The organism is Ochrovirga pacifica (assembly GCF_000220525.1).
Taxonomy (GTDB): Bacteria; Bacteroidota; Bacteroidia; order Flavobacteriales; family Flavobacteriaceae; genus Ochrovirga; species Ochrovirga pacifica.
On sequence record NZ_AFPK01000067.1, the window covers coordinates 1 to 57,671 of the forward strand.

At 33.5% G+C, this 57,671-nt stretch carries 51 protein-coding genes and 1 tRNA gene (1 of these 52 running past the window's edge); 22 read left to right on the plus strand and 30 right to left on the minus strand.

The features are described from left to right. Positions 1-26: 26 nt before the first annotated feature. Together FS85_RS16800 and FS85_RS0112430 are read right to left on the minus strand one after the other, a co-directional pair. Positions 27-191: a hypothetical protein gene (locus FS85_RS16800; protein WP_010136664.1), complete on the minus strand. Its 165-nt coding sequence runs from the start codon at positions 189-191 to the stop codon at positions 27-29. 81 nt (positions 192-272) lie between these two features. After that, positions 273-1,595: an aspartate kinase gene (locus FS85_RS0112430; protein ID WP_010136666.1), complete on the minus strand. Its 1,323-nt coding sequence runs from the start codon at positions 1,593-1,595 to the stop codon at positions 273-275. A gap of 160 nt (positions 1,596-1,755) precedes the next feature. Between FS85_RS0112430 and FS85_RS0112435 the strand changes: the two genes are divergently transcribed. Beyond that, on the plus strand, positions 1,756-2,415 hold the full coding sequence (locus FS85_RS0112435) for a hypothetical protein (RefSeq protein ID WP_010136667.1): 660 nt from the start codon (positions 1,756-1,758) through the stop codon (positions 2,413-2,415). A gap of 160 nt (positions 2,416-2,575) precedes the next feature. Beyond that, positions 2,576-4,195, plus strand: coding sequence for a M1 family metallopeptidase (locus tag FS85_RS0112440; RefSeq protein WP_010136668.1), 1,620 nt, complete (start codon positions 2,576-2,578; stop codon positions 4,193-4,195). 85 nt (positions 4,196-4,280) lie between these two features. Here the strand turns inward: FS85_RS0112440 and FS85_RS0112445 are convergent, their stop codons facing one another. The 10 genes from FS85_RS0112445 to FS85_RS0112490 all read right to left on the minus strand — a co-directional run bounded on the left by FS85_RS0112445 (position 4,281) and on the right by FS85_RS0112490 (position 14,181). Next, on the minus strand, positions 4,281-5,099 hold the full coding sequence (locus FS85_RS0112445) for an enoyl-ACP reductase FabI (RefSeq protein ID WP_010136669.1): 819 nt from the start codon (positions 5,097-5,099) through the stop codon (positions 4,281-4,283). 51 nt (positions 5,100-5,150) lie between these two features. After that, the gene (recN, locus tag FS85_RS0112450) at positions 5,151-6,812 is read right to left on the minus strand and encodes a DNA repair protein RecN (protein WP_010136670.1); all 1,662 of its coding nucleotides are present in this window, start codon (positions 6,810-6,812) and stop codon (positions 5,151-5,153) included. A gap of 15 nt (positions 6,813-6,827) precedes the next feature. Further along, positions 6,828-7,727, minus strand: a complete 900-nt coding sequence (porD, locus tag FS85_RS0112455; protein WP_010136671.1) for a type IX secretion system protein PorD — start codon at positions 7,725-7,727, stop codon at positions 6,828-6,830. Further along, a complete protein-coding gene (gene coaBC / locus FS85_RS0112460) occupies positions 7,720-8,928 on the minus strand; it encodes a bifunctional phosphopantothenoylcysteine decarboxylase/phosphopantothenate--cysteine ligase CoaBC (RefSeq protein ID WP_010136672.1) in 1,209 nt (402 codons plus the stop codon). Before coaBC ends, porD begins: the two co-directional genes overlap by 8 nt. A gap of 10 nt (positions 8,929-8,938) precedes the next feature. Next, a complete protein-coding gene (locus FS85_RS0112465; protein ID WP_010136673.1) occupies positions 8,939-9,262 on the minus strand; it encodes a DNA-directed RNA polymerase subunit omega in 324 nt (107 codons plus the stop codon). A 16-nt stretch (positions 9,263-9,278) separates the two neighbouring features. Beyond that, complete coding sequence (locus FS85_RS0112470; protein ID WP_033194748.1) at positions 9,279-10,094, minus strand: outer membrane protein assembly factor BamD; 816 nt, start codon at positions 10,092-10,094, stop codon at positions 9,279-9,281. Between the two features lie 9 nt (positions 10,095-10,103). Then, entirely contained in the window at positions 10,104-10,988 is an 885-nt protein-coding gene (dapA, locus tag FS85_RS0112475; RefSeq protein WP_010136676.1) for a 4-hydroxy-tetrahydrodipicolinate synthase, read from the minus strand. Positions 10,989-11,130: 142 nt separating this feature from the next. Then, positions 11,131-12,510: a trypsin-like peptidase domain-containing protein gene (locus FS85_RS0112480; RefSeq protein WP_010136677.1), complete on the minus strand. Its 1,380-nt coding sequence runs from the start codon at positions 12,508-12,510 to the stop codon at positions 11,131-11,133. A gap of 55 nt (positions 12,511-12,565) precedes the next feature. Next, complete coding sequence (locus FS85_RS0112485; RefSeq protein WP_010136678.1) at positions 12,566-12,916, minus strand: phage holin family protein; 351 nt, start codon at positions 12,914-12,916, stop codon at positions 12,566-12,568. 8 nt (positions 12,917-12,924) lie between these two features. After that, complete coding sequence (locus FS85_RS0112490; RefSeq protein WP_010136679.1) at positions 12,925-14,181, minus strand: hypothetical protein; 1,257 nt, start codon at positions 14,179-14,181, stop codon at positions 12,925-12,927. A 115-nt stretch (positions 14,182-14,296) separates the two neighbouring features. Here FS85_RS0112490 and dapF point away from each other — a divergent pair, with 115 nt between their 5' ends. Genes dapF through mltG form a run of 3 tightly spaced genes read left to right on the plus strand, consistent with a single transcriptional unit; the run spans position 14,297 to position 16,626 of the window. Next, entirely contained in the window at positions 14,297-15,082 is a 786-nt protein-coding gene (gene dapF / locus FS85_RS0112495) for a diaminopimelate epimerase (RefSeq protein WP_010136680.1), read from the plus strand. After that, complete coding sequence (locus FS85_RS0112500; RefSeq protein WP_010136681.1) at positions 15,075-15,596, plus strand: GNAT family N-acetyltransferase; 522 nt, start codon at positions 15,075-15,077, stop codon at positions 15,594-15,596. The genes dapF and FS85_RS0112500 overlap by 8 nt, the downstream gene beginning before the upstream one ends. A gap of 7 nt (positions 15,597-15,603) precedes the next feature. Further along, entirely contained in the window at positions 15,604-16,626 is a 1,023-nt protein-coding gene (gene mltG / locus FS85_RS0112505) for an endolytic transglycosylase MltG (RefSeq protein WP_010136683.1), read from the plus strand. A 1-nt stretch (position 16,627) separates the two neighbouring features. Here the strand turns inward: mltG and FS85_RS0112510 are convergent, their stop codons facing one another. The 3 genes from FS85_RS0112510 to dnaA are packed head-to-tail and all read right to left on the minus strand — an operon-like array spanning position 16,628 to position 19,234. Further along, positions 16,628-17,332: an SAM-dependent methyltransferase gene (locus FS85_RS0112510; protein ID WP_010136684.1), complete on the minus strand. Its 705-nt coding sequence runs from the start codon at positions 17,330-17,332 to the stop codon at positions 16,628-16,630. Beyond that, positions 17,322-17,795, minus strand: a complete 474-nt coding sequence (locus FS85_RS0112515) for a low molecular weight protein-tyrosine-phosphatase (protein ID WP_010136685.1) — start codon at positions 17,793-17,795, stop codon at positions 17,322-17,324. The genes FS85_RS0112510 and FS85_RS0112515 overlap by 11 nt, the downstream gene beginning before the upstream one ends. A gap of 8 nt (positions 17,796-17,803) precedes the next feature. After that, complete coding sequence (dnaA, locus tag FS85_RS0112520) at positions 17,804-19,234, minus strand: chromosomal replication initiator protein DnaA (RefSeq protein ID WP_010136686.1); 1,431 nt, start codon at positions 19,232-19,234, stop codon at positions 17,804-17,806. A 191-nt stretch (positions 19,235-19,425) separates the two neighbouring features. Here dnaA and FS85_RS0112525 point away from each other — a divergent pair, with 191 nt between their 5' ends. Then, complete coding sequence (locus tag FS85_RS0112525) at positions 19,426-19,833, plus strand: acyl-CoA thioesterase (protein ID WP_010136687.1); 408 nt, start codon at positions 19,426-19,428, stop codon at positions 19,831-19,833. A gap of 3 nt (positions 19,834-19,836) precedes the next feature. Here FS85_RS0112525 and FS85_RS0112530 read toward each other — a convergent pair whose 3' ends face one another. The 4 genes from FS85_RS0112530 to FS85_RS0112545 are packed head-to-tail and all read right to left on the minus strand — an operon-like array spanning position 19,837 to position 22,830. Next, positions 19,837-20,451 carry an IMPACT family protein gene (locus FS85_RS0112530; RefSeq protein ID WP_033194749.1) on the minus strand — a complete coding sequence of 205 codons (615 nt, stop codon included), beginning with the start codon at positions 20,449-20,451 and terminating at the stop codon, positions 19,837-19,839. Further along, on the minus strand, positions 20,448-21,314 hold the full coding sequence (locus tag FS85_RS0112535; protein WP_010136690.1) for an EamA family transporter: 867 nt from the start codon (positions 21,312-21,314) through the stop codon (positions 20,448-20,450). The genes FS85_RS0112530 and FS85_RS0112535 overlap by 4 nt, the downstream gene beginning before the upstream one ends. Continuing rightward, positions 21,311-22,363, minus strand: a complete 1,053-nt coding sequence (gene ribD / locus FS85_RS0112540) for a bifunctional diaminohydroxyphosphoribosylaminopyrimidine deaminase/5-amino-6-(5-phosphoribosylamino)uracil reductase RibD (protein ID WP_010136691.1) — start codon at positions 22,361-22,363, stop codon at positions 21,311-21,313. The genes FS85_RS0112535 and ribD overlap by 4 nt, the downstream gene beginning before the upstream one ends. After that, a complete protein-coding gene (locus FS85_RS0112545; protein ID WP_010136692.1) occupies positions 22,363-22,830 on the minus strand; it encodes a hypothetical protein in 468 nt (155 codons plus the stop codon). The genes ribD and FS85_RS0112545 overlap by 1 nt, the downstream gene beginning before the upstream one ends. A gap of 49 nt (positions 22,831-22,879) precedes the next feature. Between FS85_RS0112545 and prmC the strand changes: the two genes are divergently transcribed. From prmC to FS85_RS0112565, 4 genes are all read left to right on the plus strand, one after another. After that, positions 22,880-23,725, plus strand: coding sequence for a peptide chain release factor N(5)-glutamine methyltransferase (prmC, locus tag FS85_RS0112550; protein ID WP_010136693.1), 846 nt, complete (start codon positions 22,880-22,882; stop codon positions 23,723-23,725). 79 nt (positions 23,726-23,804) lie between these two features. Continuing rightward, complete coding sequence (gene trmD / locus FS85_RS0112555; protein WP_010136694.1) at positions 23,805-24,485, plus strand: tRNA (guanosine(37)-N1)-methyltransferase TrmD; 681 nt, start codon at positions 23,805-23,807, stop codon at positions 24,483-24,485. A gap of 179 nt (positions 24,486-24,664) precedes the next feature. Continuing rightward, positions 24,665-25,018, plus strand: a complete 354-nt coding sequence (gene rplS, locus FS85_RS0112560) for a 50S ribosomal protein L19 (RefSeq protein WP_010136695.1) — start codon at positions 24,665-24,667, stop codon at positions 25,016-25,018. A 209-nt stretch (positions 25,019-25,227) separates the two neighbouring features. After that, on the plus strand, positions 25,228-27,423 hold the full coding sequence (locus FS85_RS0112565) for an NADP-dependent isocitrate dehydrogenase (RefSeq protein ID WP_010136697.1): 2,196 nt from the start codon (positions 25,228-25,230) through the stop codon (positions 27,421-27,423). Between the two features lie 89 nt (positions 27,424-27,512). Here FS85_RS0112565 and FS85_RS0112570 read toward each other — a convergent pair whose 3' ends face one another. Together FS85_RS0112570 and FS85_RS0112575 are read right to left on the minus strand one after the other, a co-directional pair. After that, on the minus strand, positions 27,513-27,848 hold the full coding sequence (locus FS85_RS0112570) for a hypothetical protein (RefSeq protein ID WP_010136699.1): 336 nt from the start codon (positions 27,846-27,848) through the stop codon (positions 27,513-27,515). Positions 27,849-28,105: 257 nt separating this feature from the next. Then, positions 28,106-29,251 (minus strand): NAD(P)/FAD-dependent oxidoreductase, encoded by a 1,146-nt coding sequence (locus FS85_RS0112575; RefSeq protein WP_010136700.1) that lies wholly within the window; start codon positions 29,249-29,251, stop codon positions 28,106-28,108. A gap of 162 nt (positions 29,252-29,413) precedes the next feature. Between FS85_RS0112575 and ccsA the strand changes: the two genes are divergently transcribed. Both ccsA and FS85_RS0112585 read left to right on the plus strand, forming a co-directional pair. Continuing rightward, on the plus strand, positions 29,414-32,665 hold the full coding sequence (gene ccsA, locus FS85_RS0112580; protein ID WP_010136701.1) for a cytochrome c biogenesis protein CcsA: 3,252 nt from the start codon (positions 29,414-29,416) through the stop codon (positions 32,663-32,665). Positions 32,666-32,730: 65 nt separating this feature from the next. Next, positions 32,731-33,246, plus strand: coding sequence for a hypothetical protein (locus FS85_RS0112585; RefSeq protein ID WP_010136702.1), 516 nt, complete (start codon positions 32,731-32,733; stop codon positions 33,244-33,246). 87 nt (positions 33,247-33,333) lie between these two features. Here the strand turns inward: FS85_RS0112585 and bshA are convergent, their stop codons facing one another. Further along, a complete protein-coding gene (gene bshA, locus FS85_RS0112590; protein ID WP_010136703.1) occupies positions 33,334-34,470 on the minus strand; it encodes an N-acetyl-alpha-D-glucosaminyl L-malate synthase BshA in 1,137 nt (378 codons plus the stop codon). Between the two features lie 178 nt (positions 34,471-34,648). Here bshA and FS85_RS0112595 point away from each other — a divergent pair. The 3 genes from FS85_RS0112595 to FS85_RS0112605 all read left to right on the plus strand — a co-directional run bounded on the left by FS85_RS0112595 (position 34,649) and on the right by FS85_RS0112605 (position 37,851). Continuing rightward, positions 34,649-34,721, plus strand: a tRNA-Phe gene (locus tag FS85_RS0112595). Between the two features lie 129 nt (positions 34,722-34,850). Then, positions 34,851-35,876, plus strand: coding sequence for an AI-2E family transporter (locus FS85_RS0112600; RefSeq protein ID WP_010136704.1), 1,026 nt, complete (start codon positions 34,851-34,853; stop codon positions 35,874-35,876). A gap of 133 nt (positions 35,877-36,009) precedes the next feature. After that, positions 36,010-37,851 carry a helix-turn-helix domain-containing protein gene (locus FS85_RS0112605; RefSeq protein ID WP_010136705.1) on the plus strand — a complete coding sequence of 614 codons (1,842 nt, stop codon included), beginning with the start codon at positions 36,010-36,012 and terminating at the stop codon, positions 37,849-37,851. Here the strand turns inward: FS85_RS0112605 and FS85_RS0112610 are convergent. The 4 genes from FS85_RS0112610 to FS85_RS0112625 form a co-directional block, all read right to left on the minus strand. Continuing rightward, the gene (locus FS85_RS0112610) at positions 37,840-39,699 is read right to left on the minus strand and encodes a B12-binding domain-containing radical SAM protein (protein ID WP_010136706.1); all 1,860 of its coding nucleotides are present in this window, start codon (positions 39,697-39,699) and stop codon (positions 37,840-37,842) included. The two genes, FS85_RS0112605 and FS85_RS0112610, sit on opposite strands and share 12 nt — an antisense overlap. Before the next feature lie 127 nt (positions 39,700-39,826). Beyond that, positions 39,827-40,147 carry a hypothetical protein gene (locus tag FS85_RS0112615; RefSeq protein WP_010136707.1) on the minus strand — a complete coding sequence of 107 codons (321 nt, stop codon included), beginning with the start codon at positions 40,145-40,147 and terminating at the stop codon, positions 39,827-39,829. A gap of 20 nt (positions 40,148-40,167) precedes the next feature. Next, positions 40,168-43,404, minus strand: a complete 3,237-nt coding sequence (locus FS85_RS0112620; RefSeq protein WP_010136708.1) for a glycoside hydrolase family 2 TIM barrel-domain containing protein — start codon at positions 43,402-43,404, stop codon at positions 40,168-40,170. 54 nt (positions 43,405-43,458) lie between these two features. Beyond that, entirely contained in the window at positions 43,459-44,325 is an 867-nt protein-coding gene (locus FS85_RS0112625; RefSeq protein ID WP_010136710.1) for an AraC family transcriptional regulator, read from the minus strand. A gap of 163 nt (positions 44,326-44,488) precedes the next feature. On the opposite strand from FS85_RS0112625, the gene FS85_RS0112630 reads away from it, so the two are divergent. The 7 genes from FS85_RS0112630 to FS85_RS0112660 all read left to right on the plus strand — a co-directional run bounded on the left by FS85_RS0112630 (position 44,489) and on the right by FS85_RS0112660 (position 52,274). After that, complete coding sequence (locus FS85_RS0112630) at positions 44,489-45,514, plus strand: L-rhamnose/proton symporter RhaT (RefSeq protein WP_010136711.1); 1,026 nt, start codon at positions 44,489-44,491, stop codon at positions 45,512-45,514. Between the two features lie 72 nt (positions 45,515-45,586). After that, positions 45,587-46,747: a mandelate racemase/muconate lactonizing enzyme family protein gene (locus tag FS85_RS0112635; protein WP_237706967.1), complete on the plus strand. Its 1,161-nt coding sequence runs from the start codon at positions 45,587-45,589 to the stop codon at positions 46,745-46,747. A 7-nt stretch (positions 46,748-46,754) separates the two neighbouring features. Further along, complete coding sequence (locus tag FS85_RS0112640; protein ID WP_010136713.1) at positions 46,755-48,197, plus strand: aldehyde dehydrogenase family protein; 1,443 nt, start codon at positions 46,755-46,757, stop codon at positions 48,195-48,197. A gap of 3 nt (positions 48,198-48,200) precedes the next feature. After that, positions 48,201-49,139 carry a 2-dehydro-3-deoxygalactonokinase gene (locus FS85_RS0112645; RefSeq protein WP_010136714.1) on the plus strand — a complete coding sequence of 313 codons (939 nt, stop codon included), beginning with the start codon at positions 48,201-48,203 and terminating at the stop codon, positions 49,137-49,139. Then, on the plus strand, positions 49,132-49,767 hold the full coding sequence (locus tag FS85_RS0112650; protein WP_010136715.1) for a bifunctional 4-hydroxy-2-oxoglutarate aldolase/2-dehydro-3-deoxy-phosphogluconate aldolase: 636 nt from the start codon (positions 49,132-49,134) through the stop codon (positions 49,765-49,767). The genes FS85_RS0112645 and FS85_RS0112650 overlap by 8 nt, the downstream gene beginning before the upstream one ends. Before the next feature lie 82 nt (positions 49,768-49,849). Continuing rightward, on the plus strand, positions 49,850-51,391 hold the full coding sequence (locus tag FS85_RS0112655) for an IS1182 family transposase (RefSeq protein ID WP_010136716.1): 1,542 nt from the start codon (positions 49,850-49,852) through the stop codon (positions 51,389-51,391). 205 nt (positions 51,392-51,596) lie between these two features. Then, positions 51,597-52,274, plus strand: coding sequence for a VOC family protein (locus tag FS85_RS0112660; RefSeq protein WP_010136717.1), 678 nt, complete (start codon positions 51,597-51,599; stop codon positions 52,272-52,274). 77 nt (positions 52,275-52,351) lie between these two features. On the opposite strand, the gene FS85_RS0112665 is transcribed toward FS85_RS0112660, so the two are convergent. The 4 genes from FS85_RS0112665 to FS85_RS0112680 form a co-directional block, all read right to left on the minus strand. Further along, positions 52,352-54,169: an alpha-1,3-galactosidase-related protein gene (locus tag FS85_RS0112665; protein WP_010136718.1), complete on the minus strand. Its 1,818-nt coding sequence runs from the start codon at positions 54,167-54,169 to the stop codon at positions 52,352-52,354. Positions 54,170-54,276: 107 nt separating this feature from the next. Next, positions 54,277-55,854 (minus strand): sulfatase family protein, encoded by a 1,578-nt coding sequence (locus tag FS85_RS0112670; protein WP_010136720.1) that lies wholly within the window; start codon positions 55,852-55,854, stop codon positions 54,277-54,279. A 23-nt stretch (positions 55,855-55,877) separates the two neighbouring features. Then, positions 55,878-57,170 (minus strand): pectate lyase family protein, encoded by a 1,293-nt coding sequence (locus FS85_RS0112675; protein ID WP_010136721.1) that lies wholly within the window; start codon positions 57,168-57,170, stop codon positions 55,878-55,880. 243 nt (positions 57,171-57,413) lie between these two features. After that, positions 57,414-57,671: the final stretch of a glycoside hydrolase family 2 TIM barrel-domain containing protein gene (locus FS85_RS0112680; protein WP_010136722.1), read on the minus strand. 2,787 nt of this gene lie beyond the right edge of the window; the window shows 258 of its 3,045 coding nt (coding positions 2,788-3,045); its start codon lies beyond the right edge, outside the window; the stop codon is at positions 57,414-57,416.

The window sequence follows — 57,671 nt, forward strand, 5'->3', positions numbered from 1 at the left end:
ATATTTTATTGAGTGTAATTTTCTAATTACTTTTTTCCTTTTTTAGCAGCTGCTTTCAATTGAAAATTTTCGATAATTGTTCCTGTAATCCAGTAAGGTACAACAAACGTTAACAAAAATAACAACAACCAAAATCCTGTTGTAAATACAAACAAGAAAGCTAAAAATCCTGAGAATTGAGAAAAATCCATTGTATACTGTGTCTTTAATCTGTGAGTTATAATACAAAAATATATTTTTTTTGATGATTATACTGCTATTTTTAGAATTAATTACCTACCAAATACACCTTTATTTAGTGCCACCAATGCTTCTTTTTTATTTTCGGTATTAATTACCAAAGAAACATTGTAATTAGATCCTCCGTAAGAAATCATACGGATTGGAATATTGGTTAAACTGTTAAATATTGGCGAACTAGCTCCTTTACTTTCTTCGGTAAAATTACCTGCTAAACAAATTATACTTAAATCTGTATCCACTTCTACAGAACCAATTTCTTCCAATTCTTTTACAATCTCATTTAGATGTGTTGTATCATCAATTGTTAAAGATACGGCCACCTCTGATGTTGTAATCATGTCAATAGACGTTTTGTAGTTTTCAAACACCTGAAAAACTCCTTTCAAAAATCCGTAAGCCATTAACATACGGTACGATTTTATTTTTATGGCTGTAATACCATCCTTAGCAGCAATAGCTCTTACTCCAGCAGGTACATCACAGTTTTTAATAATGGTTCCAGCAGCGTTGGGTTCAAAAGTATTTTTTAACATTACAGGTACATTTGCTTTTCTTGCAGGAATTACCGATTGTGGATGCAAGATTTTTGCACCAAAATACGCTAATTCGGCTGCTTCATCAAAAGAAAGTTCTTTTAACGAAAATGTATTTTCTACAAAACGAGGATCGTTGTTGTGCATTCCGTCTATATCTGTCCAAATCTGAATTTCTTCTGCTTTGATAGCAGCTCCAATCAAAGAGGCTGAGTAGTCAGATCCACCTCTTTTTAAATTGTCTATTTTACCTCTGTGGCTTAAACAAATATATCCTTGAGTTACAAAAATTTCCGTGTTCGTGTTGGCAGCTACAATTTCTCCATAAGCTTCGGTAATTTTAGAAATTACAGGCTCGTTAGCTTCATCAATAGCCATAAAATCAAAGGCAGAAACTAATGTTGCTTTTGCTCCCTCTTCTTTTAAATGAAAAATGAATAAATTAGTAGATAATACTTCACCTTGTGCTACGATGTTTTTTTCTATTTGAGAAGACGGAATTTCAATACCAACATGTTCTCTAATGTACTCAAATCGGTCAGAGATTAAAGCAATAGCTGCTTCTTGATTTTCTTTTTCGTTTAACAACTCGTGTGCTACATCAACGTATTTAGCAATTAAATCGTCTATTAGCTGATTGGCTTCTTCTTCTTTGTAGTTAATAATGTAATCTGCTACTTCGTGCAATGCATTGGTTGTACCAGACATGGCAGAAAGAACCACTGTTTTTTTACCTTCAATGTTTCTAACAATGTTAGCTACCTCTTTTATACTCGAAGGGCTTCCTACAGAAGTTCCTCCAAATTTTAATACCTTCATAATCTTTTATAGTCTCTAGTTTTTGTTGTTTTTTTAGGTAGCGAATTTAAAAAAATAAAATAGCCCCTAAAAAATGCAAAGGTTCTATAATTGTTGGCTGCTTACAAAAAAATAATAATATCTTTACATCTTATTACGAATTGTTAAAATTTGAACAGGTATGAAGACCATACAGGAATCTGTGGAAGGGATTATAAGAAAAACCCCTTTTTTGGAAGAAGCTTTGAACGACAAATTAATTAACGTATCCTCTTTAGCGAGAGTTATTCAGCCCGATGTAGAAAAAGATTTAAATAAAGATGTAAAATCAGGAGCAATCATGATGGCCATCAATAGATTATCTCCTTCTAGTATTTTAAAAATCAGGAAAAACATAAAAAAAATCACACTTACTTTGGGTGATTTTATTGTACGTTCGGACTTAGGAAACTTTACTTTTAAAAACACCCCAACCTTACTTACGTGTATTTCTGAATTGATTCAAGAGTTTGGAAATGATAAAGATTATTTCTTTACCATTTCACAAGGTATTTTTGAAACGAATATTATTACCAGTAAAAAATTACACACTAAGGTTGAAGAGATTTTTAAAGCAGAGCAATTGCTTTCTTCCTCTGTAGAACTGGCTTCTATTACCATTAAGTTGCCAAAATCTAATTCGCAACAATCGGGAATATATTATTTTATTCTAAAGCAATTGGCTTGGGCAGACATTCCTGTACAAGAAATTATTTCTACCACTCACGAAATTACCATTGTGGTAAAGGAAGAAGACATTAACAAAACATTCTCTATCTTAATTGATATGAAAAAAAGTTAATTGAAACTGCTTCTGCACAGATCTAAGAGTTCAACCGTGGTTGAACTCTTTTTTTTGTTTTATTTTTATGACAAAGCGCAGTTGCTTTCTATACGTTTGTAAATGTCTTTGTTTTCTAAGATGTTTTACTTTTACCTTTTTAACTTTTGATGTTCTTTTTATGCAAAAAGCGATTATCTCTTTTGTTTTTTTACTTTATTTAGGTGCAGATGCACAAACTCATTTTACACAACAAGACACCTTAAGAGGTTCCATTACTAAAGAAAGAGCTTGGTGGGATGTTGTACATTACGATTTAAATGTTCGGGTATTTCCTAAAACCAAAAGTATTGTTGGTCGCAACACCATTTTTTACAAAGTACTAAAACCTTATCAAACACTACAAATAGAACTGCAACAACCTTTGGTGATTGATTCTATTTTACAAAATCAACAAAAATTAAGCTTTCAAGCCAAAGGATACAGTTATTTTATAAAGCTAAAAAAAGAACAAAAAGTGCATCAAACAGAAGAATTGCACATTTATTACCACGGAATCCCTAAAGAAGCCATAAAAGCCCCTTGGGATGGTGGTTTTGTATGGAGTAGCGATCATAATCAACAGCCTTTTATAGCTACTGCAAATCAATCTATTGGTCCTAGTGTTTGGTGGCCTTGCAAAGATCACCCTTACGACGAGCCATCTTCTGCCAATATTACCATTACCTGTCCTAGTAATCTCCAAAACATTTCGAACGGTAGAAATACTAAAACAGTTGTTAATACAAACGGTACCACTTCATATACTTGGCAAGTTAAAAATCCTATTAACAATTATGGAATTAGCATTAATATTGCCAACTATACCCATTTTAGCGAAGTGTACCATGGTGAAAAAGGAGCTTTGGATTGTAACTATTACGTACTAAAGGAAAACGAAACCAAAGCCAAAACACATTTTAAAGATGCCACAAGAATGTTGCAAGCTTTTGAGTACTGGATGGGACCTTATCCTTTTTACGAAGATGGTTACAAAATTGTAGAAGTTCCTTATCTGGGTATGGAACATCAAAGTTGTGTGGCTTATGGAAATCAGTATAAAAAAGGTTATTTAGGACATCGTATGGGAACTTCTACTTGGTCTGATACGTTTGATTTTATCATTATTCACGAATCGGGTCACGAATGGTTTGCCAACAATATAAGTTGTAGTGATGTTGCAGATTTATGGATTCATGAAGCATTTACTTCGTATTCCGAAAGCTTGTTTTTAGACTACCACTATGGAACCAAAGCTGCAAATGAATATGTACAAGGTTTACGAAGCAGTGTAAAAAATGACAAACCTGTATTAGGTATCTTTCACGTGCACCATGAGGGTAGTATGGATATGTATCCAAAAGGAAGTTTGATGTTGCACACATTAAGACAAATTATTGACGATGATATTTTATGGAGAAAAATGCTGAGAGGTTTGGGAAGTGAATTCTACCACCAAACGGTAAATGGAAAGCAAATTATAGATTATTTAGATGCCTATACCAAGGTAGATTTACAACCTTTTTTTAAACACTATTTAACCACCACTACTATTCCTAAACTACTTCTAAAAACAAAAGGCAACAAAATATTATACAAATGGGAGAATGTTGTTAAAGGGTTTAAGATTCCTGTAAAAGCTACTTTAAACAATAAAACAATTTGGTTACATCCCTCCGACAAAAAATGGAAGAAACTAAAAGGCAATAGTCAAGAACTAAAAATAGATCCTAATTTTTATATTGATGTGATTTTAGAATAAAATCAATTTATACCGATAAAAAAAGCTGTCAGAATATAACATTCGGACAGCTTTTTTAAAGGTTTATTTTTGTGATAATAAACGACTATTCTTCGGCATCCTCAAAAGCAGCCATGATTTCTGTAGAAACTCCCATGTTAGAGAATCCACCATCGTGAAATAAGTTTTGTAGTGTTACTTTTTTAGTCAAATCTGAGAACAAAGTAATAGTATAATCTGCACAATCTTGCGCTGATGCATTTCCTAACGGAGACATTTTTTCAGCATAGTTGATAAATCCTTTAAATCCTTTAACACCGTTTCCTGCTGTGGTTGCTGTTGGTGACTGAGAAATGGTATTTACACGTACTTTATGATCTCTTCCAAAGAAGTATCCAAAAGAACGAGCGATAGATTCTAAATAAGCTTTATTGTCAGCCATATCGTTGTAATCTGGAAAAACTCTTTGTGCAGCCATATAGGTTAATGCAACAATAGATCCCCACTCAGACATGGCTTCTTTTTTGTACAACACCTGCATTACTCTATGAAAAGACAATGCGGATATATCAAATCCTTTGTGTGTAAAATCGTAGTTATTTTCTGTGTAATGTTTTCCTTTACGTACGTTTAAAGACATCCCTATAGAGTGCAATACAAAATCTATTTTTCCTCCTAAAATTTCCATAGACTTTTCTACTAAATTTTCTAAGTCTTCCATAGAAGTTGCATCCGCAGGAATTATTTGCGATCCTGTTTTTTCTGCCAACTCATTAATGGTTCCCATACGCATAGCGATAGGAGCGTTGGTCAACACAAATTCAGCTCCATTTTCGTGAGCTGTTTCAGCTACTTTCCAAGCAATAGAGTTTGCATCTAAAGCTCCAAAGATAATTCCTTTCTTTCCTTTTAATAAATTGTACATATCTGTAGTTTATAGTGTTCTAAATATATCTGGCAGCAAATATAAAGTATTCTAGTTAATACTTAACAATTGCTGAGCGTGTTCTATGGCAGATTGTGTTTTCTCTTTTCCTCCCAACATTTCGGCTACTTCGTTTATTCTCTGTTCTTGATTTAAAGTAATTAGGTGTGTTTCTGTTTCTTGTCCTTTTACTTCTTTATACACCTTATAGTGTTGTTTTCCTTTGGCAGCTACCTGAGGCAAATGTGTAATGGTAATTACTTGCATATTATCTCCCATAGCTTGCATTACATCGGCTATTTTGGTCGCTACTTCTCCCGATACTCCAGTATCAATTTCATCAAATAAAATGGTGGGTAATTTTACAACTCTAGATAAAATCATCTTTATTCCTAGCATAATTCTAGACAACTCTCCTCCAGAAGCAACTTTTTTTAGTGGTCCGTAATCCGAACCTTTGTTAGAAGCTAACAAGAAGGACACGTCGTCTAATCCGTATTCTGAAAAGTTTTTTAGAGCTGTGATCTGCACTTTAAACTGTGCGTTTTCCATTCCTAAGTTACTTAAAATTTGTTCTAGTTCTGCCTTAAATTTTTTAATGACTTTAGCTCTGTTTTTGCTAATTTTTTGTGCTAGTTCTAACGTTATTTTATGGGTACTGTCTACTTCTTTTGTTGCATTTTGTAATGCATCGGCTGCATCTTCTACTTGTTTTACCTTTTCTGATAGTTGTTTTTTTACAGCTATCAATTCTTCTACAGAAGATACAAAATGTTTTTTTTGTAAATCAAACAGCAAAGTCAATCGTTGATTTAACTCCTCTAGCTCCTCAGGATTAGATTCTACTTTTTCACTTTGTTTTTCTAGTTCAAACACCAAATCATCCAATTCTATTTTTAAACTTTTAGATCTTTGGTATAAATCGGCATATTGTTCGTCGTAAGAAGCTATTTTAGACAAAGCATTTTCTAACTTATTTAACAAACTTTGCACTCCTATTTCTTCTTCAGTACTAAGTTGTACACTTTCTAAAAGATTGATTTGAATATCTTCGGCATGTGCTAATTTTTCTATTTCTTTTTCTAGAGTTTCAACTTCATCAACCTCTTTCAATTTTGCCGTTTCTAACTCTTTGTACAGATGCAAATTGTAATCGTATTGTTGTTGTGCTTCTTCTTGCTGTGTTTTTAGTAACTCTAACTGTTTTACAGCATTTTTGTGTTGTTTTAGGGCTTTTTTATAAGACAAAAGCAAAGGTGCATTTTCTGCTAAGGCATCTATAACGTAGTATTGATAAAATTTATCAGACAAAGCCATTGTATTGTGTTGCGAGTGTATGTCTAACAAACGTTCTTTTACACTCTGCAATGCTTTTAGACTTACGGGAGTATCATTTACAAATGCCCTACTTTTTCCACTAGGCAACAGCTCTCTTCTAATAATAGTTAACGCTTCGTAATCCAATTCTAAATCATCAAAAACACTCTCTAAATCGTAAGCTCCTATTTGGAATTCAGCTTCTATGATACATTTTTTTTCTTTGTCTTTTAGATGTGATAAGTCTGCCCTATTTCCCAATACCAAACCTAATGCTCCTAACAAAATAGATTTTCCTGCACCTGTTTCACCTGTAATTACGGAGTATCCTTGTGTAAAGTCCACTTGCAATTGCTTGATCAAAGCATAATTTTGAACAGTTAAAGATGTTAACATAAAAAGAATGTAATTTTAGTAATTGGTATAAATTTGCTTCCATTTTTTTGAGTTGTTTGGAGCAACTTTTTTTAAGACTACTAGCAATTCTGAGGTATCTACTCCTCTATTTTTTCTAAAAATATTAATCAATTCATCTGATTTTGCATCAGTAAACAATCTTAATGCAATGCTATTTGGATTTTGATTGTAAATATCTTTAAAATAAGACAAGGTTTTTACAATTTTTGTTACTGCTTTTTTTTGGTTGCGTTCAAATTCATCCATGGCATCGTAGTGATACTCATAAAATAAATCTCTATACATATTATTATCTTCTGCCACATATTTATCTACCATGGTAAAACGAGTAATATCTACCCTAGAGTTTTCCCACCCAGCTGCACCAAATTGTTGTGCTTGGTTGGCAATTCTTAAAGCTGTATTAAGGTATGGAGTTCCTCCTTTATTTTGAAAACTGTCTGTGTACATTCCTAAAATTAAGTAAGAATAGTACGAAATCACAGAAATTAAATTAGATTCAAAATTATTGATATTAAAATTCAGTGGTTGAAACTCTGTATAATTAAACGAAAAATTATTGTCTTTATAGTTAAAAATTGGACTGTAATAATTAGATCCAAACACGGGTCTAGATGCTTGTACTTGTAAATTTCCTCTAAACGAATTGGGACCTGTTTGCTCTGTTAGCAATAAAGTAAACGCACATTTTATACGCTCGTGTTTTTCTAAATCTAGATTGGTCCATTTTTGCTGATTTACAAATTCTGTTAACGATTTTTCTAAAGTCTTAAAGATTTGATTGTTAGAAACCGATATTTGATCTGCATTTACTATAATATTACAATCCAGCTCTTGGGCTTTTACTCCCGTAAAAACCAATACAAAAACAATCCATAACAAAGACTTAGACATGCAGTTTTTCTATTATAAAATTAAGAATATCTTTTGCTACCTCTTGTTTGGGTTTTGTTCCAAATTCGTGACTAGCAAAATGCTTATCAATAATAGTAATTTTATTGGTATCTTTTGCAAAACCTGCTCCTGGATCTCTCAAAGAATTTAAAACAATCATATCCAGATTTTTTCGTTCTATTTTTCCTTGAGCATTGGCTACTTCATTTTCCGTTTCTAATGCAAATCCTACCAAAAATTGATGTTGTTTTTGCTTTCCTAAAGATGCAAGGATATCTTTTGTAGGTGTTAAGTCTATTTGTAAACTTGCTTCTTTTTTCTTGATTTTTTGATTAGCTACTTGCAAAGGTTTGTAATCTGCCACTGCAGCAGCACAAATAGCAACATCTACATCTTGATAGTATTGATGGCAAGCTTGATACATTTCCTCAGCACTAACCACATCAACTTTACGTACCAAACCATGCTTAATTTTTTGATGTGTAGGTCCTGAAACTAAATAAACCTCAGCTCCCAAATTGGCAGCTTCTTTTGCTATTTGATACCCCATTTTTCCAGAAGAATGATTTCCTATAAAACGAACAGGATCTATAGCTTCATACGTTGGTCCAGCGGTAATCATTATTTTTTTTCCTTTCAAAGGAAGCTTAGCTAACCAATCTTGCTCTATAAAAGCTACAATATCTTCAGGCTCAGCCATTCTTCCTTCTCCAACCAGACCGCTTGCCAGCTCTCCACTAGTTGCAGGTATAAACACGTTGCCGTAAGAAGTTAATTTTTGTATACTCTCTTTGGTAGATGGGTGTTGGTACATATCCAAATCCATAGCAGGAGCAAAATAGACTGGACACTTTGCAGATAAGTATACTGCAAGTAGTAAATTGTCACAAACTCCATGAGTCATTTTTGACAATGTATTTGCTGTTGCGGGAGCAATAATCATTAAGTCTGCCCACAATCCCAGCTCTACGTGATTGTTCCAAACCTCGTTTTCCTCTTCGTCGTAAAAAGTAGAATATACAGGTTTTTTGGACAATGTAGATAATGTTAAAGAGGTAACAAAATCTTTAGAAGCAGGTGTTTGTACCACTTGTACTTGTGCACCTGCCTTTATAAACTGCCTTACCAAATGAGCTGTTTTGTAGGCTGCTATTCCTGCAGTTACTCCCAACAAAACTTTTTTACCTTGTAGTATGCTCATTGTAATAATGTTACTGTTCTGATTGAGGCTTTCTATAGTAAATTTTACCTTGCAACCATTCTTCTACAGCAATAGCATGAGGTTTTGGTAATTTTTCGTAAAACTTAGATACTTCTATTTGCTCTTTGTTTTCAAAAACTTCCTCTAAACTATCATTATAAGTAGCAAATTCATCTAATTTTTCTACCAACTCTTTTTTTAAATCTGTTCCAACCTGAGTTGCTCTTTGTGCAATAACAGCTATTGCTTCGTAAATGTTGTTTGTTGGTTCTTCTACTTTATTTTTGTCGTACGTTACGGTAGACAAAGGAGCTTCTACTTTTTTATAATCCATAATCTCTAAAATTCTCTTAACTATTTAATACAGGTTGTTTACCCTCTTTAATTTTCACTAATTTATCATACAAGTCTTTTGCATCTTCTTGATAATCTGATGTTGGAAATGCTTTTAAAAATCGTTCGTAAATTTTTAAAGCATCTTCTATTCTTGCTTCTTTTTTATGCAATACACTGTTAACTCCTAGTTCGTATGCCGATAGAAATTTGTAATACATTGCTTCTTCTTTTAGCTGAGTTCCTAGAAAGTCTAAAATCACATTGTCAAAAGCCACAATAGCAGATTTATAGTTTCCTATTTTATAGTATTGTTTAGCAATTTCGAAGGCTTTCTTTTCTAATTTAAAACTTAGCTCTTTAATTCTTTTATTAGCTTCTTCTATTTTTTCAGAATCAGGGTTTTCATCAATAAAATTTTGGTAGGCCTGAATCGCCTTTTTGGTATCTGTTTGATCTACACTATATTTAGGCGATAGTTGATAATAACTTTCGGCAATATTGAACTGAGCTGTTTCTATCTCGGTACTTTTGGGATAACTCCTTAAAAACTTTTCATAGTAGTAAACAGAAGTTAGGTAGTCTTTGGTTAGATAATTAGCATCTGCCAATCTAAACACAATGGCTTCGCTTTGAGGTTTGGTTGCGTAAGAAGGCAATACCAACTCATACAGACGAATGGCTTTGGAATATTCTCCTTTTTTGTACAATTCGTTTGCTAATTTATATCGATCAGGGTTGGTTCCCTTGTTCAATATTTTATTATACTCCCCACAAGCGTGCAAAAGTAGTACAGTTGCAATAACCAAACTGTAGTTTACTATTTTCATCATATCGTATTTTTAGGAAGCCACATAAAAGGCCTCTACAAAATTTCTTAGTTTGCTTTTTAATGCAGGACTTGCTTCTATCAATGGTAATCTTACATAGCTAGAAGATTGACCTAAAATTTCTAACAATGCTTTTACGCCGACAGGGTTTCCTTCAGAAAAAATCAATTCTATACACTCTTGCAATTTGTAATGCATACGGAAAGATTTCTTTGATTCTTCTAAGATTCCCAATCGAATCATGTGCGTAAACTCTGATGGAAAAGCCTGACCTATAACAGAAATAACCCCCGAACCACCTGCTAAAGTAATTGGCAGTGCCAACATATCGTCTCCAGAAATAACTAAGAAATTTTTAGGAACAGACTTGATTAATTTTAAGGCCTGATCCATATCTCCTTTTGCTTCTTTTATTCCGATAATGTTTGGAATTTCTGCCAAACGAACTACTGTTTCAGGTTTTATATTAGAACCCGTTCTACCTGGTACGTTGTACAAAATAACATCTACAGGAGAAGCTTCTGCTACAGCTTTAAAATGTTGATAAATTCCTTCTTGACTAGGTTTGTTATAAAAAGGAGAAACAGACAATACTGCTTGAAAAACAGTAAAATCTGTTTCTTTTATTTCTTGAATAACACTTGCTGTACTATTTCCTCCAATTCCAATAGCAATAGGCAATCTACCTGCATTGGTTTTTACCACAGTTTCTTTTACCAGTTCTTTTTCTTCTTTTGACAATGTTGCCGATTCTCCCGTGGTTCCTAAAACCACTAAATATTCAACCGCATTATCTATCTGAAACTCTACAAGTTTTTCTAAAGCTTGTACGTCTACGTTACCATTTTGATCAAAAGGGGTTACCAAAGCAACTCCTGTACCTAAAAAACTACTCATTTTTTACTTACCTTCTTTAATATTTGTGCTAGCCCGCAAATTTAGCATTTTATTTAGAGAATATCCACTTAAATATTTTCTAAAGAAATTAAGTTTAAGAATTAAACAGATTAGGCAATCAGGAATATTTTACTAACGGTATTTACCAACCTCTAGAAAATGTTTCTCTTTCTCCTTGAAGATTAATTACCACTAACTTGTTAATGCTTTCTTCTGATTTTACCATCTTTTTTATAAGATCTATATCCGCTACGCTTTTTAGAGTGTAGTTGTTAATAGAAACAATTACATATCCTGGTCGTATTCCTAATTTCTGTAAATCCTTGTTGTTAATTTTGGTAACTTTTACTCCTACTTCGGTATTTAAATCTTGTTTTTCTTTGGCTTTTAGCTCTCCAAACTGAATTCCAAATGCTTCAGAAACAAAGGTTGATACTTCTGACAGAGTTACTTTCATCAGCTTTTCTACTCCGTCTCTATCAATAGTAACCAACACTTGATCTCCAGGTCTTTTGGCAACCAGTTGACCTACCAAGTCAGAAAATTTATGGATTTTAACTTGGTTGATTTTTTTTATCACATCACCAGACTTTATTCCTGCTTTGTCTGCTCCACTTCCTTTAGATACTTCGGCAATATAAACCCCATCTAAGTCAGACTTTGGTTGGGTACTTACACCCAATACTGCTCTTTTTACCGATCCGTTTTCCATTAAATCCTCTATGACACGTTTGGCTATATTAGAAGGCACTGCAAAAGAATATCCAACAAATGATCCTGTTTGAGAAGAAATTGCTGTGTTAATCCCTATAAGCTCTCCTCTTGTATTTACTAAGGCTCCACCACTATTTCCTGGATTTACTGCTGCATCTGTTTGAATAAAGGATTCTATGTTATTATTTCCTTCCAAATCTCTTCCTTTAGCACTAATAATTCCTGCGGTTACTGTTGATGTTAAATTGTATGGATTACCGACTGCCAGTACCCACTCCCCTATTTTAGAGGTGTCAGAGTCTCCAAAAGTGATAAAATGTAAATCTTCTGCATCAATTTTTAACAACGCAATGTCTGTACTTTTATCAGCACCTATTAATTCTGCCTTGTATTTTTTTTGATTGTTTAGACTAATCTCTATTTCTTTTGCTCCTTCTATTACGTGGTTATTGGTTACTATATATCCATCAGGAGAAATAACCACACCGCTTCCTGTTCCTACTCTCTCATATTCTCTTCCTCCGTAACCACGACCAAAAAAGTATTCTGCAAAAGGGTCTTGTTGAATTCCAATGGCAGTATTTTTTACGTGCACTACTGCATTTAATGTTTTTTCTGCTGCTTCTGTAAAGTCTGTCAAAGTTTCAGCAGCTACCACACCAGTACTATTGCTAGTTCTAAAAACAGGCAACGTACTTTGTTCTTTTTCTATAATTTTTACTTTCGGTTGGATAAACTGACTGTAGACAACTAATGAAAGAATACTACCTAACACAGCTACTACAACTAATTTTATATTCTGTTTCATGTTTCTAAATTTTTTTATTCAAACTGAAATTTTCAAAAACTATGCCAACACAATATCAGTCTTCTTTTAGCCCAAACATTCCGTGTAAAAGTGACTGCAAAAATGACAGTAGTAAACTAAAAAACAAAGCTGTAAAAAAACCATGTACATCAAACCCTGTTATTAAACCGTCTGCCATTTTTATGATAATTGCATTAATCACTAGCAAAAACAATCCCAATGTAAGTAAGGTTATAGGCAAAGTAAAAATCACCAATAAGGGTTTTACTACCAAATTCAACAAACTTAGCCCAAAAGCTACTAAAATAGCAATCCAATAACTAGACACATATGCCCCTGGTAAAATAGCAGCAATTACATATACCGCAATGGCATTTACCAAAAGCTGAACAATATATTTTTTCATTGATTTTTTTATTTTATAAATCCATATGCTAAATTTAAGCTAATTGTGTGAGTATTAAAATAGTTACTATAACCTAAACCAAACTTATAGGTAAAATCTAATGAAATTTCTTGTTTATTAAGGCTATTGTTTCTAACACCAAGCCCCAAAATCACCCCAGCATTATACGCATCAAATATATCCTCTGTATTTTGATACGTGTATCTGTCCTTTAAATTTCCCGAGTTAAAAAAAGTACTTGTTCTTGTTGCTTTGTAATCTTTAGAAACATAATAATCTCCAAAAATTCCAAAATGAACATTAGGTTTGATAAGCGATTTATTAAATTCATATTTCAACAACAAATCCAATCCTAAACTAGATACTTCTGCATCTACCTGATACACATCTCTTATAGGACTACTATTGACATTGCTGTGGTCATTTGTGGTGCTTTGCTTAAAACTTGCATACATCACTCTTGATTCAAAAAACATTTTTTCGTTCCAGTTTGGCAAACTTCTCTTATAATAAAAACCAAAAGATGAATAAGCTGAAGACTTAAAGTCACTGTCTTCCAAGTAAACGTAAGGATTTTCATCACTCTTAATTTCGGACAAAGAGGTACTTGCTACTCCAAACAATAGTCCAAATGAATACGTCGCTTGTGTTTTGGTTTCGGTATAATCTATACATACGTCTCCCGGCACACATACTTCATTATGGTATTTTTTTGAAATTTTAACTAAAGATTTTCTATTTAACAAAACATGATCTACATCTTTTCTTGTTTTCTCTGCATCTCTAAACAAATATTTTAGCACCCCTTTGTATTTATTACTGCTTTTTTGATAATGTTGACTTCCTTTGTAAATGTTTTTATCGTCATTGGTTAGTTTATACAACTCTCCTTCATTATTTTCTACTAAGTAATATTCATCATGAACAAAATTGGTGTAGTAAAAAAGATCTACCAAACCATCAACCAAAAACTCTACAAAAACCTTCTTCTTTTCGTAGTTTAACTGCAACTCTCTTGCTATATAATACTTTCCATTATTAAATTTATAAGAACGTATCTGATCTGGGGTATACACTATTACTCTGCTTGTTCGTTCTTTTTTAAAATGGCAGCTTTGTGCATTGAAAGATTTTCCTCTAAAATTAATAAAACCATGAATTGTATCCATATTCATGGTTACCACATAACCTTTTCGATAATCGGATTGTGAATATCCTACTATTGAAAACATAAAGACACAACACGCCAAAATTATTTTTTTCATAAACTTTTTTTTTTTCGAGGTGAATATAAGTTATTAAACTTAAAGTCACATATACGTTTAACTTTTTGTTCCCGTAAATTTCTTTGTATTTTTGCAGTCTAATTTTACAAGGAAAATGAAAATTACCTTTTACAAATACCAAGGAACAGGAAACGATTTTGTTGTAATAGACAACCGAGATTTAAACTTTCCAAGAGAAAACACCAAGCTGGTAAATTTTCTGTGCGACAGGAGATTTGGGATTGGAGCAGACGGTTTGATGTTATTAAACCCTTCGGAAACATATGATTTTACCATGGTATACTACAATGCAGACGGAACCGAAAGTACCATGTGTGGAAATGGAGGTAGATGTTTGGTTGCTTTTGCCAATCAATTAGGAATTATTGAAAACGAAACTACTTTTGATGCTGTAGATGGTTTGCATTATGCTACTTATCATGACGGAATTACCAATTTACAAATGATAGACGTAGCTAAAGTTGCCGTATATAATACTCATTGTTTTTTAGATACTGGATCTCCCCATCACGTACAGTTAGTAGACGACATCGAAAACTTTGACGTAAAAAATACTGGAGCAAAAATTAGATATGGTGCACCTTACTTTGATGAAGGAACCAATGTGAATTTTGTTCAAAAAACAACTAACAACACCTTCAGACTAAGAACTTATGAAAGAGGGGTTGAAGATGAAACATTGGCATGTGGAACAGGTGCTACTGCTGCTGCCATAGCCTTGCATCAACAAAAGCACACAACACAAACTACAGTACCATTACAAGTACAGGGAGGGTTCTTAGAGGTTTCCTTTCAACCTACAGAAAACGGTTACAAAAATGTGTTTTTAAAAGGCCCTGCAACATTTGTCTTTAAAGGAGTAATTGATTACAATGATTAATTTAACGGGAAAAAAAGTAAAACTTCGAGCTTTGGAACCCGAAGATTTATCCATTTTATATACAACTGAAAATAATGAGGAGTTTTGGGAAGCTAGCAACACCCTAACCCCTTTTTCTAAAGCCACTTTACAATCGTATTTAGAAAATGCCCACGTAGACATATACCAAGCCAAACAACTAAGACTAGCCGTAGAAAACACAAACAAAGCAACAGTAGGTTTTATTGATTTGTTTGATTTTGATCCTAAACATCAAAGAGCCGGAGTTGGCATCGTAATTTTACCTCAATATCAAAAATTAGGCTATGCGAACGAAAGTTTATTTTTGCTAAAAAACTATGCTTTTAACAGATTAAACCTACATCAATTATACGCTCATATAGCAAGTAACAATAGCAAAAGCATCCATTTATTTCAAAAATCAGGATACCTACAAACGGGAATTTTAAAAAACTGGCTGTACAACAACGGTACATTTTTAGATGTTTTTGTTTATCAATTGATTGACTCTTAACACCAACATGAAAAAAATACATATTGCGTTAAGCATTTTTTGCTTAGCTATACTAGGAATCGCTATACACTTTTACCAAATTATTTACAGCACCCAAATTGGTAATAGTACTTCTTTTTACATAAAATCAACAGATTCTATTGCACAAGTTCTAAGCAATCTAGATGCTATTTGTAAAGACATCAACAACGTAAAAACAGTTGCTAGCTTAAAAAAATACAATACTCCAAAGCCAGGAAGATATGTGTTAGCAAAAGGAATGAATGCCAACCAAATCATCAACATACTACGTAGCGGAAAACAAACTCCTATCAAAGTAACATTCAACAACCAAAACTATATAGAAGATTTAGCGGGTAGACTTGCCATGCAAATTGAAGCAGATTCTGTAGCGATTTTAAGAAGTCTTACAAATCCTGATTTTTTAGACAAACACAATTTTAATTACAAAACAGCACTGAATTACTGCATGCCTTACACATACAATTGTTACTGGAACATTTCTCCAGACCAATTAAGAAACAAACTCTACCAAGCGTACCTACGCTACTGGAACAAGGAAAGACAGCAAAAAGCACAACAACTAAACCTTACTCAGAACGAAGTAATTGCTCTTGCCTCTATTGTTCATAAAGAAACACAATACAAACCCGAAAGAAAACGTGTTGCCGGGGTTTACCTTAATCGTATACGAAAAGGAATTCCTTTACAAGCTGATCCTACAATTATTTATGCTCTAAAAGAAAAACAAGGGAAAAAAGTGATTATTAAAAGAGTACTAACCAAAGATTTAGAAATAGATTCTCCTTACAATACATATAAAAAAAGAGGCATTCCACCATCTGCAATTGCCATGCCCGATATTGATGCCATAGATGCTGTGCTAAATCCCGAAAGACACCATTATTATTATTTTTGTGCAAGTGCTGATCATTTGGGAACACATAAATTTGCCCAAACTCTAAGACAGCATAATAGAAATGCTTACGAATACCACCGCTGGTTACAAAAGCAACGCATTCATCGCTAACTTATGCGTGAATGATAAAAATAGCTGGAATTTTATGTAATTCTGGCTGTTTTTGTTTCCACTCTGTAATAGTAAAAGTTTTTATGTATTCTGATGGCATGGTTATATTTGCTGCAATACATAGTTGAGTATTAGGAGACAAAGTACTTTTTAAATCTTCTAGCATTTTATGATTCCTATACGGAGTTTCTATAAAAATCTGAGACTGTTGATGTTCTTTAGACAAACGCTCTAATCTCTTAATTTCTTTTTTCCTTTCTGATTTATCAATAGGCAAATATCCATTAAAAGCAAAACTCTGACCATTCATTCCGCTAGCCATCATTGCCATTAAAATAGATGAAGGCCCCACCAACGGCACCACTCTTATTCCTTTTTTATGAGCTAATTTAACCACCTTGGCACCTGGATCTGCCACCGCAGGAACACCAGCTTCCGATAACAAACCTATAGACTCGCCTTCCAAACAAACATCTAAATAAGAATTTACTTCAATAGGGTCAACATATTTGTCTATTAACTTTAACTGCAAGCTTGGTTGAGGCTTTAGTGGTGTTATTTTTTTGATGAATCTACGAGCAGACTTTTCATTTTCTACAACGAAATGAGTCAATTCTTCTACTACAGATTTTACCGATATAGGCATTACCTCTAAAGGCTCATTATCTCCTAAAGTTGTTGGAATAAGATACAGATTACCTTTCATGTTTATTGGCTATTTTGTTTACAATAACATCTGCTGCTAAAGTTAACATATTGTACACGTTTTCAAATCCTTGATCTCCTCCGTAATACGGATCAGGAACAGAAATCCCCTTCTGTAAATCCACCTCATCCATAATCATTTTTACTTTGGATTTTTGAGCATCAGTCTTAGCCAACCTTATTACATTTTGATAATTTGCTTTATCCATTACATAAATAAAATCAAAGGTATCAAAATCATCTAGCTCAAACTTTCTTGCTCTTTGGTCGGTAATATCAATTCCGTTTTTTTTGGCTACAGCAATAGATCTTGCATCTGGTAAATTTCCTACATGATAAGCTCCTGTACCCGCAGAATCTACAACAACATCTAAATTTTGTATTTTAGATTTTAGAATACCTTCTGCCAATGGAGATCTACAAATATTTCCCAAACAAACCATTAAAACTTTTGTTGTTGCCATCTATGCTATTAAAAAGACAATTTTTTAGAAATATCATCAACATATTTCTTAAACTGCTTGTCGGTGGCAGTTAAATTATCCACGGTTTTACAAGCATGCAAAACAGTTGCATGGTCTCTTTTCCCTATTTGTGCTCCAATACTAGCCAAAGAAGATTTGGTCATTTTTTTAGAAAAATACATGGCCAATTGCCTTGCCTGCACAATGTGTCTTTTTCTGGTTTTAGATTGTAAAGTAGCCAAATCTATTTCAAAATATTTAGAAACTACTTTTTGAATATAATCTACAGAAACTTCCTTTTTGGTGTTTTTTACAAACTTATCAACAATACTTTTTGCCAAAGACAAGCTGAACTCTTTTTTATTAAAAGCTGCTTGTGCAATTAAAGAAGTAACTACACCTTCTAGCTCTCTTACGTTGCTCTTAATGTGCTTTGCAATAAACTCAATAACTTCTTCAGGAACTTCTACACCGTCTCTGTACAATCTATTCTTTAAGATATTGATACGTGTCTCGTAATCAGGAGACTGCAATTCTGCCGACAAGCCCCATTTAAAACGAGACAACAGACGTTGTTCAATATCTTGCATATCTACAGGTGCTTTGTCTGATGTTAAAATGACTTGCTTTCCGTTTTGGTGCAACTCGTTAAAAATTTGGAAAAACGCATCTTGAGTTTTTGTTTTTCCTGATAAAAACTGAATATCATCAATAATTAACACATCTATCATTTGATAGAAATGCAAAAAGTCGTTTCTATTGTTGTTTTTTAAAACAGCATCTCCGTATTGTTGTATAAATTTTTCGGTAGAAACATACAAGACTGTTTTGTCTGGATATTTGTCTTTTACCTGTACCCCAATAGCATGTGCTAAGTGTGTTTTTCCTAGTCCTACACCTCCATAAATCATTAATGGGTTAAAAGAAGTTCCACCTGGTTTGTTGGCAACAGCCATCCCTGCAGATCTTCCCAGTCGGTTAGAGTCTCCCTCCATAAACGTATCAAAACTATAGTTTGGGTTTAAGTTAGACTCTACTTTTACTTTTTGCAATCCTGGAATTACAAAAGGGTTTTTTACTTCTCTACTAGCAGTTTTGGCTGTAAAAGGTACATCTTGCGGTTTGATAGGTGCTCTATTGGCACTTGGTATTTTTACCGTTTGTGGTACTTTACTACTGTACGAGTTTTCCAATCGAACGTCATATAGCAAACGGGCTTCTTTTCCTAATTCCCTTACCAAAGCACTTCTCATAATCTTTACATAGTTATCCTCTAAGAACTCAAAAAAGAATTTGCTTGGCACCTGAATTGTTAACGCACTTCCTTCCAATTTTACAGGTACGATAGGTTCGAACCATGTTTTAAAACCAACAGGGGTGATGTTGTCCTTTATAAATTGTAAGCAAGAAGCCCATACATCTTCAGCAGTCTTTATCATAATTTTACTCGCACTTTTAGTTTTAGTTTTTTTTCACTTATTTGATTGCATTTTTGTAAGCAATTTTTCATCACTGCAATCTTATCTAGGGGAGTACAAAAGTGTGAATAAAATTCAGTAAAAAAAAACACAAACGCTATTGCATTTTTTCTTTTTTTTGTCTACTATAAAAAAGCAAACGACATATTTACATGAATCCTAAAAAATATCATTTTAGAGTAAAATATTACGAAACAGACCAAATGCAATATGCACACCATAGCAACTACGCAAAATACTTCGAAACCGCTCGTATTGAATGGCTTAGGTCTGTAGGAATCTCTTACAAAAGCATGGAAGACCAAGGAATTATGCTTCCTGTAATCAACCTAAATACGACCTTTAAAAAACCTGCTAAATACGATGATTTATTAACTATTGAAACCTCTTTAAAACAAAAGCCAGATGTAAAAATTATCTTTCTTTACAAGGTGTATAATGAAGCTAAAGAATTGTTAACAACTGGGGAAACTACTTTAGTTTTTGTAGACATGAAAAAGAACAAACCAATGCGTTGTCCTGATGCTATTTTAGAGACTATTTTAAACGCTAAAAATTAATAGTTAAGTAATTGTTTTTATCGTAAAACATCTCATCTCTTTAAAATCACTAAGTACCTTTTTATATATTTCAACGGGACTTTCTAAAACAAATCTACAATCTAAATACATGTCTTGAGTTACCATATTTAGATTGTGGTTTTTTATCAACCGCATGACTTTATCAACATCCTCATAACTACTTTTTATTTCAAAAGTAGCAGTAATTGTTTTTAATTTTATGTCAGCTTCTTGCAACGTTTCTTCTGCTGTTGTTCTATAAGCTTTAATCAAACCACCCACACCTAATTTTACTCCCCCAAAGTAACGTACAACAATTAGCAATATATTTGTTACATCAAAAGCTAATAGCTGTCCATAAATAGGTTGTCCTGCTGTATTGCTTGGCTCACCATCGTCGTTTACCCTATAGGTAAGGCCATCATAGCCTAATCGGTATGCATAACACCAGTGACGTGCATCGTGGTGTTTTTTTTTGATTTGTTGCAAACACTCTTTTACCGTTTCTTCATCAGAAACAGGAAAAGCATATCCAATAAATTTACTTCCTTTTTCTTTGTATAAAATCTCTTCTATTGGATGGTCTATGGTTTGATACGTGGTTAATTCTTTACTCATAAAGCGAAATATAGTAAAATAATAGCGATACATGAAAGCCCTAGGCCGATGTAGTTTTGGACATTTAACTTTTCTTTATACAACCACAAACCTATCAACACCGATATTAAAACTACCAATAAATTGTTTGCGGAAAACACAAAAGCTGCATCAAACTCTTTTTGAGAAAGAGCTTTTACTATATAATAAATAGAAAAATAGTTGGGAAAACCCAAAGCTAGTCCTCCTATCCAACTTTTAGGATGAAGTTTTAGCTTACCCATACTCCACTTTACAAAAAAGACTAGCAGGCCTAAGAGTCCACAAAACAAGAACAAAGAAGTTGAAAACACATCAAATTCATGCACAGGAACATACTGTGTTTGCATATGATTTAGCAAAGTATCTGCCAACCCCGCACCTATAAAAATAAAGAACGGTAAGTACCACAAACGTTTGTCAAACTTATGAGCCTCGGCTTTTTTACACGCAAACCACAATCCTAAAAAAGCCAATAAAATTCCAGCTATTTTTAACACTCCTAATTGTTCATCATACAAAAGAACTCCTGCCAAAATAGGAATAGACATGCTCATCTTATTAGCAATGGTCATAACGGACAAACCTCCTTTTTGCGCAGTAATTGCCATTAAATTAAACACAATAATAAACAATGTAGAAATTGCCATTGCTCCATAAATCCATGGCTTAGAAAGCAAAAAAGAAAATGTCATAGGGGTTTCACTAAAACCAATTCCAATGAGCAAGGCAGTAAAATAACTTACCACGATTGCCTGAAGATTATCTAAGCCAAATCGGTTAAATTCTTTAAGAATTACAAACACCAATACCGTAAAAAGAACACTTAAAAAAAGGTAAATCATTTTGTGTTTTTATAATGAAACAGAGAGTCGTTTTCTAACGAATAGTTTGCAATACTAAGAGCATCTAACTTTGGGGCTTTGATTCCTGAATCAAAGGCAGCAACTCCCTGATACACATAAGCTTCGTCCCACAAATCTTCTTCAATCAAACTCTCTAAAATCTGTTTACCTCCTTCTACAAGAACAGACTGTATGTTTTCTTGATGTAAAATCTTTAAAATCTGAGTCATGATAGATTTCGAAAAATCGATCTCTTTGTATACAACATTGGGATGTTTTGCTTTTTTTTCAGTAAACACAATCGTGGCAACTGTACCATCATATAATTGATAATTTTCTGGAACCCGCAAAGCTCTATCAATCAACACACGAACGGGAGATAAACCTCCTACCGATCGAGTGGTTAAACTAGGATTGTCTTTTATAGCTGTATTGGTTCCTATCAAAATAGCATGCTCCTTAGCCCTTAGTTGATGTACATGCTGTCTTGATAACGAATTTGAAATCCAAGTAGGCTTCGCTTGTTTTTTTGTAGACACTACTCTATCAACATCTATAAAACCATCTTTGGTTTGTGCCCATTTTAAAAATACATAGGGTCTTTGTTGATTGTGAAATGTTAAAAAACGCTTGTGCAATGCCAAACAATCTTCTTCTAACAACCCCACACGCACTTCCCTACCCGCTTCTAGCAACATTTTAATTCCACGTCCTGATACTTCTGAAAAAGAATCTACACAGCCAATAAATATTTTAGGAATTTGCTTTTCTATAATCAACAACGAACATGGTGGTGTTTTACCATAATGAGAACATGGTTCTAATGTAACATACAAACTCGCGTTACTTAACAAAGCTGTATCTTTTACAGCATTGATGGCGTTTACTTCTGCATGAGGTCCACCATAGGCACTCGTAAAACCCTCTCCTATAATTTTTCCATTGTATACAACAACTGCTCCAACGGATGGGTTGGGATAAGCTGCTCGCATTCCTTTTTTTGCCAACGCAATGGCTCTTTGCATAAAAGCTACATGTACAGCATCCATTACTTTACAATTTTGATTTTTTCGTGGAACTTAATAGGATATTTTTTTTTAACCAAAAACTTTTTAAACATTGCTTCTCCCTCTAGTTTTACTGCTACTTGATTGGTTAATATACTACTTAAAATAGACCCTAACAATCCTTTTTTAGAATCGAATAACTGGCCATAAGACAATTTTATTTCTAAAGGAACAGAAAAATCTTTTTTAGAAGGCACTTTTACTTTTTGATTTTTTAAAGTTCCTAAATCTATATCATTCACCACAGCATGCAAGTCATTTAAATACATTGTTCCTCCTACTTTGTTTGGATTGTTAAAATTTAAACCTGCTTTTATAGTAATGGAATCATTGATAATTTTAGAAACTTCTACAGTTCCAACTCCCCTATACTTGGGTGCTTTTAGATGTGCACACGACACTACTAAAAAACCTGCTAAACAAAGGAAACTTATTTTTACGAATTTCATATTTGTATATTTGTACTCGCAACAAAAATATCAATTAATAAGCCATTTAATGACTTTAGCAACATTTAAACAAGAACTTTATACTCAACTAGAAAGTCATTACCCCAAAACAGAGCTTGATTCTTTTTTTAACATCTTGTTACAAGACATCTTAGGTATATCAAAAATAGATGCAATTCTAAGCCCACAGTTATCAATACCAGAGCAGCAATCTCATCAACTAATGACAATTTTACAAGGTTTGACTGAGCAACAACCCATTCAGCATTTAATTGGTTTTATAGAGTTTATGGATTTAAAATTCAACGTAAACTCGCATGTTCTAATTCCAAGACCCGAAACTGAAGAATTAATTCGTTGGATTATAGAAGACTTTACCCCACAACAAAAAACAGAAATTTTAGATATTGGAACCGGAACAGGCTGCATTCCCATTTGCCTAGCTAAAAATCTTAGAAACGCCCATATTACGACTATAGACGTCTCTGAAAAAGCCATCGAAACGGCTAAAATAAATGCAACAAAAAACAAGGTGCAGGTACATTTCCTACATCAAAATATTTTAACAACTTCTAATTTGCCTCAACAGTATGATGTGATAGTAAGCAACCCTCCTTATGTCAGAAATTTAGAAAAGAAAAAAATGCAAAAAAACGTATTGAACTACGAACCTCACTTAGCCTTGTTTGTAGAAGATAACAATCCGTTAATTTTTTATAAAAAAATTGCTGAATTAGCTTTGACATCACTAAAACCTAAAGGAATACTGTATTTCGAAATCAATCAATACTTAGGAAAAGAAACGGTTGATTTATTGTATCACCTTGGTTTTAAAAATGTAGAACTTCGAAAAGATGTGTTTGGAAATTATAGAATGACAAAAGCTTCAACCTGAAGCATTTTACCAAAAAAGTAGTTTATTTCCTATAATTTTATCATTTTGATTTGTCTAAATTTGCAAAAAAATATTTTTCATGCGTATAGATATTATAACTGTTTCTCCAGAACTCATCCAGAGTCCGTTTGAGCATTCTATTATGAAAAGAGCTCAAGAAAAAGGATTGGCTCAAGTTCATTTTCACAATTTAAGAGATTACGCAATTAACGACTACGGAAAAATTGACGATATGCAATTTGGAGGTGGTGCCGGAATGGTACTAATGATAGAACCTATTGATGCATGCATTCGTAAACTGAAATCAGAAAGAGACTACGATGAAATTATTTACATGACCCCAGATGCCCCTACGCTAAACCAAAGAACAGCCAACACCCTTTCTTTAAAACAAAATATAATAATACTTTGTGGTCATTATAAAGGCGTAGACCAACGCGTACGTGATTTGTTTATTACTAAAGAAATTTCTATTGGCGATTATGTACTAAGCGGTGGGGAATTAGGTGCTGCTGTTTTGTGCGACACTATTTTACGTTTGATTCCAGGAGTTTTAGGTGATGAAACCTCGGCATTAACAGACTCTTTTCAAGATGATTTGTTATCTCCGCCCGTATACACACGTCCTGCAGATTACCAAGGACATAAAGTGCCCGAAATCTTGACCAGTGGAAACTTTCCTAAAATTGAAGAATGGCGTAGTGATAAAGCTTTAGAAATAACTCAAAAAATTAGACCCGATTTACTAAAAGATTTCTAACTTGCTGCTAGCATCAAACCCTAGGTAACTTGTTTATAAGATAGCTTTTATAGTTTCTAAAAAAAATCAATTGCAAATACCTAAAAACTAACTACTAATTATTATATTTGCAGCCGCTAAAACAACCTCTGACGAAAATCGTGTATGTTGTTTAGTAGCAAACCATTCAAAAGAACAAAATGGAAAATTTAGTAAAATTTGTACAAGACGAATTTGTAACCAAAAAAGAAACTCCTGATTTTAAAGCTGGAGACACAATTACTGTATACTACGAAATCCGTGAAGGTGAAAAAGTACGTACTCAGTTTTTTAAAGGTGTAGTAATTCAACGTAGAGGAACTGGAACATCAGAAACTTTTACCATTCGTAAAATGTCTGGAACTGTTGGTGTAGAGCGTATATTCCCTATCAACTTACCTGCTATTCAAAAAATTGAATTGAACAAGCAAGGTAAAGTTCGTAGAGCTAGAATCTACTACTTTAGAGGACTTACAGGTAAAAAAGCAAGAATTAAAGAAGTTAGAAGAAAATAATTTTTTTAATCACAAATTAAAAGAAACTCAATACAATTGTATTGAGTTTTTTTTTACTTTTAAACCTCAACTTTCGCTTAAAATAGCACAGTTTGACAAAAATCGTTATGTTTTTAACAGTTGGTACAAAAACCATTGTTAATTAGTACATTTGCAGCATAAAATGAAGCTATTTAGCTGAAAAAATAAAATTAAATCAACAATATATAATGGCAAAGATTATTTATACAAAGACAGATGAAGCTCCAGCGTTGGCTACATTTTCTTTGTTACCTATCATCAAAGCTTTTACAAACAAAGCTGGAATAGAAGTAGAAACTAGAGACATCTCTTTAGCAGGTAGAATTTTAGCAAACCTGTCAGATTTTCTTCCTGAAAATCAGAAAGTAAACGATGCTTTGGCTGAATTGGGAGAGTTGGCTAAAACTCCAGAAGCTAACATTATTAAATTGCCAAACATATCAGCTTCTATTCCACAGTTACAAGCTGCTATTAAAGAATTACAAGAAAAAGGATTTCAAATTCCTAACTATCCACACAATCCTAAAAATGATGAAGAAAAAGCCATCAAAGCTGCTTACTCAAAAGTTTTAGGATCTGCAGTAAACCCAGTTCTGCGAGAAGGAAACTCAGATCGTAGAGCTCCAAAGGCTGTATCACACTACGCAAAAAAGAACCCACATAAAATGGGACCTTGGACTAAAGACTCTAAAACTCATGTAGCTTCTATGGAGGCAAATGATTTTTATGGTTCCGAAAAATCAACTACAGTTGAGAAAGCAACTGAATTTAAAATTGTATTTAACGGAAAAGAGTTAAAAGGATACGCTCCTTTATTAGAAGGAGAAGTTATTGATTCTTCTGTAATGAGCATCAACGCACTTAAAGAATATGCTGCCAAAGAAATTGCAGATGCTAAAGCAAATGGAGTATTGCTTTCTTTACACATGAAAGCAACAATGATGAAAGTATCTGATCCTATTATTTTTGGTGCTGTTGTAGAAGTATTCTATAAAGACGTTTTTGAAAAATACGCAACGTTATTTGATGAATTAGGAATTACAGCAACCAATGGTATTGGTGATGTTTATAATAAAATTGCTGGACACCCTAAGGAAGCAGAAGTAAAAGCAGCTATCGAAGCGGTGTATCAAGAAGCACCAGCTGTAGCTATGGTAAACTCAGACAAAGGAATTACCAACCTACACGTTCCTTCTGATGTAATTGTAGATGCTTCTATGCCTGCAATGATTCGTACCTCGGGGCAAATGTGGAATGCAAAAGGAGAGCAACAAGATACCAAAGCATTAATTCCAGATAGATCTTATGCTGGAGTTTTTCAAGCTACCATAGATTTCTGTAAAGAAAATGGAGCTTTTGATCCTACACAAATGGGAACTACACCTAACGTAGGTTTGATGGCTCAAAAAGCGGAAGAGTATGGTTCTCACGACAAAACTTTTCAATTAGACGAAGCTGGAACAGTAGAAGTTATTGACAAAGAAGGTAATGTATTATTGGCTCAGGAAGTAGAAGCAGGAGATGTTTTTAGAATGTGTCAAACAAAAGATGCTCCTATCCAAAACTGGGTAAAATTAGCTGTTGATAGAGCTAGAGATACTGGATGGCCTGCAGTTTTCTGGTTGGATGAAAATAGAGCTCATGATGTTGAAATTATCAAAAAGGTAGAAAAATATTTACCTGAACACAATACAGAAGGTTTAGAAATTTACATCAAATCTCCTATAGAGGCTACTAAATATACTTTAGAAAGAGTAAAAGTAAATAAGGATACAATATCTGTAACAGGAAATGTATTAAGAGACTACTTAACAGACTTATTCCCTATTTTAGAATTGGGTACCTCTGCAAAAATGTTATCTATTGTTCCTTTAATGAATGGAGGAGGATTATTTGAAACGGGTGCTGGAGGTTCTGCCCCAAAACACGTACAACAACTACAAGAAGAAAACTACCTACGCTGGGATTCTTTAGGAGAATTTTTAGCACTATCTGTTTCTTTAGAGCATTTAGGGAACAAATTCAACAATCCAAAAGCCTTAGTTTTATCCGAAACTTTAGATGCTGCTACTAGTAAATTCTTAGACAATGATAAATCTCCAACACGTAAATTAGGAGGTATAGACAACAGAGGTTCTCATTTTTATTTAGGATTGTACTGGGCCCAAGAATTAGCTGCTCAAGACAAAGATCTAGAATTAAAAAATGAATTTACTGCAATTGCCGAAGCTTTAACAGCTAGCGAGGCTAAAATTGTTGAAGAAATGATTTCTGTACAAGGAAAACCTGCCAACACAGGAGGTTATTACTTATTTAACGAAGCATTGACTTCTGCGGTAATGAGAGCAAGTAACACTTTGAATAGTGTTATTGATGCCATGTAATTCCACAATTATATAAACATATAAAAAGCTGCAATTATAAAAGTTGCAGCTTTTTTTGGAACTATAAAACACTATGATAAACGATACTTTTATGATTTATGATTTGTGTACAATGACTTAAACTGTCCTAAGAAAAATCGTAAAGACAAATAAGATTGATCGTGAGATTGAGCCAATGTTACTGATGTTTCTTCAGGAACCACTTCTTCTAAAGTTTTCTTAGCCAGCACACTCGGTAAAATAGAAAGTTTGTTGCTTAGAATAACGTTTGCTTTATGTTGATTTGCTTCATCTACCATCAAACAAATGGCACCATCCTGTTTTTTTAAATAAACCTGAATAGAGATTACATTTTGAATTACATTTTTTAGATAATACGCATCTAATTTGTTGTTGCATCTGTGTAAAAGGGCTGGGGTATTCATAAGCTTCTATTTAGGGGTAAGATTTTCTACTTATTTCTCTAGTATAAAGATACTCAAACAGTAATATATAAGTAGGTGATATACATCACCTTATGACTTTTTTGAATAAGATACTCATCAACTTTTATTATGATCTTTTATGCGAAAACGCAAGAAAATGCTTCTTATCTTCATTAAAAACAAACTCCATCAACAAAATTCGTATTGTTGATGGAGTTTTCTTATTCTGTTATGTAACCTTAGTTTTCTTTAAGAATTTAAAAAACCAATTCTTTTAATTTCTCTTTAATTTTTTCATTCACGTTTTTAGGATAATTTTTTTCTCCCATAAAGATGTCTGTCAAAGCTTCGCTAAAACGTTGTCCATACTTTTTTAACAAAAACTTTCTTACAGTTTTGTTACTATAAAATAACTTTGCCAATTTCATAGATGTTAACAACTCTGGCATGATTGTGTTTTCTATAATTTTACTGTAGTTTGCTGCAGCTTTTTTTAAGTCTCCTTTTGATTCTTCAATAGCCTTGGCAACCAACTTACCGCTTAAAATAGCATTAGAAATACCTTCCGCGGTTAAAGGATCTGCAAAGCCAGCAGCATCTCCTATTAAAAACACATTATTTTTTACAAAACCATCTAATCTTGGAGTTACAGGAATTTGGTAACCATACTTTTTAATATCTACAATTTCATCAATCCCTAAGAACTGCATATACTTGGCACAATATGCTTTTATTTTTTGTTCGTCTTTTAATTTTTGAATAATAGCTACCCCAATAGACAAATGGTGCTTTTTAGGAAAACACCATCCGTAACCTCCTGGAATTGCATCTATATCAAATCTTATTTCTTTAGACAATCTTTCAAAATTTTTGGGGTCTACTTCTACTTCGTATTCCAATGCAGGAATTAACGTTCGGGTATCTTTTTCCCAACCAGCCATTTTCGCTAACTGACTGTATACCCCATCGGCAGCTATTACTTGTTGTACTTGTAACGTTCCCTGATTGGTTTCTACCATAACACCGTTTTTAGAGGAACTAAGAGCTATTACTTTACAATTTTCTAGCAATGTTACTCCATGTTCTTGTGCTTTTTCTATCATCAACTTATCAAAAGCATCTCGCATAACCAACGAAACTATGGGCTGATCTCTGTGTGTTTTAAAATGTAAGTTTTTTCCCATGTAAACATCTACTTCATGAAAAGTGATGTCTACCGCAGAAGTTACATCAAAAGGCATGTCTTTTTTCCCTCTATAAACCAAACCTCCACCACACACTTTGTATCGTGGCAAAGTTTCTTTTTCTAGGACAATGGATTTAATTCCTGCTTTGGCTAAATGGAATGCTGCAGAGGCTCCTGATGGTCCTGACCCTACAATGGCTACTTGATAATTCTCCATAGTTTTTTCAATAATTGCGTAACAATAATAGAAATTAAAATTTGCTTATCAAACAGTGGAATTGGCTTTATTTTTGAGTCAATAAAAACAATCTTAAAATTTTAAATCTTGACGCTATTTCTAAGTATATTCTTAATTTAGCGGTCTAAATTTTACCCTTTCATGAAAAAAATATGGAACCTTGTTTACAGCACTAGATTAATGGCTGTATTATTTGTTGTTTTTGCTGCTGCTATGGGAATTGCCACCTTTATTGAAAATGATTACGGAACAGAAACAGCCAAAGTTTTGGTATATAATGCTTGGTGGTTTGAGCTTATTATGGTGTTTTTTGTAATTAACTTTTGCGGTAATATTTTTAAATATAAGTTATACAAAAAAGAAAAGTGGACTGTTTTGCTGTTTCATGTTGCTTTTATCTTTATTATAATTGGTGCAGCTGTTACTAGATATGTCAGTTACGAAGGTATGATGCCTATATTAGAAGGAGAAAAAACAAATCAGATTTTTTCTGAAACCACGTATTTAAACCTAAACATACATAACTTTAAAGAAGAAAAATACGTACACAGTCCTATTTTATTGTCTGCTAAAGGTAAAGCTTCTTATCAATTAGAAACAGATTTTAGAGGTCAGAAAATAGCTATTGAACTTACGGATTATATACCTAATGCAAAAACAGAATTCACACAAACTGAACAAGGAGACTTGTACTTGCACTTTGTGGAATCTAGTTCGGGAAGCAGACATGATCACTATATAAAAAAAGGAAGTATAGAAAATATTCATGGAGTATTGGTAGGTTTTGAAAATGAAGAAAATGCATCTATCAATTTTACTGAAGCAAACGGTGAGATGCAAATTCAGTCTAAACACAACGGTACTTTTATGCGAATGGCAGATCGTTACACTGGACAAATTACGAAAGGAGAAACCACTAAATTTAACTACCTAAGTTTGCATCAATTGGCAGGGTTGAGTTTTGTAGTACCCGAAAAACCAGTTCATGGAGAAATGAAAACTGTTTCTGCAAAAGATAAAAACGCTTATCCAGAAGCCTTAATTACACTAAAAGTAAGCTCTAAGGACAAGATGACTTTGGTACAAGTTAGAGGAGGAAAATACACTTCTAACAAGCCTATTTCTTTTCAACTAGCAGATTTAAACTTTAATATTTCTTATGGTTCAAAAATTATTGAATTGCCATTTTTTATACAACTAAACGATTTTCAATTGGAAAAATATCCTGGTTCAGAATCTGCAGCCTCTTATGCTAGTGAAGTTACAGTAATTGATGAAAGAGAAAACAATACGTTTGATTTTAGAATTTACATGAACCACATTCTTAACTACAAAGGATACAAATTCTTTCAATCTAGTTACGACTTATCTGGACCTAAAGAAGAAACCCGTTTGTCTGTTAACCACGATGCTATAGGAACTTTAATTACCTATTTTGGATACTCTTTATTATATACTTGTATGATTATGACTTTGTTCTTAAAAAAGACTCGCTTTGGTCAATTAAGTCAGAAATTAAGAAAACTAAAAAATAAAACTACTGTTATCGGTTTGTTTATCACCCTTTCTACTACTGTTGGATTTGCCCAAGAACACGATCACAATCACACCGATCATACACAAGAAGAAACTCATGAGCATCAACATGACCACGACCATAACCATGACCATGACCATTCACACGAAAACACGCATCAACACGAAGGTCATCAAGCACAAACTTTACCACAACAATTAGATCCAGAAACGGTAAAAAACGCAATCATAAAAAATGCTGTAAAACCAGAACATGCCTTAAAATTTAGCAAGTTGGTTATACAAGATGCCGGAGGTCGTATGAAACCTGTACATACTTTTGCCAGCGAATTGTTAAGAAAAGTTAGCAAAAAAGACACTTACCACGGTTTGGATGCCAATCAAGTATTTTTGTCTATTATTGAAAATCCCAGAGCTTGGTTTGGTGCTCCTATTATTTATTTAGAACGTAACGACAAAAAAATACGAAGCATTATTGGTGTAAATCAAGATACCAAATATGCTGCTTTGTCAGACTTTATTGATCCTAGCGGAAATTATATTTTAACTTCTTATGTAGCAGAAGCTGAAAAAAATCAGAAAAAAAACACTTTTGAAAAAGATGTTATTAATGTAGACAAACGTGTTGGCTTATTATATACAGCCATTAGCGGAAGTATTTTAAGAATTTTTCCTAAACCTAATGATGAAAATAACAAATGGGTTTCTCAGCTAGAACTAGAAACTGCTGGATTTACTGGCATTGATTCTGTGTTTGTAAAACAAATTGTACCTGCTTACAGACAAACTTTGTGGCAAGCAAAACAAAACAAAGATTATTCTGAAGCCAATGAAATTTTAACGGGAATTAAAAATTTTCAGAAAAAATTTGGTGCGGCTGTTTACCCTAGTCAAGATAAAATAGATTTTGAAGTTTTGTACAATCAATACGATGTCTTTAAAAAACTATTCTCTTACTACATGTACATCAGTGCTTTGTTGTTTGTATTTATCATCATTCAGATTTTTAAAGATGGTAGAATCATCAATTATCTTATCAAAGGAAGCATTGTAGTTGTAATCTTTCTGTTTATATTACAAACCCTTGGATTGGGAGTTCGCTGGTTCATTTCTGGACACGCTCCTTGGTCCGATGCGTACGAATCTATTATTTACGTATCATGGGCCACTATGTTGTTTGGTTTGTGGTTTGGAAAAAAATCATCCTTAACCATAGCTGCTACTGCTTTTGTTACTTCTATGATTCTTATGATTGCTCACTGGAACTGGATGGATCCACAAATTGCCAACTTACAACCTGTATTAAACTCTTATTGGCTAATGATACACGTGGCGATTATTGTAGCAAGTTACGGACCGTTTACGCTAAGTATGATTTTGGGAATTGTTGCCCTAATTTTGATGATTTTAACCAACGAAAAAAACAGAAAATCTTTAAAAACTAAAATTGAAGAACTAACCATTATTAACGAAATGAGTATGACCGTTGGTTTGGTTATGCTAACCATTGGAAACTTTTTAGGTGGAATGTGGGCCAACGAAAGTTGGGGACGTTATTGGGGATGGGATCCTAAAGAAACTTGGGCCTTAATTAGCATTATGGTTTACGCATTTGTACTTCACATGCGCTTAATTCCTGGACTTAGAGGTCGATTTGCTTTTAATATCATATCGGTTTATGCCTTTGCTAGTATTATGATGACTTATTTTGGTGTAAACTTTTACTTATCAGGATTGCACTCATACGCTAGTGGAGATCAAGTAGTAACTCCTAATTTTGTTTATTATTCTATTGCTACTGTAGCTGTTCTAGGTATTTTGGCCTATGTAAAGTTTAAAAAGTATTATAAAAAGTAAAAGCTTTGGTATTTTCCATAATTATTCGTTTAAATTTGCACAACTAAAAAAATTCATAAACTAACATGTTTCACAAGTATTTAAAACTCGTATTGGCAGCTGGAGTTGTTGTTTTAGCAGTATTGCAATTTATTGATGAAAATATAGGTAACGGTATCTTGTTACTCTTATTGGCAGGTATTTTTATCTTTTTATATTTTAAAAACGAAATCTTATTATTAGCTTTTTTGCAAATGAGAAAACAAGATATGGTAGGAACTGAAAAGTGGCTGCTAAAAATCAAAAATCCAGAAATGTCTTTAATTACTTCTCAACAAGCTTACTACTACTATTTACAAGGCTTGATTGTAATTCAGAAAAACATGACCCAAGGCGAAAAGTTACTAAAGAAAGCATTAAACATTGGATTAAGAATGGGGCACGATCAGGCAATGGCTAAATTAAATTTGGCAGGGGTTGCTATGAGCAAACGTAGAAAAAGAGAAGCTACTACCTTGTTGAACGAAGCTAAAAAATTAGACAAACATGGTATGTTAGGAGATCAAATAAAAATGATGAAAGATCAGATGAAAAGAATCTAATTCTTTTTTACGTACACAATAAATACAAACAAAGCCTTCTAAAAATTAGAAGGCTTTGTAATTTGTTATCAGTTCTACTTTATTCTTTTACACAGGCACTACCAAGCTTTTATAAATTGCTTCATATTTTGGGAGTACAGCATCCATTTGAAAAGTTGCAGCTCTTTGTTGTGCATTTTCTTTAAAGGTTTCTAAAACTCCTTTATTTTCTATTAGTTTCAAGGTGTTTTTGGCCATATCTTCTACATCTCCAACGTTGCTTAAAAAACCTGTTTCTCCATGAATATTTACCTCTGGTAACCCTCCTGTATTACTAGAAATAACAGGAGTTCTAGCTGCCATCGCTTCCAAAGCAGCCAAACCAAAACTTTCGGATTTAGAAGGTAATAAAAAAACATCTGTATAACATAGTATTTTTGCTACTTCGGTACTATTTCCTAAAAATAAAATTTTGTGATATACATTTAGTTCTTTAGCTATTTTTTTTACTTCTACCATTTCGGGTCCCTCTCCTACCAACAATAATTTAGCAGGTTTAATAGCTGCTACTTTTGCAAAAATACGAACCACATCTTTCGCTCTTTTTACGGGCCTATAGTTACTAATATGTGTTAAAATGTACTCATCTTCTTTAGCAATATTTTTTCGTTGACAATCAACTGCTCCTAAGGGATGTTTTGCATATTTTTCTAACTCAATAAAATTGTACACAACTTCTATATCCCTTTTTATGTCGAACAAACGGAAGGTATCATCTTTAAGACTTTGCGATACCGATGTTACAACATCAGAATTGTTAATACTAAACTCAACAGCTGTTTTGTAGTTTGGATGGCTACCTACCAAAGTAATATCTGTACCATGTAGTGTAGTTACTACTCTTACATCAATTCCTTTTTGTGCCAACATTTGTTTGGCCATGTAAGCTGCATAAGCATGGGGTATGGCATAATGAACATGTAAAATATCTATCTTATATTTTTCTACAACTTGTGCCATTCTACTAGACAAAGCAAGTTCATAAGGTTGGTAATGAAACAGAGAATATTCCTGTATTTGTACTTGATGGAAATGAATTCCGCTAGCAATTAAATCCAATCTAACAGGAGGTTTGTAGGTAATAAAATGTACCTCATATCCTTTTTGTGCTAATGCCATTCCCAATTCTGTTGCTACTACCCCACTACCACCAAAAGTCGGGTAGCATACAATACCTATACGCATATGATTATTTTTCAATATCTGTCTATAAAACGATTCTTAACTTACGTGGTTACAAAATTAATGTAAAATAAGCCTGAATCCTACTATCAAAAACCAAGCCTTTGTATGCTAAACTTTTTTAAAAAAAATTATTTTTATCCAAAAAAAAGTTTAATTTCGCAACCGCTAAGTTAAGCATGGTGCCTTAGCTCAGTTGGTAGAGCAAAGGACTGAAAATCCTTGTGTCCCTGGTTCGATTCCTGGAGGCACCACACAAAAAACCGTTCCTAATTAGGAACGGTTTTTTTATATGATAAACTTCAACTTCTTTTTTAAACATATCACCCTCTAAACTTTCTAAAATTGGTATCTTTAAACTATTGAAGAAAACAGCCTTTTTTATGAAAATAATTGCTCCTTCCATTATACGTCAACTATTTATTCTTTTATTGATATTAACTACTGGCGGACTTATTTTTAGCAAAATGACTCCTTATTTATCAGGAGTATTGGGAGCTATTACTCTGTATGTAATCTTAAGCAAAGGGATGCATCTATTAACTAAAAAAGGTTGGAAAAAACACTGGTCTGCCACCGCGTTGTTAGCTCTATCTTTTGTAGCTATTTTGCTACCAATTCTTGGTGTATTTTTTATGTTATCAGAAAAAATTAAGAACATTTCTAAAAATTCAGATCAAATTATAGACGAAGTCAAACAAAAACTAGATGCAACCAAACAATACATTGGCTATGATGTAACGGAATTCATTAACACATCCGAAGTTTCTTCTTGGCTTTCTGAAAATTTACAAAGTTGGATTGGCGGTACTTTTAACACTGCTATGGTTATTTTTATCATGTACTTTTTGCTGTACTATATGTTAATCAACTTTCAGCATTTAAACACCTCCATATACAATTACCTTCCTTTAAAAAGAAAAAACTTTTCCCTTTTAGAAAAAGAAATTAACGCTATGGTAAAAGCCAATGCTTTGGGAATTCCACTAGTAGCAGTAGCACAAGGACTTGTAGCCCTTGTTGGTTTTTTTATTTTTAACATCGAAAACCCGTTTTTTTGGGCAGTTGTTGTAGCCATCGGTTCTATGATTCCGTTTATTGGTAGCATGTTAGGTACTTTGCCAGTTTTTGCCCTTACCTTTTCTAGTGGAGATGTGTTTAACGCTTGGGGAATTTTAGTATATGGAATTGTTTTTGTCGGAGCTACGGACAATATCATTCGTTTGTACGTACTTAATAAATTAGACGATGTACATCCATTAATTACACTTTTAGGAGTATTAATTGGTATTCCTCTATTTGGATTTATTGGTTTGGTTTTTGGCCCCTTGCTAGTAAGTATCTTTTTTGTGATGGTACGCATTTATAAAAATGAGTACAGCTCCTCAGATTCTAAAACTGCCACTTAATTTTTTACATTTCAGCCCTAAATTTTAACAATTCGGTCTTATTTTTCATTCACTTTTTGATATCATTATTATTTTTGACGTGTAAGTTAGCTACTATAACAACTGCTAAACCACTGATTAAATTGTTATTGTAATGTCATCAACCGTAAAAACTGAAAAACTACTTCCTTTAAAGTCTATAGCTGTATTGCCTTTTGTAAATATGAGTAGCAATTCTGAAAACAGCTATTTTTGTGATGGAATGACAGAAGAAATCATTAATGCATTGACCACCATTGCTAATTTGAAAGTGATTGCCAGAACCTCTTCTTTTGCCTACAAAAACAAAAACACCGATTTAAGAACTGTTGGACAAGAGCTTGGAGTGGTTTCTATTTTAGAAGGTAGTATTCGCTTTCAGAAAAAAAGAGTACGCATTACAGCGCAGCTAATTAACACTACCGATGGATTTCATTATTGGTCTCAAAATTTTGATAGAGAACTCCAAGATATTTTTCAACTTCAAGACGAAATTAGTTTGTTAATTGCAGATAAAATCCGAGAAAACTTTGGACACCTAGATCTTGAGGATAGCTTAGTAAAACCACCTGATATTTCCATTACTGCATACCAACATTTCTTACAAGCCAAAGCACTGATTGCAGAATTTAACAAACAAGCCATTTTGCAAGGAATTGATTTGCTAAAAAATATAATTAACGATTTTCCAAATTTCGCCCAAGCTTACGTAACCATTCACTACGCTTATAATAGTATGGCTGCTGGGGGCTTAATGCCTGTAGAAAAAGCTTTTGATTTAGGAGGTACTTACCTAAATAAAGCCAACGATTTAGATATGTATTTGCCCGAAGTTTACCATTCTAAAGGTTGGGATGCATTAAACAAAAACTGGGATTTTATTCACGCTGTACAACACTTGCAAAAAGCCATACAATTGTTACCTAATTATGCCGATGCACATCAAAAATTATTCATCACCTTAATTCTTGAGGGCAATTTATCTCAGGCACAAACTCATATTCAGCATGCGTACGAGTTAGATCCTTTAAACGATCTTAACAATTATTTTATGGCTTACAATGCCTATATAAATTCCGATGCTCAAAACACCAATGTTTATTTTAATCGCTGTTTTGAAATTAACAATAAGTTTATAGTAGGATATAGTATTTATGCATTGGCCTTAATACATCAAAAAAGGAGCAAACACATCCTTAGACTTTGTGAGCAAATTCCCCCAATAGAAGGTTCGGATATTGAAATAAAAATTATGCAAACCTTGGCTTATGCAGCAATGCAACATCAAAGTAAATTACAAGTGCATTTAGACCAACTTCAACTTTTGTTATCTTCCGACAGCAGAGAAAGAGTACGTTTTTTTCTAATTTATGTCTATGTATTACTTAAGGAAGATAGACTTGCTTTACAATTAATAGATCAGGGAATTGAAAATAAAGAACCTTTAATGACTTTGTTAAAGGTTGATCCTTTGCTAAAACCATTACATCGCTACCAAAAATTCAATCAACAATTACAAACTATTTTTAAGCTGTCTAACACTCATATATTGTCAGAAAAAACAACTGTAAAAAAACCACTTTCTTCTAGTTTAATTGCTACTTACAAAAATAAATTGCAAACAAGCATGGAACAAGATCAGGTGTATTTAGATTCTTCTTTATCGTTACGTAAACTTGCCCAAAAAATTGATCTTCACCCCAACCAACTCTCTTGGTTGCTAAACGATTGTTTTGATCAAAATTTTAATGATTTCATCAATTTCTACAGAATTCAACATTTTAAAAAGTTAGCCGTACAGCCAGGTTCAGAGCAATACACACTGCTTAGTTTAGCTTACGAAAGTGGCTTTAATTCTAAAAGTGTGTTTAATGCCTGTTTTAAAAAGCAAGAAGCTAATACCCCTAGTCAGTGGGTAAAATCTGTTAAAAAACCATCTAATTTCTTAACAACTTAAAGCATTTAAAATTAAACACTTATCTACTTTTGTTTTTGGCACCTTAAAGTCAAAAAAATCTTGCAAAGGAGTCTCAAAACCTTTATGATTTAAATATTGATGTAGCGCTGTATTTAAGCCTTGCGTAAATTTTTGATGTTTGGCTCCTTTAGGATCTTTGTGAAATAAATCATTCTCTGCAAAACCTTTAAAAACAGGACCTGTTACTTCAATATCGTAAGCATCTGGATTTTTTCCTACAGGACTATGAGCTGTACAAGCAAACAAATGCCAAAAACCAGACTGTATACATTGATGATAAAACAATTGTCTTACCACCTCTAACGAATCAATTGTTTCTTGTATCGTTTGTGTTGGGAATCCGTACATTAAATAAGCATGAACCATGATATTATGATTTGAAAAGGCCTTGGTTACTCTTGCTACCTGAGCAATATCTACCCCCTTTTTCATTTTGGTCAACAATCTATCGGATGCTACTTCTAGACCACCAGTAACAGCAATACAGCCTGATTTTGCTAACAAAGCACAAAGTTCTTCGTTAAATGTTTTCTCGAAACGAATATTTGTCCACCAGGTAATGTATACCTTTCTTTCTAAAAGTTTATGAGCTAAAGCTCTTAACATTTTTGGAGGTGCTGCTTCATCTACAAAATGAAAACCTCTAATGCCTGTTTCACTGATTATTTTTTCTATTTTGTTTACCAAATCATCGGCTGTGGTGTTTTGGTAGTTTCCTATATAATCTAAAGTTACATCACAAAAAGAACATTGTTTCCAATAACATCCGTGGGCAATTGTTAGTTTGTTCCACCTACCATCCGACCACATTCTGTGCATTGGGTTCATTACATCTAAAAATGACAAATATTTATCATGAGGCAGGCCAACATAACTTGGAGCTGGTAAGTTTTTGTGATGGAAAATAGTATTGGGAATCTTGTTTTTATACACTACTTTTCCTGACTGGATTTTGTAAGTTCTTTCCAACTCATTTTCTGACACATTGTTTTGTAAGTACTGAATCAGTTTTAACAAAGGTCCTTCTCCATCATCTAAAGTAATAAAATCAACATAATTAAAAACTCTGGGATCAGACAACCTCCTTAATTCCGTATTACAATAACCTCCTCCTAGTGTAATTCTTAGTTGTGGAAATTCCTGTTTTAAATACTGTGCACATCGCAAAGCAGAAAATAAATTTCCTGGAAAAGGTATACTAAACCCCACCAAATCATATGCTTTTTGGGTTACCTGTTCTTTTAACAGATACAACATTTCGTCCTCTATAATAGTGGTTTCGTATTGCAACAAATCGTCTATTTCGTCAAAACTAGAAGCAGCTCTGGCAATGTGTTCGGCATAGCGAGTAAAAGAGAAAAACTCATCCACATTAGCTTGTATAAAATCGCCTAATTCTTCTACAAACAAAGTAGCCAAATGCTTAGCTTTGTCTAATATTCCTAAATTCCCAAAAGTTGTGCTTAGATCACTTTCTAACTGAATTCTTCTATGTCCTTGTGGTAAATAACTTGGGTGATTTATTTGATAAGCAGCCGTAATTTCTTGATTTCTTAAATAATTCATCACAGAATCTACCTTATCTATGTATTCCTCTTTGTATTTCCAAACCAAAGGAAATTCATAGTTACCCAACATTTCTGCTTGTTTAAAAAGTGCCTCTACATATTCTGATGTAAAAATTTCCGTAAACAACTCAATACTTAAATCCATTTGATCTACACAAACCCCTTTGGTTTCTAAAAAACCTTTGAGATACGCTGTGGCAGGATATGCTGTGTTGAGTTGGGTAAAGGGTGGAGTGATTAATAAAACGTTTGCCGACATATAGGTAATAAAACCACAAAGGTAAATCTTATATAGCTACTTGAAAAATCTATTTTGTTACAATAAAGTACAAAAAAAACAGAGCTAAGAAGTGTTTCTTAGCTCTGTTTTAAATGTTCCTGAAAAATTATTCTTTTATTTCCATAAACTCTACAGGAGAACCATTGTGTGCTATAAACACTACTCGAACTCCTTTTGCAGGACTAAACGGAGCTACAACAACTTCTTTCCCTTTAATAGCCTCTTCTATATTAGGAACCAAATAAGCTACGTGAGGTATAGAGGTTACCAAAGGATGCCAAGGACTATCGGCATCAAATTTTACCCACTCTATCTTGTATTCGTCTTTGTCAAATTCTGTAAAGTGAACTTTTCCTGGTTCAAAAAAACCATCCCATTCTTTATCTTCGGTTGTTGGGATTCCGATGTGGCTAAACTTATATTCCATTTTTTTTGGTTTTGATGTATTTATTTTATGATAAAATCTAAGCTGTAGTTTCCTGATGGAAGTATATACTTAGGTAAAGTCTCGGAAAGCGTTCCTCCCAAACTCCAATGAGCTGTATCTATGTTTAATGTATAAAACCCTTGAGGTTTTAAATCGTATGGATGCTTGGCTTGCATGATATTTTTTGCAGCATATGGCCATATAGAAAAATTAAAGTAAGGAGCTCCTTCTAGAACAAGGCTTTCTTTTTTATCTGAACTTAAAGCCAACCATCTTACATCGGATCTGTTTCCATTTTCTTGAGGAAATACATAGTTTGTAAATAAATCTTCTGTTTTAAAACTAAACTCATCCACTACCGTTCCTCTTTTTCTATCTACATAATTTTCCCAAGGTCCTTTTCCGTAAAAACGAGTTTGTGTATAGTCTTTAGAAACCCCCATTTCCATACCAAAACGAATTAGACTAGGTAGAGATTTTTTTGCTTCCATGTCCATTTTTACAGCAACTCTTCCATCCGACAAAAAGGTATAGGTTAACAAGATTTTTACCTCGTCTTTATAGATTTTTGTTACCAAAACTTTTGCTGAACTCTTTCCTGTACTTACATCTACTTGAGTTGTTTTTAATTTGTCTGCTAAAAACTCCCAATATTTTCTCGATTTTTTGAAATCTCTACTACTAGCTCCCCTAATATCATTGTCTACAGGTGGACGGAAAAAATTAGGTTGTAATGGAAATTGTATCTGCTCCTTACTATTTTTTGTAAAAGAAATTAATGCTCCAGATTCTTTTGAAACTTTTGCTGTAAAACGTTTTCCTAAAACCTGTATTTCACTCTCTGTCTGACGAACCATCACTGTTGATTTTGATTGAGAAATTAATTCAACAGCATTGGTATTGTCTTGCAACAATAATTGTTCATAAGCTACTTGATGTCCTTTTTTTGCCCACCATTTTTCAGATGCTTCGTGTACAGAAATAGTCAACCAGTACTCTTTTCCTTTTTTAAAACGTATTTTTTTTAGGGGAATCGTTAATATTGCTTCAGACTTAGGAGCAACATTGGTGTTTTTTAAAATTCCGTATTGAATTTCTTTTCCATTTTCTGACACCGACCATTGCACCTCATATTGATTTAAATTGGTAAACCCCAGATGGTTGGTAGCCTTAATTTTCCCAGATTTTACATCCGCTTCCTTAAAATTAAACGGTTGAAAAATATACTTGCATTCCCAAGCATGCGGATTTGGTTGTCTGTCCGAAGAAAAAACTCCGTTAATACAGAAATTTTTATCATTAGGTACATCTCCAAAATCTCCTCCATAAGCAAAGTACTTTTCTCCTTTTTCAGTTGTTGCTTCCAATCCTTGGTCTACCATATCCCAAATAAAACCTCCTATTAAATTCTTTTTTGAGTGAATTAAATCCCAATATTCACCTAAGTTTCCTATAGAATTACCCATGGCATGTGCATATTCACACATTACAATAGGTCGGTCTATCTGTTTGCTTTCAGACATGGCTTTTAATTGATATATTTCTGGGTACATTCTACTTAACACATCTACATAATCAGGATCATCAGGATTGGCATGTGCTTTCCCTCTAAACTTTTTTTGTCCCTCTTCTCCTTCTAAATAATCGGGATCGGTAGGATCTCCTTGTGCCCCTTCATAATGTACAAAACGAGAAGGATCGTAATCTTTTATCCAACCTGCAGCAGCAGCAAAAGCAGGACCAGTACCCGATTCATTTCCCATAGACCAAGAAATAATAGAAGGATGATTTTTATCTCTATCAACCATTCTCATAATTCTACTCAATATAGGAATAGCCAAACTCGGTTGTTGGGGTGCATAGCTTCCTAAATGATGTGTTTCTATATTTGCTTCGTCCATTACGTACAACCCATATTGATCGCACAAATCGTAAAAATAAGGGTCGTTAGGATAGTGAGATGTTCGAACGGCATTAAAATTGAATTTCTTTAATAATCTAACGTCATCTTCCATGTCTTTTCTAGTCAAAGCTTTTCCTCTAACTGCGTGATGATCGTGACGATTGACTCCCATAATCTTCACTTCTTTTCCATTAATAAGGAGTTCGTTGTCTTTACCAAACGCTATTTTTCTAAATCCAATTTTCTGACTCCTAGACTCTACTATATTTCCTTCTGGATCTTTTACATCAAAAACAATGGTGTATAAATAAGGCTGTTCCACAGACCATTTTTTGGGATTTTTAATCATCGTATCTAAAAAACCAAATTTGGTAATATCTCTCTGTGGCCATCTTTCAAAGTGAATGGCTTCTATATCACAAGTCAATTCTTGCTGCAATACTTCTTGTTGATTGGCATCGTATAACTGAGCTGCTAATTTCCAACCTTTCAATGCTTCCTCATCACCTTTCATCCAAATATGCGGACGAACTTCTAAACGCCCATCTTTTAAATCATCTTCTAAATTTGTACGAATATAAAAGTCATTCAACGCAATTTTAGGTTGTGCCAACAACATCACTTCTCTGTGAATACCACTTAGTCTCCACATATCTTGATCTTCTAAATAACTTCCATCACTCCATCTAAATACCTGAACAGCCACCCTATTTTTTCCTGTATTGATGTAATCTGTAATATCAAACTCTGCTGCCAATCTACTTCCTTGACTGTACCCAACTTTTTTTCCATTGACCCAAACATAAAAAGCAGAAGAAACCCCTCCAAAATGCAAAATTACAGATTGATTTTTCCAAGACTCATCAATGTTAAAATCTCTATAATAGCTTCCCACAGGATTGTCTCTATACTTTTCTATAAAAGGAAATTGTGGCGGATGCGGCCCCATGTAGCTAAAATTACGTTTTCCTCCGTTTTCAATATCGGGAGTAAAAGGATAAATTATGTTGGTATAAATAGGCTGACCATAACCCTGCAATTCCCAATTTGATGGAACGGGAATGTCTTTCCAATCGGTACTATTTCCATTAAAATCTTTGGCTATAAAATTGGTAGGTCTTTCGGTAGAACGCTTAACAAAGTTAAATTTCCAAGTACCATTTAAAAACTGAACTCTTGCTTTTTTTCTATTCCCTTGTAAAGCATCTGCATGATTTTTATAAGAATAGCTAGGTACCCTTGCCCTAAGTTTATTTTGTTCAAACATTAGTTCGTTTTCCCAATCATTTTGCTGGGCAAACACAAAATTTACAGCCACCAACAGCAGCCATAAAAAACTTTTTTTCACGTTCATTTTATTATTTTATTGGTTTGTTTTTTGCGATTTTTTATTGGCTATAAAAAGGTCTTAATTATTTAAGTACATTTTTTGAAAAGCTTTGGGGTTTACCCCTTTTATTTTTTTAAACTGTCTGTTAAAATTGGTTTGCGAATTGTAACCACAACTGTAAGTAACTTCAGAAATAGATAGTTTGTTATCTATTAACAATTTACAAGCATGTCCTACTCTTACTTCGTTTAAAAATTGTGAAAAAGTTTTGTGCATTCTTTTCTTAAAAAATCTACAGAAAGGAGAAACACCCAAATGTGCAATATTGGCAACCTCTTCTAGATGAATTTCTCTGCTTAAATTTTCTAATACGTATTGGTATACCTTTTCTAGCCTTTGTGAATCTTTAACGTATATTTTTTCAGTGTATCCATTGCTGGCAAATTCTTTAGTATCTTTTGCTGAGGCCAATGCATATAAAATTCCCAACATACATTCTATACTTTTGTAGCCTGTTAAAGTTAACAGCTTAGACATTTCTCCTGCTACAAAAGTTCTTACCTCTTCGTTTAAAAAAGCAACTCCATTACTCGCTTTGGTCAATAGGTTCTTAATTAGTACCATTTCTGTAATTTCAAAAAAATCTTTTCCTAAAAAGTCTTCATTAAAATGTAGTACTATTACTTCTGCCTTTTTATTGATGTCTTTATGATATGCATCTGAGTTTCTCCATAAATGAGGCATATTACTTCCTATCAAAGCCAATTCTCCAGAAGAAAACTCATGTACATTATCTCCTATAAAACAAGTTCCCTCTCCTTCTATTATGTAAATCAATTCTAGTTCTTGATGCAAATGCCAAGACTCATCTAGGTAAGGCTTGTTGTTTTGATAAACTGAAAAGCTTTTATTAGAAGGCGTTATTTTTTTCTGTAAAATCTTCAAGGTTAAATAATTATTACGTCGTTCAAGTATAAAATTAACACATTTAATCAATATAATACTCCTTATCCTTAAAAATTGTCAATAAAATACTTGTTTAGGTATATTGTTGTTAAATAAATGCACAATTATTAACGAAATTTGTTAAAACTTAATATACAACTTTATGGATACCTATTTGTTTGCAATTATTCTAGTTTTAATTGCCAGTTTATTTCAAGGAAGCTTTGGATTGGGAATGAAATACATAGCTCCTTTAAAATGGGAAGCCTGGTGGATTGTTCATGCAACAGTAGCTATGGTTATTTTTCCTTTGTTATGGGCTTTTTTAGTCGTTCCAGACTTATTTAGTATAATAGCACAAGCTCCTAGCAATGAAATTTTTTCGGGAGCAGCCTTAGGTTTTGGATGGGGAATAGGAGGAATTATGTTTGGAGTCTCTGTTGGATATATAGGAATGTCTTTGACTTATGGAATTGTAATGGGGCTTTGTTCTATTGCTGGGGCATTAATTCCCATGTTTTTAAAATACAACTCTATAAATAAAGATAGTATTCCTTATATATTATTGGGTTTAATTCTGTTAGCTGTTGCCGTTGTTGTGGTAACCATTGCAGGATTAAAAAGAGATAAATTATTAGCTATACAAGGAGCAGAAATAGAAGGAATTAAAAAAGGGGCTGCCTTTAAAAAAGGATTGATAATTGCTTCGGTCAGCGGAATTTTATCTGCCATGCTTGCTGTAGGGTTTGACAATACCCCAGAAATAGGAAAACTAGCAGAAAAAGCGGGAGCCTTACAAAGAAACACTGCCTTGGCTCGCTGGGTTGTTGTTTTGGCGGGAGCTTATGTAATGAATTTAGGATATAGTTTGTTCTTACTCATCAAGAACAATTCATTCAACTCCTTTAAAACACCACAAATGGGAAAAGCACTTAAATGGTCTATCATTGCTGGGCTGCTATGGTTTGCTGCTTTAGGAACTTACGGACAAGGTGTTGCTCTGATGGGAGAAATAGGAACCATGATTGCCTGGCCTATGATGTTGGGTATTTCTTTAATCATTAGCAATATTTGGGCTTATCGATCAGGAGAATGGAAAAACGCTACCAAACCTTTTCAGACATTATTACTGGGAATAGGAATTATTATTATCGCAACTTGCGTATTGGCATATTCTAACACTTTATAAAACAAAACTAACACAAATAGAGCTTCCTAGGATTTTTTTAATGCAGGTTGCTCCTAACTAATTATAGAATTAATGATGAGGATTAAAGAAATTACACCTTATGTATTGATTAGTAAATTGGACGAACCTTTTTACTTTTCACAGTGGCAATACGACACTAGAAAGATTTGTTTGGTAAAAATTACCTTAGAAGACGGAACTTATGGATGGGGAGAAGGGTATGGTCCTGCTGATGTAATTAAAGCAGGTATTGAGTATTTTACTCCTTTTATCAAAGGAAAGTCTGCACTAGAACACGAAACCATTTGGCAAGAAATGTACTTGCGTTCACTTGACTTTGGCCGTAGTGGTATTTTTCAGGCTGCTGTAAGTGCTATTGATGTTGCTTTATGGGATTTGAAAGGAAAAATCTTAAACCAACCTGTATCTGTACTTTTAGGAGGTGTAAAAAATCCTGAAATTCATCCCTATGCAACAGGTTTATATTTTGAACGCGTAGAAAATCTAGAAAAAAAACTAGTTGATGAGGCTTTGTTGTACAAAAGTCAAGGATTTAAAGCTATAAAAATGAAAGTTGGTTTAGGAATTGAGCCCGATACTCATTATGTAAAAGCAGTTAGAGCAGCCATTGGTAATGATATTAAATTAATGATAGATGCCAATCACGCATACTCTTACAAAGAAGCTTTGGAACTCGCTTTAAAAGTAGAAAAATACAACATTTCGTGGTTTGAAGAACCCGTTTCCCCTGAAGATTATGATGGTTATAAAAAATTACGCTTACGCACTTCTATCCCAATAGCAGGTGGAGAGTGCGAGTATTTAAAACATGGTTTTAAGCGTTTGTTTGACAACGATTCTGTAGACATTGCTCAACCCGATATTTGTGCCACAGGAGGTTTAACAGAAGCTAAAAGAATTGCCTCTTTGGCTCAAACTTATTCTAAAGATGTGGTTCCGCATACTTGGGGAACATGGATTGCCATTAGTGCTGCCGTACATTTTGTTGCAAATCTAGACAAAAACCCTGGTAGAATGTATTCTGAAAAACCTGTAATGGAATTAGACAGAACAGAAAATCCGCTAAGAGATAAAGTAGTAAAACATAGTTTGATTATAGAAAACGGGGTATTGACCGTACCTAAAGTTCCTGGTTTAGGAGTAGACATTAATGAAGAAGCTTTAATTAAATACTCCTGTCAAAACAGCAATACAAATCACCTTATAAAATAATTTATGTATGAGCAATTTACTTTTTGGACATAAAAATTTATACATCAACGGAGAATTAAAACCCGCTAGCAATAATGGGGTGTTTGATGTGATTTCTCCAGCTACTGAAAAAAGCATAGGAACCATTGCTTGGGCAACCAAACAAGATACCCTAAAAGCTTTAGAAACCGCTGAACAAGGATTTCATTATTGGTCTCAACTTTCTATTGAAGACCGTAACCAATGGATTCATAAACTACGAAACAAAATAGTTGAAAACAGCGATTTGTTGCGTGAAGCCATTATGAACGAGATGGGAAAAACATGGGAAGCTTCGGAAGAAGACGTAGAACTTTTAATCAAGTCTTTGGAATTTTATGCTGATGAAATACACAATAGAAATCCAGAAGAAATAGCAGATAAAGAAGGCACACACTCTCATAAAATAGTAGCAAAACCATTAGGAGTAGCTGTGGCATTCTTAGCGTATAACTTTCCATTACTTAACTTAGGATATAAGCTAGGACCCGCTTTAGCAGCAGGCTGTAGTATTGTTTTAAAACCGTCGGAATTCTCTCCTATTTCGGCTTATATTATAGGAGAAATTGCGAAAGAAATTAATTTTCCTAAAGGAGTAATTACTGTTCTTTGTGGTGATTTAGAAAATGTTGGTATTCCATTGTGCGAAAGTACCATTCCGCAACTAATTACCATGATTGGGTCTGCAGGTACAGCTCAAAAATTAATGGAGCAAAGTAGCAAAACTTCTATCAAACGTTACAGTATGGAATGTGGTGGTAATGCTCCTTTTATTGTTTGCGAAGATGCTGATCTGGATACTGCCATTAACATTGGATCTATTTTAAAAACTAGCAACTCTGGACAAATATGTGTGGCTCCTAACCGCTATTTTGTGCATCAATCGGTTTTAGATGCTTTTGTAGCTGGAGTTAAAGCAAAATTTGAAAAAACAAAAATAGGTTTTGGACGTGATAACAAACCCGACATGGGACCATTGGCTAACAAACAATCCGTAGCTAAGGTAAAAGAAATTGTAAATAGAGCTATTGCACAAGGTGGAAAATTAATTACAGGAGGTAAAGAAATTGAAGGAGATGGTTATTATTTTGAACCGACCATTATTCTATTTGATAAACCTTATGCAGATATTATGGAAGAAGAAATTTTTGGTCCTGTAGTAATTGCTGTTCCCTTTACAGACAAAGCAGAGGTACTAAAATTAGCCAATAATGTTGATGCTGGTCTTTCGTCTTTTGTGTTTTCTAAAAGCAATGAAACCATTCAGTACTTTGCCCAAAATTTAGACTTTGGAGAAATTCAAGTCAACGGAGTTAAATACGATATCTATTTACCTCATGTGGGGGTTAAAAATGCTGGTGTTAGTATGGACTGTTCTAAATATGCATTAGACGATTATTTATCAAAAAGAAGAATTACCATCAAACTATAAAAGATGAGTACACATCAACAATTTATCAGTTGCGACTGGGGTACATCTAACTTTAGATTGCGACTGATAGATTATCAAACGCTAGAAATTCTAAAAGAACTTACTTCTGATGTAGGCGTAAAAAAACTGTATCAAAAGTTTCAGTTAGACACTTCTGCCAACAACCAAACCGATTTTTTTGTTCACTTTTTAAGAGAACAAATTAAGTTACTAAACTTAGATTACACACCTACCATTGTTGCTTCTGGAATGGCTACTGCTAGTATTGGTTTGTTAGAGTTGCCCTATGTGGCCATGCCTGTTAAGTTTAATGGAGACAATTTACTGAGTAAATATGTGCATCAAGCTAATTTAAACATTGTTCTTATTTCAGGAACTAAAACCAAGAATGATGTAATGCGCGGTGAAGAAATTCAAGCAGTAGGATTGTCTCAGTACATTCCAACCAATCAAAAAGGAGTTTTATTGTTGCCTGGTACTCATAGCAAGCATATTCAATTTAATAATGGAGTGTTTACAGACTTTACCACTTTTATGACAGGAGAACTGTTTGATGTGATTCAAAAACAAACCTTACTAGGGAACTCTATTCAAAAATCTGCATGGAGCGAGACTTATCAACCTGCTTTTTTAGAAGGAGTTCGCAAAGGATTGAATCATCAACACTTGGCTTCGTTATTTTCTATTAGAGCCAACGATTTATTATCCAATGCTAGCAAAGAAGAAAACTTTTACTTTTTATCTGGCTTGTTGATTGGAGGTGAACTTGCTTATCTAAAAAATAAACAAACAGAAGTATACATTGCTACCACTGGAATATTACACACTTTGTACAAACTTGCTTTAGATCAAACAGGCTGTAACCTAACCAGTTTTAACGCAGACATGATAGATAAAGCACTATTAATAGGTCACAAACAAATTTTAGCATCTTATGTCTAATTCAACATTTTCTTGGGAAAAATACAATCAAACTCCTGTTGTAGGAATTATGAGAGGTCTAACTATAGATCAAATTAAAGAAATTATTCCAACCTATATAGAGGCTGGTTTTTATACGGTAGAAATTACCATGAACTCTCCAAAAGTAGAAGAATCCATCAGCAAACTATCCACAGAATATCCTGAACTAAATGTAGGTGCAGGTACAGTTTGCAATATGGACGATTTACAAAAAGCATTGAATGCTGGTGCACAATTTATTGTAACCCCTATTATTGATGAGGACGTTATAAAACATTGTGTTACACATAGCATTCCTGTGTTTCCAGGGGCTTATAGTCCTACCGAAATTTACAAAGCATGGTCTTTAGGAGCTAATGCTGTAAAAATATTTCCAGCTACCCAACTAGGGACTCAGTATCTAAAAGATGTTTCAGGTCCTTTAAATACCATTAAGCTATTGCCTACAGGTGGTGTTTCTAAAAACAACATTGCTGACTTTTTTAAAGTTGGTGCTGTGGGCGTTGGTATGGGAAGCTCTTTGTTTGATAAAAAACTAATTGCTACAGGAAACATGCAAGCATTAAAACAGCATTTTATTTCTATAAAAAACAATGCTGCTTGCTAAATAAAGTAATTTATGTGTTATAAGAGGCTGTCCAAAAAGGATAGTCTCTTTTTTTTATGGTTATATTTTCGTATTTTAAAGTATGAAAACTTCACCTATTTTTAAGACCTACAATCAGTCTCAAGCGTATCTTTTCCCACCAAGTTATGATGATTTTATTTCTCAAGATCATCCAGTTCGTCTGATTAATTCCATTTTAGACAGTATTGATATTAGCAGTATTGAGTTAGGATACAAGGGAGGCGGAACTTCGAGCTACCACCCAAGAATGTTGCTTAAGGTTATTGTGTATGCTTATTTACGCAATATCTATTCCTCTAGAAAGATAGCCCAAGCTTTGGAAGAAAATGTTCACTTTATGTGGCTTAGTGCGGGGAATCAACCCGATCATAGAACCATTAATGATTTTAGAGGAAAACGTTTAAAAGGAAAGCTGGAACCTATTTTCAACCAAGTTGTTTTGTTTTTAAATCAAGAAGGAGTTTTAAGTTTGAAAGAACTCTATATTGACGGTACTAAGATTGAGGCTAATGCCAATAAGTTTACTTTTGTTTGGGCAAAATCTATAGAGACTAACAAGGCTAAGATCGAACAACAACTCAAAGATTTATGGGCTTACGTAGAACAGGTTTATCAGTCAGAATCGCAGGAAATCACCGCACCAGAGATCAAGGATATCTCCCCTGAAAAAGTCGTAGGAGTCATTGATAAAATCAATCAGGCTTTGGAGGGAAAATCTGTAGATAGTAAAGTAAAAAGTAAGCTCACCTATGGTAAGAAGAACTGGCCAAAAAATTTAGCTAAGTATCAAGAACAACAAGAAATTTTACAAGGAAGAGGGAGTTATAGTAAGACAGATACAGATGCCACTTTTATGAGAATGAAAGATGATTATATGAAAAATGGGCAGTTAAAACCAGGCTATAATCTACAGGTTTCTTCCAACAACCAATATATCACTGATTACAGTTTGGGACAAACTACCTCTGATACTTCTTTATTCCCAAATCATATCAAAGCTCATATAGAACAATACAATCAAATACCTGATACAGTTACAGCAGATGCAGGTTATGGTAGCGAAGAGAATTATGAGCTATTAGAGCAAAATAACATTGATGCTTTTGTAAAGTATCCTTATTTCCACAAAGAACAAAGAAGTAAAAAACACAGAGAAAATACATTTTTAGCAGACAATCTTTATTACAATCAACAGGAAGATTACTATGTATGCCCCATGGGACAGCATATGGAAAACATAGGAACAACCACTCAGAAAACAAAAAATGGCTACGAACAAACTCTGACCAAATACCAAGCGAAAAATTGCCATAAATGCCCCATGAGAGGCCTGTGTCATAAGGCGAAAACGAATCGTATCATCACAAGAAATCATAACTTGATTCGACATAAACACAAAGCTAAAGAATTACTTACTTCCGAAAAAGGTATCGAACACAGAAAACAGCGGTGTTGGGATGTAGAAGCTATCTTCGGAAATATCAAACAAAATAAAAATTACAAGAGATTTATGTTAAGGGGACTCGAAAAAGTGCAAGTTGAAACTGGATTGATTGCATTAGCACATAATTTGAACAAATACAGCCTAAGTCAAATAGCATAAACTAAAGAAGAATCAATATTAACCCCAATTCTAAAAAAAAGAAGCTAAAACGAAAAATAAAAAGAGACTGTAAAAATTACTTTTTAGACAGCCTCTTTTTATACCTACTGCTTTTACAACGCTTTTCAAAAAAAGCAATTTCTTTAACATTATAGAATGGTAAAAAAAAATTCTGTAATTTATCTTGCAACAAACAAGCTATTTTATGAAGTTTAAAAAACTTACGTTATATACGCAAACCTTAGAAGCCAATTTAGCGTTTTATCAACAAAACCTAGGCTTAGAAATAACACAACAAAATAAAAATTGTTTTTCGGTTCAGGTTGGGTGGACAGAGCTTGAGTTTCATCAATCGGACTTAGCACATCACTACCATTATTGTTTTTTAATTCCATCTTCTCTTTTATTTAAAGCAATGCAATGGATGGAAAACAGAGTTCCTGTATTGCGTATTGAAGAAGGTCGTAAAACACAGTTTTTTGATGCATGGAATGCAGAGTCTTTTTATTTTTATGATGGCAGTGGAAATTTGGCGGAGTGTATTGTGCATTACGATCTAAAAAGCTCTTTGTCTTATTTTGATGCTCGTAAAATTCTAGGAGTTTGTGAAATTGGACTCCCTACTACATCAATAAAAGATATACATCAACAACTTAGCACAGAAATTCAATCTAAATTTTGGAAAGGGGACTTGGTAAGATTTGGAACCCATGGAACTATAGAAGCTAAATTTTTAATCCCCAATTATACGTTAAAAAAAACGTGGTTTCCTACTTCTATGCCTGTAAATCCTAAAAATTTTATCGCAATTATTTACCATCAAGAAAAAGAATACCAATTGCATTTTTACAACGAAAAAATTAAAACCCAAAGAATTTCTTAAAAAACACTATCTACAAAAATAGAGTTGCTATATGCAGCAACTCTATTCTAAAAAAGGGAATATAACGATACTTAAAACTACTTTTTAATTCCTTTATTTCTTTTAATCTTTACATTATTATTGTTATCGTTTTGATGAATTTTCAAGTCCCAATCAAACCCATTAAATCTATTTTTTTCTAGCACCACATCTTCACAATAATTTAATGAAACTGCAGGCAGGGTACTTCCTGTAGGATAGGTAGTCTGCAACTCTATTGTATTGTTTTTTACATACAAACCTTTTACAGACTTGGCGTGTATTAACAACCCGTTAAAACTTTTAAACGTATTATTTTTTACTGTTATATTGTGATGGTATTTTTGAGCTCCCAGTTTTTGTGTTGGCAGAAACATAGGAGAAATATACAAAGGATAACCGTCTCCAGATCCGTAACCAATATTTTCAAAAACGTTATTTTTAATAGTAACATCCATTACAGCACCTGACTCATACCAAGCTTTGTTGTCTCCCTCAATTAAAATTCCATGCATCTGAGAAGAAAAATAATTGTTTTCTACTGTAACTTTTCCTTTGGTAGTAATAAGGGCAGAACGTGCTCTGTTTTCTTTAATAACGTTATTTGCCAAATACAAGTCTGGATTCCAAGTTATGTTTTCAAATGATAAAGGTCCTTCTGGAATCGTATTAGGAACTTCTGCTACTGTTAGTAAAAAACGAGTGTCATTTATTTTTTTTACCGTAGTTACCGTAGTTTCATAAAAAGGCAGTACCGTTTCTCTAGATAACAAAGCAACCTTATCTCCTGCTTCTGCAAAAGTAATTCCGCGTTGCTGTACATGGCTAATCTCGCACAAAAACGTTTTATGGTCTATATATTTTTCTACTTTAACATAAGCTCCGTGAACATTAATTCCATCATCTAACATATGTTGTAACAAACAATTCTCTACTTTAATCAATCCTTTACACCCTAAAAAATGGGTTGCATCTGCCCTTGTAGAAAAAAAGCGATCTTCTCTGGAAGTAACCACAAATTTGTTCAGAGTTACGTTTTCACATCTTTCGGCAATTAAAGCCATTCCTCCCGCTGCCAAAACTTTTACATTGTGAATAGTGTTGTTTTTAGAATAAGCTAGATGAATTGCCTGAGCAAACCTGTTTCCTCCCGGACTTGGTCCGTAGGTAGCAAAAACAGTTCCTATGGGTGGTGTTTTTTTGGTATAGTGGCTAAATTTAACTGTCTTTTCATTCAGTTTTTGCACCTTAGATTTTCCAAATTTTTCTTTTAAATAATAACTCCTTGTATCCCAAATAGCCGCATGTGTAGTAGCATCAAAAGCTATATTTTGTCCAATAGGATCTTGCCAGTTATAGTGGTTAAATAAAATCTGATTATCTTTTACTTCAAAACCAAACTTTCCATTATTTACAAGTGCAACAAATGAATTTTCTTTTGGATTGTTTGCAATTACTTTTAGCTCATTTACAAAAGAATGTTCCCAATCTATCGTAAAATCCTTTAGTGTGGTATTGGTTGCATTATCTACCACAATAGGACATATTTTTCCATGAAAAAGAAAAGTAGAACCATTACCGTCTAAAGTAAAATCTGAAAACCCAAACAAAGGAAAGGCAATAGGTTTTAAACTATTGTCATGATTGGTAACCGCTCGGTATTGTTCGTAGGCATTTTCTGGATAAAACTCGTAAGTTCCTTTAGGAAAAAACAAGGTTACTCCTGTTTTTCCTTTTAACGTTTGTAGTAACTTATTGACTTCTAAAGTTACATCTTTACCAGGCTGTATTCCGTAATCTGCAACATTAATCACTTGCGCTTTTGTTTGTAAAAACAGCAACACAAAAAACAAGCAAATCGTTTGTATTTTTTTCATTTAACTTTTTTATAATAGTTTAACAACCAAGACAAAACTAAAAGCTCTATCTGTTTTTCTAGTCTTTCAGCGTTCATCTTATTAGCCCTAGCGTACATTTATCCTATTTAGGAGTGTTTGTCTAGTAATTGTTCAACTTGTTCTTTTATTTTTTTATTGTTGTCTCCTGAAATTTTCATGTAATTTTTTAGTTCTTTAGACAATTTTACAATCACATCAGAATACTTTTTATCGTCTATAAAGTTTAATACCTCATCTGGGTCTGCTTCTATATCCAATAACCAAGGTTTTCCTTTACTTTGAACGCTTAATTTGTACCTACTTGTAATAGCTGCATAGTAACCCAAACGCGAAAAAGTAACATCTTTCCAATTAGCAGGTGCTTTTCCTTGAATTATAGGACTTAAATCTCTACCTGGAACTTTGGGACAATCAACATTTAAAAGACTTAAAAAAGTAGGCATCCAGTCTGTATTGTTGGCAGCCAAATTCACTACTTTATTTCTTGGGATCAGTGGATTTTTTCCTTCTTTACCATGAGCCATTACAAAAGGAATTTTTGCCGATGCTTCGTGAATAGTTCCTTTATTTACTCTTCCATGCTCTCCTAATAAGTCTCCATGATCTGATGAAAACATTACAATGGTATTTTCTAAAATACCTTCAGTTTCTAATTTGTTTAAAATTCTTCCTACATTTTCATCAACAATCTTAACCATTCCCAAATATTGCTTGATGGAATTCTTTAATTTTTCCTGATTGTTTGTTTTGTTATCCGGACTTTGCCATTTGGGCATTTTTTCTTTGTTTTGAAAAGATTGGTAATACGTTTTGGGCAAGTTTACCTGCATGTCTTTGTATTTTACATCGTACGGAGTACGTGCAATATCTGGTGTATGTGGGTCTGGAATACTTACAACATAAAAAAACGGCTTGTCTTTGTTTTTGCCAATAAACTCTACCGCTCTATCTCCCAAAAAGTCTGTGGTAAATTTTACATTTTTAGATTTGTTATCTTGATACAAAGGCTGTCCATATTGATCTCTTCCTATCAATGTAGGTTTTTTAGAGGCATTGTAAGGGTTTCCTTCTGCATCCAATCCTTTAAACTTATCGTGTCCTCCATTAAACATATATCGTTTATCCTGAAAACCATACGTATCATCTGGGTGCCCAGTAGGATATGGAGACCACCATTCATCATGATCTTTATTTCCATCGGCTGATCTACTTTCGGCCAAATGCCATTTTCCTGCATAGCCTGTAAAGTAGCCTGCTTTAGACAAAACATCAGCTATTGTTGTTACATTAGGTTTTAGATATTTACCGTCTCCTTTTTTGTTCGAATTGTTAGGGATTCCTAAAGTCATAGGATACATTCCTGTAAACATCGAAGCTCTAGATGCAGTACATACAGCTGCACTACAATACATCCTGTTAAAAAGAATTCCATTTTTTGCCAAAGCATCAATGTTTGGAGTTTCTACAGCAGCTTCTTTTCCCCATTGATAAGCCTGATCTGGCGACAACTGCTCTCTATAACAACTTAGGGTTCTAAAATTATGTTCATCAGTAATAATCCAAATTACATTTGTTTTTTTTGTTTGTTGAGCAAAACCACTCGTTCCCATCAATCCAACAACAGTGCAACACATTAATGTGGTCATCCAATTTTTAATTTTCATCTGTATATTTATTTTATTTTCTATTACTTCTGTTCGCAATTTTCAATAGCCTCACTATCATCTACATACTCATAACCTGCTACAAACCCGTTGGCAATCATTGCTTTCTGATTAAAAACGACAGGATAATTTGCAGTATTTAAAACTCCTGCTACAGAAGGGCCATAAAAACTTGTTCCTTCTTGGTCAATGGGAATTGTGCTAATTTGGCCTCTTAGTTCACAAGGCATGTATTTGTAATGTTTGGACTTTAGTTGAGCTTTGTTTCCAAAGTCTGCGTGTACATTTCTTAGCTCAACGCTTTCAAAGGTTCCATTTATCAATCCTGGAGTTGTATATTTTTTTGACACAAATCCATCACCTATTCTTACAGCAAATCCACTACTTTTAGAATAAATATTTTGCAAGTAAACTTTACCACAATGCATTGCATGAGGAGAAATCATAGCTGCTGCATTTCCGCTGGTACAAGAAATTTGATCACCATAAATATCAAACACTCCCCCTATTTGTAGGTTGTTCATTTGTTTTTCACCTGTTTCCAATCGTAAGGTTACTCCTCCTTCTCCATCAATTTTTTTGAACAATACATTTTGTAACGCTTGTGCTTGCACCAATCCATAGCCGTAGTGTGCCCCCTCTGTAACTGCATTTTTTATAACACCGTTTTTAGAAAATTTCCAATCACTATTAAACTCAGAAATTCCAAAAGTAAAAGATGAAAAAACAGTCAATTTATCTAAAATATGAACTCCTGATATTAGAAAATTTTCGGTATAACCAAAGCTAAATACAGCAACATTTCGATTGTCTCCAAACCTTAAATCTACCATAAACTTCTCCGTTTCAGAATCCGAAACAATACTTATGTTTTCTACTTTATCATTGTGTCTACCTATACTAAATATTTTAAAGTTTCTGGTATCACCTCTTAACGAAGGCCTTAATACTGCTTTATGACTGATAACGATATGTACATTTGATTTTAGTTTGACTTCTGCAAAAGAATAATTTCCTTCTGGTATGATAAGTCTACCTCCTCCTAGTGAGTGAATATCATTAACAGCTATTTGAAGTAAATCGCTATCATCTGTATCAAAAGAATTGTCAACACCGTAATCTTCAACTAGATTTTTGATGACTGCATAGGTTGAAGGGGCTTTATAAAAATCAGATTCTACAAATACTCTTTCAGATTCATTTGTAGTTGTTTGTTCTTGTTGTGCCTTTTCCTCTGGTTCAGAAGTTTCAACGGAATTTTTTGAGCATGCTAAAAAAATACAAGTACTAAAAAGTAGAAGTCCGATAGTTCTCATGTTTTTGTTGTTTTTATCAATCATCAAAACTACAAGGACATCAGAAAAAAGGTGTCTTATGGAATTTATTATTTGTACGCTGGGGTACAATTTTTAATTCTTTCTATCAATTTATTTCCTTTTTTAACTTCTAACCTCTCAAAATCTACCAGTTATATTCAAATAAAACCAATTTATTTTATGCACAAAAAAAAGCCCTCTTGTTTTGTATAAGAGGACTTTGGGTATAATTGTTTTTTTTTGCTATTGAATAATGATTTCATCTATTCCAACACCTCTAGTTTCTACAGTTTCTATTTTAATAGTATTTGCTCCTCTAGCTAATAAAATAGGAACTTTAACTTTGTTCCACGATTTAAAGTGATTTCTGGTATTTCGTAAAAACAATTTTTCGTTTACAACCTTTCCATTTACAATTACTTTTACAAAAGTTCCTATGGCATTTTTTGCAATACCACTGTATCGTACAAACATGTTTGCAGATCCTGCTCCTCCATCATT

What these genes read in the sequence shown, in the direction of transcription:
- rplS (WP_010136695.1), top strand. Translation starts at nt 24,665, where the DNA reads ATGGAAAATTTAGTAAAATTTGTACAAGACGAATTTGTAACCAAAAAA.
- FS85_RS0112605 (WP_010136705.1), top strand. Translation starts at nt 36,010, where the DNA reads ATGTCATCAACCGTAAAAACTGAAAAACTACTTCCTTTAAAGTCTATA.
- FS85_RS0112565 (WP_010136697.1), top strand. Translation starts at nt 25,228, where the DNA reads ATGGCAAAGATTATTTATACAAAGACAGATGAAGCTCCAGCGTTGGCT.
- dapA (WP_010136676.1), bottom strand. Translation starts at nt 10,988, where the DNA reads ATGAGTAGTTTTTTAGGTACAGGAGTTGCTTTGGTAACCCCTTTTGAT.
- FS85_RS0112655 (WP_010136716.1), top strand. Translation starts at nt 49,850, where the DNA reads ATGAAAACTTCACCTATTTTTAAGACCTACAATCAGTCTCAAGCGTAT.
- FS85_RS0112485 (WP_010136678.1), bottom strand. Translation starts at nt 12,916, where the DNA reads ATGAAAAAATATATTGTTCAGCTTTTGGTAAATGCCATTGCGGTATAT.
- FS85_RS0112670 (WP_010136720.1), bottom strand. Translation starts at nt 55,854, where the DNA reads ATGAAAATTAAAAATTGGATGACCACATTAATGTGTTGCACTGTTGTT.
- FS85_RS0112660 (WP_010136717.1), top strand. Translation starts at nt 51,597, where the DNA reads ATGAAGTTTAAAAAACTTACGTTATATACGCAAACCTTAGAAGCCAAT.
- ccsA (WP_010136701.1), top strand. Translation starts at nt 29,414, where the DNA reads ATGAAAAAAATATGGAACCTTGTTTACAGCACTAGATTAATGGCTGTA.
- dapF (WP_010136680.1), top strand. Translation starts at nt 14,297, where the DNA reads ATGAAAATTACCTTTTACAAATACCAAGGAACAGGAAACGATTTTGTT.
- FS85_RS0112430 (WP_010136666.1), bottom strand. Translation starts at nt 1,595, where the DNA reads ATGAAGGTATTAAAATTTGGAGGAACTTCTGTAGGAAGCCCTTCGAGT.
- bshA (WP_010136703.1), bottom strand. Translation starts at nt 34,470, where the DNA reads ATGCGTATAGGTATTGTATGCTACCCGACTTTTGGTGGTAGTGGGGTA.
- FS85_RS0112665 (WP_010136718.1), bottom strand. Translation starts at nt 54,169, where the DNA reads ATGAAAAAAATACAAACGATTTGCTTGTTTTTTGTGTTGCTGTTTTTA.
- FS85_RS0112635 (WP_237706967.1), top strand. Translation starts at nt 45,587, where the DNA reads ATGATGAGGATTAAAGAAATTACACCTTATGTATTGATTAGTAAATTG.
- FS85_RS0112515 (WP_010136685.1), bottom strand. Translation starts at nt 17,795, where the DNA reads ATGGCAACAACAAAAGTTTTAATGGTTTGTTTGGGAAATATTTGTAGA.
- FS85_RS0112575 (WP_010136700.1), bottom strand. Translation starts at nt 29,251, where the DNA reads ATGGAGAATTATCAAGTAGCCATTGTAGGGTCAGGACCATCAGGAGCC.
- FS85_RS0112640 (WP_010136713.1), top strand. Translation starts at nt 46,755, where the DNA reads ATGAGCAATTTACTTTTTGGACATAAAAATTTATACATCAACGGAGAA.
- FS85_RS0112525 (WP_010136687.1), top strand. Translation starts at nt 19,426, where the DNA reads ATGAATCCTAAAAAATATCATTTTAGAGTAAAATATTACGAAACAGAC.
- FS85_RS0112630 (WP_010136711.1), top strand. Translation starts at nt 44,489, where the DNA reads ATGGATACCTATTTGTTTGCAATTATTCTAGTTTTAATTGCCAGTTTA.
- FS85_RS0112650 (WP_010136715.1), top strand. Translation starts at nt 49,132, where the DNA reads ATGTCTAATTCAACATTTTCTTGGGAAAAATACAATCAAACTCCTGTT.
- porD (WP_010136671.1), bottom strand. Translation starts at nt 7,727, where the DNA reads ATGTCTAAGTCTTTGTTATGGATTGTTTTTGTATTGGTTTTTACGGGA.
- recN (WP_010136670.1), bottom strand. Translation starts at nt 6,812, where the DNA reads ATGTTAACATCTTTAACTGTTCAAAATTATGCTTTGATCAAGCAATTG.
- FS85_RS0112445 (WP_010136669.1), bottom strand. Translation starts at nt 5,099, where the DNA reads ATGTACAATTTATTAAAAGGAAAGAAAGGAATTATCTTTGGAGCTTTA.
- FS85_RS0112600 (WP_010136704.1), top strand. Translation starts at nt 34,851, where the DNA reads ATGAAAATAATTGCTCCTTCCATTATACGTCAACTATTTATTCTTTTA.
- coaBC (WP_010136672.1), bottom strand. Translation starts at nt 8,928, where the DNA reads ATGAGCATACTACAAGGTAAAAAAGTTTTGTTGGGAGTAACTGCAGGA.
- FS85_RS0112510 (WP_010136684.1), bottom strand. Translation starts at nt 17,332, where the DNA reads ATGAAAGGTAATCTGTATCTTATTCCAACAACTTTAGGAGATAATGAG.
- FS85_RS0112500 (WP_010136681.1), top strand. Translation starts at nt 15,075, where the DNA reads ATGATTAATTTAACGGGAAAAAAAGTAAAACTTCGAGCTTTGGAACCC.
- FS85_RS0112435 (WP_010136667.1), top strand. Translation starts at nt 1,756, where the DNA reads ATGAAGACCATACAGGAATCTGTGGAAGGGATTATAAGAAAAACCCCT.
- FS85_RS0112440 (WP_010136668.1), top strand. Translation starts at nt 2,576, where the DNA reads ATGCAAAAAGCGATTATCTCTTTTGTTTTTTTACTTTATTTAGGTGCA.
- trmD (WP_010136694.1), top strand. Translation starts at nt 23,805, where the DNA reads ATGCGTATAGATATTATAACTGTTTCTCCAGAACTCATCCAGAGTCCG.
- FS85_RS0112530 (WP_033194749.1), bottom strand. Translation starts at nt 20,451, where the DNA reads ATGAGTAAAGAATTAACCACGTATCAAACCATAGACCATCCAATAGAA.
- mltG (WP_010136683.1), top strand. Translation starts at nt 15,604, where the DNA reads ATGAAAAAAATACATATTGCGTTAAGCATTTTTTGCTTAGCTATACTA.
- dnaA (WP_010136686.1), bottom strand. Translation starts at nt 19,234, where the DNA reads ATGATAAAGACTGCTGAAGATGTATGGGCTTCTTGCTTACAATTTATA.
- FS85_RS0112645 (WP_010136714.1), top strand. Translation starts at nt 48,201, where the DNA reads ATGAGTACACATCAACAATTTATCAGTTGCGACTGGGGTACATCTAAC.
- FS85_RS0112480 (WP_010136677.1), bottom strand. Translation starts at nt 12,510, where the DNA reads ATGAAACAGAATATAAAATTAGTTGTAGTAGCTGTGTTAGGTAGTATT.
- FS85_RS0112470 (WP_033194748.1), bottom strand. Translation starts at nt 10,094, where the DNA reads ATGATGAAAATAGTAAACTACAGTTTGGTTATTGCAACTGTACTACTT.
- FS85_RS0112535 (WP_010136690.1), bottom strand. Translation starts at nt 21,314, where the DNA reads ATGATTTACCTTTTTTTAAGTGTTCTTTTTACGGTATTGGTGTTTGTA.
- FS85_RS0112585 (WP_010136702.1), top strand. Translation starts at nt 32,731, where the DNA reads ATGTTTCACAAGTATTTAAAACTCGTATTGGCAGCTGGAGTTGTTGTT.
- FS85_RS0112570 (WP_010136699.1), bottom strand. Translation starts at nt 27,848, where the DNA reads ATGAATACCCCAGCCCTTTTACACAGATGCAACAACAAATTAGATGCG.
- FS85_RS0112465 (WP_010136673.1), bottom strand. Translation starts at nt 9,262, where the DNA reads ATGGATTATAAAAAAGTAGAAGCTCCTTTGTCTACCGTAACGTACGAC.
- FS85_RS0112675 (WP_010136721.1), bottom strand. Translation starts at nt 57,170, where the DNA reads ATGAGAACTATCGGACTTCTACTTTTTAGTACTTGTATTTTTTTAGCA.
- FS85_RS0112610 (WP_010136706.1), bottom strand. Translation starts at nt 39,699, where the DNA reads ATGTCGGCAAACGTTTTATTAATCACTCCACCCTTTACCCAACTCAAC.
- FS85_RS0112615 (WP_010136707.1), bottom strand. Translation starts at nt 40,147, where the DNA reads ATGGAATATAAGTTTAGCCACATCGGAATCCCAACAACCGAAGATAAA.
- FS85_RS16800 (WP_010136664.1), bottom strand. Translation starts at nt 191, where the DNA reads ATGGATTTTTCTCAATTCTCAGGATTTTTAGCTTTCTTGTTTGTATTT.
- FS85_RS0112490 (WP_010136679.1), bottom strand. Translation starts at nt 14,181, where the DNA reads ATGAAAAAAATAATTTTGGCGTGTTGTGTCTTTATGTTTTCAATAGTA.
- FS85_RS0112620 (WP_010136708.1), bottom strand. Translation starts at nt 43,404, where the DNA reads ATGAACGTGAAAAAAAGTTTTTTATGGCTGCTGTTGGTGGCTGTAAAT.
- ribD (WP_010136691.1), bottom strand. Translation starts at nt 22,363, where the DNA reads ATGGATGCTGTACATGTAGCTTTTATGCAAAGAGCCATTGCGTTGGCA.
- FS85_RS0112545 (WP_010136692.1), bottom strand. Translation starts at nt 22,830, where the DNA reads ATGAAATTCGTAAAAATAAGTTTCCTTTGTTTAGCAGGTTTTTTAGTA.
- prmC (WP_010136693.1), top strand. Translation starts at nt 22,880, where the DNA reads ATGACTTTAGCAACATTTAAACAAGAACTTTATACTCAACTAGAAAGT.